Origin of the sequence: Paraburkholderia edwinii (genome assembly GCF_019428685.1) — a bacterium.
Classification (GTDB): domain Bacteria; phylum Pseudomonadota; class Gammaproteobacteria; order Burkholderiales; family Burkholderiaceae; genus Paraburkholderia; species Paraburkholderia edwinii.
Map to the genome: position 1 here is coordinate 3736135 of NZ_CP080095.1, position 55855 is coordinate 3791989.

Annotated in this window: 53 protein-coding genes and 9 pseudogenes (1 of these 62 cut by a window edge); 26 read left to right on the forward strand and 36 right to left on the reverse strand. The window is 58.6% G+C overall.

The window, feature by feature from the left end:
• Positions 1-501: 501 nt before the first annotated feature.
• The 5 genes and pseudogenes from KZJ38_RS16480 to KZJ38_RS16505 all read left to right on the forward strand — a co-directional run bounded on the left by KZJ38_RS16480 (position 502) and on the right by KZJ38_RS16505 (position 3978).
• Entirely contained in the window at positions 502-879 is a 378-nt protein-coding gene (locus KZJ38_RS16480) for a hypothetical protein (RefSeq protein WP_246641507.1), read from the forward strand.
• 10 nt (positions 880-889) lie between these two features.
• Positions 890-1105, forward strand: coding sequence for a hypothetical protein (locus KZJ38_RS16485; RefSeq protein ID WP_219797243.1), 216 nt, complete (start codon positions 890-892; stop codon positions 1103-1105).
• 1012 nt (positions 1106-2117) lie between these two features.
• A pseudogene (locus KZJ38_RS16490) lies at positions 2118-2334 on the forward strand (hypothetical protein).
• A gap of 1081 nt (positions 2335-3415) precedes the next feature.
• Positions 3416-3626 (forward strand): annotated as a pseudogene (gene rpsU / locus KZJ38_RS16500) (30S ribosomal protein S21).
• Positions 3627-3705: 79 nt separating this feature from the next.
• Positions 3706-3978, forward strand: a pseudogene (locus KZJ38_RS16505) (HU family DNA-binding protein).
• A gap of 158 nt (positions 3979-4136) precedes the next feature.
• Here the strand turns inward: KZJ38_RS16505 and KZJ38_RS16510 are convergent.
• On the reverse strand, positions 4137-4637 hold the full coding sequence (locus KZJ38_RS16510) for a hypothetical protein (protein WP_219797245.1): 501 nt from the start codon (positions 4635-4637) through the stop codon (positions 4137-4139).
• Positions 4638-5117: 480 nt separating this feature from the next.
• Between KZJ38_RS16510 and KZJ38_RS36570 the strand changes: the two are divergent.
• Positions 5118-5695: pseudogene (locus KZJ38_RS36570) on the forward strand (site-specific integrase).
• Positions 5696-5797: 102 nt separating this feature from the next.
• Here KZJ38_RS36570 and KZJ38_RS36905 read toward each other — a convergent pair.
• Positions 5798-6043, reverse strand: coding sequence for an ATP-binding protein (locus KZJ38_RS36905; RefSeq protein ID WP_219797247.1), 246 nt, complete (start codon positions 6041-6043; stop codon positions 5798-5800).
• Positions 6044-6217: 174 nt separating this feature from the next.
• Here KZJ38_RS36905 and KZJ38_RS16520 point away from each other — a divergent pair, with 174 nt between their 5' ends.
• Positions 6218-6619 (forward strand): sensor histidine kinase, encoded by a 402-nt coding sequence (locus KZJ38_RS16520; RefSeq protein ID WP_219797248.1) that lies wholly within the window; start codon positions 6218-6220, stop codon positions 6617-6619.
• 67 nt (positions 6620-6686) lie between these two features.
• On the opposite strand, the gene KZJ38_RS16525 is transcribed toward KZJ38_RS16520, so the two are convergent.
• The 4 genes and pseudogenes from KZJ38_RS16525 to KZJ38_RS16540 all read right to left on the reverse strand — a co-directional run bounded on the left by KZJ38_RS16525 (position 6687) and on the right by KZJ38_RS16540 (position 13863).
• Entirely contained in the window at positions 6687-10706 is a 4020-nt protein-coding gene (locus KZJ38_RS16525) for a CheR family methyltransferase (protein ID WP_219797250.1), read from the reverse strand.
• 662 nt (positions 10707-11368) lie between these two features.
• On the reverse strand, positions 11369-12088 hold the full coding sequence (locus KZJ38_RS16530) for a hypothetical protein (protein ID WP_219800392.1): 720 nt from the start codon (positions 12086-12088) through the stop codon (positions 11369-11371).
• A gap of 548 nt (positions 12089-12636) precedes the next feature.
• A pseudogene (locus tag KZJ38_RS16535) lies at positions 12637-12849 on the reverse strand (YciE/YciF ferroxidase family protein); the annotation flags it as partial.
• Between the two features lie 129 nt (positions 12850-12978).
• Positions 12979-13863, reverse strand: a complete 885-nt coding sequence (locus KZJ38_RS16540; protein WP_219797254.1) for a manganese catalase family protein — start codon at positions 13861-13863, stop codon at positions 12979-12981.
• Between KZJ38_RS16540 and KZJ38_RS16545 the strand changes: the two genes are divergently transcribed.
• The gene (locus tag KZJ38_RS16545) at positions 13856-14746 is read left to right on the forward strand and encodes a hypothetical protein (protein WP_219797256.1); all 891 of its coding nucleotides are present in this window, start codon (positions 13856-13858) and stop codon (positions 14744-14746) included. The genes KZJ38_RS16540 and KZJ38_RS16545 overlap by 8 nt on opposite strands.
• Before the next feature lie 454 nt (positions 14747-15200).
• Here KZJ38_RS16545 and KZJ38_RS16550 read toward each other — a convergent pair whose 3' ends face one another.
• The 3 genes from KZJ38_RS16550 to KZJ38_RS16560 form a co-directional block, all read right to left on the reverse strand.
• The gene (locus KZJ38_RS16550; RefSeq protein ID WP_219800393.1) at positions 15201-15437 is read right to left on the reverse strand and encodes a hypothetical protein; all 237 of its coding nucleotides are present in this window, start codon (positions 15435-15437) and stop codon (positions 15201-15203) included.
• Positions 15438-15690: 253 nt separating this feature from the next.
• Positions 15691-16143, reverse strand: a complete 453-nt coding sequence (locus KZJ38_RS16555; protein WP_219797257.1) for a DUF2934 domain-containing protein — start codon at positions 16141-16143, stop codon at positions 15691-15693.
• 194 nt (positions 16144-16337) lie between these two features.
• A complete protein-coding gene (locus tag KZJ38_RS16560; RefSeq protein ID WP_219797236.1) occupies positions 16338-16817 on the reverse strand; it encodes a type II toxin-antitoxin system HicB family antitoxin in 480 nt (159 codons plus the stop codon).
• Positions 16818-18227: 1410 nt separating this feature from the next.
• Between KZJ38_RS16560 and KZJ38_RS16565 the strand changes: the two genes are divergently transcribed.
• Positions 18228-18386 carry a DUF3309 family protein gene (locus KZJ38_RS16565; protein ID WP_246641508.1) on the forward strand — a complete coding sequence of 53 codons (159 nt, stop codon included), beginning with the start codon at positions 18228-18230 and terminating at the stop codon, positions 18384-18386.
• A gap of 332 nt (positions 18387-18718) precedes the next feature.
• Entirely contained in the window at positions 18719-18925 is a 207-nt protein-coding gene (locus KZJ38_RS16570) for a hypothetical protein (RefSeq protein WP_219797240.1), read from the forward strand.
• 226 nt (positions 18926-19151) lie between these two features.
• Here the strand turns inward: KZJ38_RS16570 and KZJ38_RS16575 are convergent, their stop codons facing one another.
• The 3 genes from KZJ38_RS16575 to KZJ38_RS16585 all read right to left on the reverse strand — a co-directional run bounded on the left by KZJ38_RS16575 (position 19152) and on the right by KZJ38_RS16585 (position 20222).
• Positions 19152-19358 carry a hypothetical protein gene (locus KZJ38_RS16575; RefSeq protein ID WP_219797259.1) on the reverse strand — a complete coding sequence of 69 codons (207 nt, stop codon included), beginning with the start codon at positions 19356-19358 and terminating at the stop codon, positions 19152-19154.
• A gap of 102 nt (positions 19359-19460) precedes the next feature.
• Positions 19461-19910, reverse strand: coding sequence for a type II toxin-antitoxin system HicB family antitoxin (locus KZJ38_RS16580; RefSeq protein WP_219797260.1), 450 nt, complete (start codon positions 19908-19910; stop codon positions 19461-19463).
• Positions 19911-19949: 39 nt separating this feature from the next.
• The gene (locus KZJ38_RS16585) at positions 19950-20222 is read right to left on the reverse strand and encodes a hypothetical protein (protein WP_219797262.1); all 273 of its coding nucleotides are present in this window, start codon (positions 20220-20222) and stop codon (positions 19950-19952) included.
• 742 nt (positions 20223-20964) lie between these two features.
• On the opposite strand from KZJ38_RS16585, the pseudogene KZJ38_RS36580 reads away from it, so the two are divergent.
• Both KZJ38_RS36580 and KZJ38_RS36585 read left to right on the forward strand, forming a co-directional pair.
• A pseudogene (locus tag KZJ38_RS36580) lies at positions 20965-21219 on the forward strand (sensor histidine kinase); the annotation flags it as partial.
• A 279-nt stretch (positions 21220-21498) separates the two neighbouring features.
• The gene (locus KZJ38_RS36585; protein WP_246641786.1) at positions 21499-22218 is read left to right on the forward strand and encodes a Crp/Fnr family transcriptional regulator; all 720 of its coding nucleotides are present in this window, start codon (positions 21499-21501) and stop codon (positions 22216-22218) included.
• A 26-nt stretch (positions 22219-22244) separates the two neighbouring features.
• Here KZJ38_RS36585 and KZJ38_RS16595 read toward each other — a convergent pair.
• Positions 22245-22607: pseudogene (locus tag KZJ38_RS16595) on the reverse strand (zinc-binding dehydrogenase); the annotation flags it as partial.
• A 20-nt stretch (positions 22608-22627) separates the two neighbouring features.
• Here KZJ38_RS16595 and KZJ38_RS16600 point away from each other — a divergent pair.
• Positions 22628-22867: pseudogene (locus KZJ38_RS16600) on the forward strand (YSC84-related protein); the annotation flags it as partial.
• Positions 22868-23461: 594 nt separating this feature from the next.
• On the opposite strand, the gene KZJ38_RS16605 reads toward KZJ38_RS16600, so the two are convergent.
• The 5 genes from KZJ38_RS16605 to KZJ38_RS16625 all read right to left on the reverse strand — a co-directional run bounded on the left by KZJ38_RS16605 (position 23462) and on the right by KZJ38_RS16625 (position 27681).
• Positions 23462-24142 (reverse strand): VIT1/CCC1 transporter family protein, encoded by a 681-nt coding sequence (locus tag KZJ38_RS16605; RefSeq protein WP_219797267.1) that lies wholly within the window; start codon positions 24140-24142, stop codon positions 23462-23464.
• A 261-nt stretch (positions 24143-24403) separates the two neighbouring features.
• The gene (locus tag KZJ38_RS16610; protein WP_219800395.1) at positions 24404-25408 is read right to left on the reverse strand and encodes a hypothetical protein; all 1005 of its coding nucleotides are present in this window, start codon (positions 25406-25408) and stop codon (positions 24404-24406) included.
• Positions 25409-25740: 332 nt separating this feature from the next.
• Positions 25741-26838 (reverse strand): extracellular catalytic domain type 1 short-chain-length polyhydroxyalkanoate depolymerase, encoded by a 1098-nt coding sequence (locus KZJ38_RS16615; RefSeq protein ID WP_219797269.1) that lies wholly within the window; start codon positions 26836-26838, stop codon positions 25741-25743.
• A 45-nt stretch (positions 26839-26883) separates the two neighbouring features.
• A complete protein-coding gene (locus KZJ38_RS16620) occupies positions 26884-27309 on the reverse strand; it encodes a CopG family transcriptional regulator (protein ID WP_219797271.1) in 426 nt (141 codons plus the stop codon).
• A 93-nt stretch (positions 27310-27402) separates the two neighbouring features.
• The gene (locus tag KZJ38_RS16625; protein WP_343223821.1) at positions 27403-27681 is read right to left on the reverse strand and encodes a hypothetical protein; all 279 of its coding nucleotides are present in this window, start codon (positions 27679-27681) and stop codon (positions 27403-27405) included.
• Positions 27682-27737: 56 nt separating this feature from the next.
• Between KZJ38_RS16625 and KZJ38_RS16630 the strand changes: the two genes are divergently transcribed.
• A complete protein-coding gene (locus KZJ38_RS16630; RefSeq protein WP_219797273.1) occupies positions 27738-28001 on the forward strand; it encodes a hypothetical protein in 264 nt (87 codons plus the stop codon).
• 210 nt (positions 28002-28211) lie between these two features.
• Here KZJ38_RS16630 and KZJ38_RS16635 read toward each other — a convergent pair whose 3' ends face one another.
• The 4 genes from KZJ38_RS16635 to KZJ38_RS16650 form a co-directional block, all read right to left on the reverse strand.
• Positions 28212-28709, reverse strand: coding sequence for a DUF302 domain-containing protein (locus tag KZJ38_RS16635; RefSeq protein ID WP_219797275.1), 498 nt, complete (start codon positions 28707-28709; stop codon positions 28212-28214).
• 380 nt (positions 28710-29089) lie between these two features.
• Complete coding sequence (locus tag KZJ38_RS16640; protein WP_219797277.1) at positions 29090-31480, reverse strand: hybrid sensor histidine kinase/response regulator; 2391 nt, start codon at positions 31478-31480, stop codon at positions 29090-29092.
• A gap of 464 nt (positions 31481-31944) precedes the next feature.
• Entirely contained in the window at positions 31945-32352 is a 408-nt protein-coding gene (locus KZJ38_RS16645) for an Hsp20/alpha crystallin family protein (protein ID WP_219797279.1), read from the reverse strand.
• Between the two features lie 12 nt (positions 32353-32364).
• Positions 32365-32802, reverse strand: coding sequence for an Hsp20/alpha crystallin family protein (locus KZJ38_RS16650; protein ID WP_219797280.1), 438 nt, complete (start codon positions 32800-32802; stop codon positions 32365-32367).
• A gap of 258 nt (positions 32803-33060) precedes the next feature.
• On the opposite strand from KZJ38_RS16650, the gene KZJ38_RS16655 reads away from it, so the two are divergent.
• Positions 33061-33444, forward strand: a complete 384-nt coding sequence (locus KZJ38_RS16655; RefSeq protein WP_219796036.1) for a hypothetical protein — start codon at positions 33061-33063, stop codon at positions 33442-33444.
• Between the two features lie 96 nt (positions 33445-33540).
• On the opposite strand, the gene KZJ38_RS16660 is transcribed toward KZJ38_RS16655, so the two are convergent.
• A complete protein-coding gene (locus KZJ38_RS16660) occupies positions 33541-34029 on the reverse strand; it encodes a YciE/YciF ferroxidase family protein (protein WP_219797282.1) in 489 nt (162 codons plus the stop codon).
• 52 nt (positions 34030-34081) lie between these two features.
• Entirely contained in the window at positions 34082-34990 is a 909-nt protein-coding gene (locus KZJ38_RS16665; protein ID WP_219797284.1) for a manganese catalase family protein, read from the reverse strand.
• Positions 34991-35199: 209 nt separating this feature from the next.
• Here KZJ38_RS16665 and KZJ38_RS16670 point away from each other — a divergent pair, with 209 nt between their 5' ends.
• The 4 genes from KZJ38_RS16670 (at position 35200) to KZJ38_RS16680 (ending at position 36867) form a co-directional block, all read left to right on the forward strand.
• A complete protein-coding gene (locus KZJ38_RS16670; RefSeq protein WP_246641510.1) occupies positions 35200-35403 on the forward strand; it encodes a hypothetical protein in 204 nt (67 codons plus the stop codon).
• A gap of 223 nt (positions 35404-35626) precedes the next feature.
• Positions 35627-35761 carry a hypothetical protein gene (locus tag KZJ38_RS36910; RefSeq protein ID WP_281425780.1) on the forward strand — a complete coding sequence of 45 codons (135 nt, stop codon included), beginning with the start codon at positions 35627-35629 and terminating at the stop codon, positions 35759-35761.
• 55 nt (positions 35762-35816) lie between these two features.
• A complete protein-coding gene (locus KZJ38_RS16675; protein WP_246641511.1) occupies positions 35817-36293 on the forward strand; it encodes a response regulator in 477 nt (158 codons plus the stop codon).
• 187 nt (positions 36294-36480) lie between these two features.
• A complete protein-coding gene (locus KZJ38_RS16680) occupies positions 36481-36867 on the forward strand; it encodes an ester cyclase (RefSeq protein ID WP_219797287.1) in 387 nt (128 codons plus the stop codon).
• A 770-nt stretch (positions 36868-37637) separates the two neighbouring features.
• Here KZJ38_RS16680 and tnpC read toward each other — a convergent pair.
• Genes tnpC through tnpA form a run of 3 tightly spaced genes read right to left on the reverse strand, consistent with a single transcriptional unit; the run spans position 37638 to position 39994 of the window.
• Positions 37638-39227: an IS66 family transposase gene (gene tnpC, locus KZJ38_RS16685; protein ID WP_219797289.1), complete on the reverse strand. Its 1590-nt coding sequence runs from the start codon at positions 39225-39227 to the stop codon at positions 37638-37640.
• A 51-nt stretch (positions 39228-39278) separates the two neighbouring features.
• The gene (tnpB, locus tag KZJ38_RS16690) at positions 39279-39650 is read right to left on the reverse strand and encodes an IS66 family insertion sequence element accessory protein TnpB (RefSeq protein ID WP_343223824.1); all 372 of its coding nucleotides are present in this window, start codon (positions 39648-39650) and stop codon (positions 39279-39281) included.
• The gene (gene tnpA / locus KZJ38_RS36915) at positions 39647-39994 is read right to left on the reverse strand and encodes an IS66-like element accessory protein TnpA (RefSeq protein ID WP_219797290.1); all 348 of its coding nucleotides are present in this window, start codon (positions 39992-39994) and stop codon (positions 39647-39649) included. The genes tnpB and tnpA overlap by 4 nt, the downstream gene beginning before the upstream one ends.
• Positions 39995-40510: 516 nt before the next feature.
• Here tnpA and KZJ38_RS37150 point away from each other — a divergent pair.
• Positions 40511-40766 (forward strand): annotated as a pseudogene (locus tag KZJ38_RS37150) (IS5/IS1182 family transposase); the annotation flags it as partial.
• 88 nt (positions 40767-40854) lie between these two features.
• Here KZJ38_RS37150 and KZJ38_RS16700 read toward each other — a convergent pair.
• From KZJ38_RS16700 to KZJ38_RS16715, 4 genes are all read right to left on the reverse strand, one after another.
• Entirely contained in the window at positions 40855-41313 is a 459-nt protein-coding gene (locus KZJ38_RS16700) for a hypothetical protein (RefSeq protein ID WP_219797291.1), read from the reverse strand.
• A gap of 461 nt (positions 41314-41774) precedes the next feature.
• Positions 41775-42185 carry a cupin domain-containing protein gene (locus KZJ38_RS16705; protein WP_219797292.1) on the reverse strand — a complete coding sequence of 137 codons (411 nt, stop codon included), beginning with the start codon at positions 42183-42185 and terminating at the stop codon, positions 41775-41777.
• A gap of 811 nt (positions 42186-42996) precedes the next feature.
• Positions 42997-44259, reverse strand: coding sequence for an acyl-CoA dehydrogenase family protein (locus KZJ38_RS16710; protein WP_219797293.1), 1263 nt, complete (start codon positions 44257-44259; stop codon positions 42997-42999).
• A 328-nt stretch (positions 44260-44587) separates the two neighbouring features.
• Positions 44588-45622 (reverse strand): methyltransferase, encoded by a 1035-nt coding sequence (locus KZJ38_RS16715; RefSeq protein ID WP_219797294.1) that lies wholly within the window; start codon positions 45620-45622, stop codon positions 44588-44590.
• 1091 nt (positions 45623-46713) lie between these two features.
• On the opposite strand from KZJ38_RS16715, the gene KZJ38_RS16720 reads away from it, so the two are divergent.
• The 3 genes from KZJ38_RS16720 (at position 46714) to KZJ38_RS16730 (ending at position 48785) form a co-directional block, all read left to right on the forward strand.
• Positions 46714-47226, forward strand: a complete 513-nt coding sequence (locus KZJ38_RS16720; RefSeq protein ID WP_219797296.1) for an amidohydrolase family protein — start codon at positions 46714-46716, stop codon at positions 47224-47226.
• Between the two features lie 36 nt (positions 47227-47262).
• The gene (locus KZJ38_RS16725) at positions 47263-47901 is read left to right on the forward strand and encodes an amidohydrolase family protein (RefSeq protein WP_219797298.1); all 639 of its coding nucleotides are present in this window, start codon (positions 47263-47265) and stop codon (positions 47899-47901) included.
• A 296-nt stretch (positions 47902-48197) separates the two neighbouring features.
• Positions 48198-48785, forward strand: coding sequence for a chorismate mutase (locus KZJ38_RS16730; RefSeq protein ID WP_219797300.1), 588 nt, complete (start codon positions 48198-48200; stop codon positions 48783-48785).
• Positions 48786-48817: 32 nt separating this feature from the next.
• Here the strand turns inward: KZJ38_RS16730 and KZJ38_RS16735 are convergent, their stop codons facing one another.
• Positions 48818-49177 carry a winged helix-turn-helix transcriptional regulator gene (locus tag KZJ38_RS16735; RefSeq protein WP_246641512.1) on the reverse strand — a complete coding sequence of 120 codons (360 nt, stop codon included), beginning with the start codon at positions 49175-49177 and terminating at the stop codon, positions 48818-48820.
• Positions 49178-49329: 152 nt separating this feature from the next.
• On the opposite strand from KZJ38_RS16735, the gene KZJ38_RS16740 reads away from it, so the two are divergent.
• A complete protein-coding gene (locus KZJ38_RS16740) occupies positions 49330-49983 on the forward strand; it encodes a DsbA family oxidoreductase (protein ID WP_219797302.1) in 654 nt (217 codons plus the stop codon).
• Between the two features lie 485 nt (positions 49984-50468).
• Here KZJ38_RS16740 and KZJ38_RS16745 read toward each other — a convergent pair whose 3' ends face one another.
• The gene (locus KZJ38_RS16745) at positions 50469-50789 is read right to left on the reverse strand and encodes a hypothetical protein (RefSeq protein ID WP_219797304.1); all 321 of its coding nucleotides are present in this window, start codon (positions 50787-50789) and stop codon (positions 50469-50471) included.
• 994 nt (positions 50790-51783) lie between these two features.
• On the opposite strand from KZJ38_RS16745, the gene KZJ38_RS16750 reads away from it, so the two are divergent.
• A complete protein-coding gene (locus KZJ38_RS16750; RefSeq protein ID WP_219797306.1) occupies positions 51784-52407 on the forward strand; it encodes a cysteine hydrolase family protein in 624 nt (207 codons plus the stop codon).
• Positions 52408-52500: 93 nt separating this feature from the next.
• Here KZJ38_RS16750 and KZJ38_RS36605 read toward each other — a convergent pair whose 3' ends face one another.
• From KZJ38_RS36605 to KZJ38_RS16765, 3 genes are all read right to left on the reverse strand, one after another.
• Complete coding sequence (locus tag KZJ38_RS36605) at positions 52501-52683, reverse strand: ester cyclase (RefSeq protein WP_246641513.1); 183 nt, start codon at positions 52681-52683, stop codon at positions 52501-52503.
• A 536-nt stretch (positions 52684-53219) separates the two neighbouring features.
• A complete protein-coding gene (locus KZJ38_RS16760) occupies positions 53220-53783 on the reverse strand; it encodes a DUF302 domain-containing protein (RefSeq protein WP_219797307.1) in 564 nt (187 codons plus the stop codon).
• 59 nt (positions 53784-53842) lie between these two features.
• Positions 53843-54814, reverse strand: a complete 972-nt coding sequence (locus KZJ38_RS16765) for a nitrilase-related carbon-nitrogen hydrolase (protein ID WP_219797309.1) — start codon at positions 54812-54814, stop codon at positions 53843-53845.
• Between the two features lie 222 nt (positions 54815-55036).
• Here KZJ38_RS16765 and KZJ38_RS16770 point away from each other — a divergent pair, with 222 nt between their 5' ends.
• Positions 55037-55855 carry the 5' portion of a helix-turn-helix domain-containing protein gene (locus KZJ38_RS16770; protein WP_219797311.1) on the forward strand. Its footprint extends 153 nt past the window's final position, so the window shows 819 of its 972 coding nt (coding positions 1-819); it begins with the start codon at positions 55037-55039; its stop codon lies beyond the right edge, outside the window.

Below are 55855 nucleotides of genomic sequence, written 5' to 3' on the forward strand. Positions count from 1 at the left end.
GCTGTGGTCACGACTGTTCTGGCCCGCAGGATATTCGTGTGAGTGGCGACCTCGCTGGTTACGACGTGCGCGAAGACGCCTTGGGATTTGCTACCGAATGGCGGATGGAATGGTTCGAACGACGCTGTGGCCGGCGAATGATGCGGTACATGAGGAGGCGCTCCTGGAAGTATAGTCACGCGCCTCTTGTCCGGACTGCGCGGCAGTGCCTCGATTATAGGCAGTTAAGTCTGCGCACGCCTGCGCCTGACCGAGCGGCACCATCGAGCGCTTGGTGAGCCTGGAAATATCGCTATACAAACTCTTCAAAGCGCGTAGGATGGATGCAGTCGACTGAGTGCCGAATGGAGCACCTGGCGACCATCAGCGGCGCTTTCGGCGATCCCTAACGGCACCTGTCAATGATCGGAGACCGTGCAACGCGGTCACTCTGTCAGCACTACCGATACTGCTCCACGCTCCTTTTCCTGTTTGCCGCCTCGCGCGGCGCGAGGTTATCCCATGACAGTCAAATTCCGCCTGTATCGCGGCCTGGAAATCTATCCGCTCGTCTTTCCCCGTCGCCCTACCCTATCCGGTCGTGGACACGACTACGAGGAGGGCTTCGATGCCGCCGTGCGCATTCAGGAGCCGACAGTAGAAAGTGTCCCGACGCGCAGCCGCGTCTTCAGACTCGTTACACAAAGCGCGTATCGAAACGCGGGAGACGCGCGGCGCGCATGCACGGCTTACGCGGAAGAGATGATCGACAACTGCCCGTCGGATGAGGCGATCTTTGAATGGAACATGGGCGAGTCCGTGAGCATCGAAACAGAACGGAATGCACAAGGCCGTCCTGCGCCGTCCAAACGCCCGATCTTTGCAGACTTCACACGGTGATCCGAATACCATGCAACTCACTCTCCCCAACTACCGCATCGACTCGACACCGCGCAGGGCCGATGGAGAATATATTGCGCATGCACGCATCACCGCCCATACCGCGGACGGCAGCGAAGCCGATGTCTTCATGAGCGGCGACCTTGCGGGCTTTGACCTGCGCGACGACGCTGTCCGTTACGCAACCGACTGGGCAAAAGCATGGCTCGAGAAGCGCCGCGGCTAGCGACGAATGCTGCGGTAACCATCGACGGCGGCGCACGCATCACTGACCGGCTGAAAATCACCAGCGTTCGTTAGGCCTGGGAGGGAGCATCGTGATGCAGGCGGCGCCCATTGCGCGATGTACATCGGCAACGCATCAAGAGATCAGAACGTGCTGGTTAATCAAGAGACCGTCGCCGTGCCCGTCGCGTAGGACATCGTTCGGCGCTCGATTTTGCGCGAGACGTTAGAAGACGAACTGATTATGGAAACCCTGTCATGCACGCCTTATCGCGGCTTTACGATCGACGTACATGTCGTTGCCAGTCAAGTCGTCTCTATCATCGCAGAAAACCTTCGTTAGTCGGTGTCCGGGCGGATTCCTGCTCTTCAAGCATCGTGCGGCTCCTGTTTCAAGACTCCCCGAAGAACTGAATGTGTCGGGCCGCCGTTCGGCTAATCGTGCAAATGCCTGCTCAACACCTAATGAGCACCGGACCGCGTCGGTATCACGCCAGCGCCGCCGAAAGCGATGAAGCTATTGCTGTACAAAAACACAGAAGCGCGTACGATGCGGAGGTCAGATATTTAACGTTTCCCTCGATCCGAGGCGTCGCGTACAGCTTCGCGGCGTCAGTGCGGCAATGCAGGGCGCAGCACCTGCATGCCGGACCAGTCCAGGCGATGTTGTGAGATCGTGGTCACAAAGGTACTCCGTGAACCGACGCGGCCGACGGCAAGGGGCGCAGTCGCGTTTTCATTCTCACTACTGGCGCGCCGTTTTGGACATTAGGTGATGCCTGACCAACAGGCAAAATTATCTGGGACCGCGACTGGCTGGCACCTTTTGTATGTACGTGACATGTACCGGACGGAGGCTGATCCAGGGCTCCCTGCTGCCGGCAGCGCGACACTGTGTGGAACGATCACAAACAGGTTGGAGCGTTCAGAGGGATTCAGCACGAGGGGAGCGTCTTCGTCGAGCGTTGCAAGCCGCGACGCGAGGATGTCGGCAATCGGTGTGGAGAGAGAAAATGCGCTTCAATTCCTCGATCTTGCAGATCGACGCGACGCCGCGCCGGATGGATGGTGAATATATGGCGCACGCAAGGAATCAGTTGCGGCAGCGACGGCGAAGGTCAGCAGGATATTTTCGTGAGTGGAGATCTTGCTGGCTTCCATATTCGGGAAGAAGCCGTCAGGTTCGCAACCGACTGGGCAATCGAATGGCTCGAACGACGCTACGGCTGATATGGAGCCGTCCATCCACCGTATTGGTGAAACTTCCCGATGGCGGTGGCGGGATGGGGCCCGTACGGTCAGACAGCCCGTCAACCGACGTGAACCAGGGCGTGCGTCGAATCCCTTACTATCTGGTCCTGCGCGCGGGGCACGAGTGCTACGTACTCGACGTGAGGCGCGATCTGATCCGTCGAGGCGCCAGCCAGCTGTTGAAGATATTCGCGCGGCGGCACGGTGCCGCACGGCCGATTGATGGAGCTGCCTGGGACGCGTTCTCGAGCACGCACGAGTTTTCGGCTGGGGAGCGAGCAACGCGCTGCATGTTCTCTTTAGTCGCAGGCAAGGAAACGTCACGTCAGCTCGACCTGCTGGCAATGCTTTGAAGCATTTATGGAGGCACAATACAGTCTAGCCGCGGGTGTCGACCCAGTTGCGTGCCCAACGACGTGAATATCTGAGGGCCTCACCTTCGCTGGCAAAGTAATCGAGCGAGTAAAACTCGAAAAGTTAGAGGATGCATCGGCATCGAACCGTTCAAGCATCAGGCTCGATGAGAAACAGCCGTCAGGCATGCGATGGACATACCATGTACCCGCGATACTTTCGTAGACTGAAAAGTTCAGTGAAGGTGGATATGAAGATTGAACTTGCGAGGCAGCCGGCGGACATCGGCCGAGTCAATTTAACTTTCCTAAGTACTTCAGCGACGCACGCTACGCGGTTAGCGGAGCCGGCCAATCAATTTCTCCGGAAGAGAGGATAGTACACCGGCCAGCCTTCGGATTGAAGATTGGGGTCATAAAATAAAGAATCCGAACTACAAGGCCTTACGGTCCCGCATTGCCCTCACGTCGAACTGATCGATTGCGTGGTACACCGCCCGCCGTGTGGCGAAAGAGGTGGACAGACATTAGCTGAAGGTCCCTTGCTGCAAGGTTACCAGTCTGGTGCTCCGCTCAGCTTCATCAACCTCCACGGAAGTAAAGCGCGCCGCTCGAGGTCTCACGGATCCATCGCGCAACGGCAACTGGCAGACGGCGTTTTAACCTGTCATCTGCTGCAGGTGTCCGGGTCGCTACCAGGAAACTGAATGACTGCCGTAATTTCCAAGCTAAACGAACCAGTGAGGTCGCGCTGCGGGGTTTTCGGCGGTCGAACGAAAACGCAGGCCTGCTGACGGAACTGCGTGCGCGGATGACTTACGACACGCCAAGCGCCGAGCGCAAGCGAAAAAGGCCGCAAAGGTGGCGAGACTGCGCAAGCAGACACGACGGTCGCAGCTACCGAAAAAGCCGCACTGACAGCCAAGCCGCAGTCCTGCGGGCGATGTAATATTTGAGCGATGTTGCGCCGGGAAATCACACCGGACAAGGAGCCAGCATGAACAAACACGACGTCATCAATCAGGTTTCGACGGCAACCAGCCAAAGCAAGTCGAGTACCTTGCAGACCGTCGACGCGATTCTCGATGCGGTCACACAGGCAGTATCGCGCGGCTAGCGGTTCAATTGCTCGGGTTTGGCACGTTTTCGTCAGGAGCGCGCCGAGCGGACGGGACGCAACCCGGCGACCGGTGCGCAAATGAAAATCCCTGCCGCCAAGACTGTCAGATTCTCAGCGGGAAAGGCGTTCAAGGAAACGGTTAATTCTTGACTTGTGCGCTCGATGATGCCGCGTATCGTCACGTGACAGACATAGACACTCGTCGGCGGGTAACCAGACCGTTGTGAGCGAAATGTGCGTCCAGCCTCAAGCGCGATGTCGACGCGCTCGCCTTCATTTATCTGCAAGCTTACGTGTCCAGGCTTTTTCTAGCGACGGTAATAATTAGCCATGCTAAAATTGTCCCCAGACAACCATGCCGACAATGCGAATTTCTGCACCAGGATACCTTCGCACGTGAACTTCGTCTCAAAGAAGCCACCGGATTCCGCGGTCGCGATACATGACGTGTAAGTGTCGATACCCTCAAGTGTCAGCGACGGCAAGCGGAACAGTTTGTCCACGTTGCCGACGCCCGGTTGAGCTGGCGGTGCAGGCAAGATGTCTGCCGGCAAATTCACATTTTCTGACTGAGTGATTTGTCCGTCGCCTTCGATGCGATGCAGGCACTTGCCCAGCAACTGTTGCTGGGCGAGCGTCTGCTTCAGATATTCCTGACCTGTACTGACGAGCGCAGCTTGACCGGCATGCCGATCATTGAGCCACCTTAGCGAACGCTCCACATTCTGCTCCAGCGCATACGCGCCTCTCAGTTGATGCAGAAGATTTTGCCTTTGATCGACCATAGTGACCTTGCGCATCTCGAACATGTGACGATACTGCTGCCATCTCCATTGCACTTTTCGGGCTACGAACTACGACGTTGCTCAGAACGAAACGCGGCGACGCGCGCTGGCGCACTCTATCGGCAACGTTGTCCGTTCGCCGGTCAGCGCGTCGAGGCTCGGAGCGTGTAGAGCCGCCGGTCGGCAGGAAAAGGGCGAGACAACGGGACACCGCGCAGGAAGCGGGTGATTGACGAGTAGCAATCGCACCTGCCATACTCATTAATTAAAAATATGCGTCACGCTGCGCGCGATCAAGCCATTTCTGGTAACACTTTGTGGGGACCATCTGCCAGGTTGAACTGAGCCCACCGAAGCAGCTTTGGATCGCGTCGACACACGTACGGCTATTTCGCGCCACCACAGTTGGTGCGACGGTGACGAGGGCTACTGCCGCCGCGGTCACGGCTTTGCATATTGGCGAACACCGGCGGGTGGGTCGTTCGGGGAGACGCGGAATGCTTTATTGTTCCTCGTGTGCCGTGGAACAAGGGCAACCTCACTGGACAAAAAGCTCCGTTGAAGCTGCTCGAGATGTGGCCATTCGGACGCGGCTGAAAATCTCATCGAACGTTCGCGAGTTCGCGATGTTCAATCTCGTGCTCCACAGCAAGCTTCGCGCATATGACCCGACACGTTTGCGTGCAGGATGTCTGTCACGGCAGTCATGTCGTATCCCGTGCCACAGTCATGCAGTAGAAAACGCAACGGCCAGTGCAATTCGAAATAACGGAGCCGACCGGGTTTAGGATCGAAGCGTGGAGTAAAGTCTGCCGACAATCTTTTCCCAAGCCGCGTACATACGTCGACCCATCTATTCATCTATTGGCGCATCTATCGACGCGTCAAGCGTCCATCTGGACGGCACTGCTAACGGTACTCGTACCATGCGACGCGTTAAAGCTTCGCTGATTTACCGCCGCGCCAAAAACCTTGGCGCGGTTCAGCCGCTCCTAGGGCTTGGCAAGCTTGAAAGCACCGTCCGCCATCTCGACATTGAGGTAGACGACGCATTCGAGATGGCTGTGCAAATCGAGGTCTGAAGCGGTGGCCGGCGGGCGGTCGCTCTCCGGCCCATGACCCGGCCATTCATCTGAAGCAGGCGCGTTTCACTATGGCGCACTACGGCGCACACGAGCTGCGCCTCAGCATAGCGCGTTGCCCGGTTGGACAGGAACAGTGAATTGAAAGGCAGCGCCATGCGGCATGATCGCGCTGACCCATATCCGCCCCCCGTGCGCTTCCACAATCGACCGGCAGATGGATAAACCCATGCCCATGCCCGCCGCCTTCGTTGTGTAAAACGCCTCGAAAAGGCGCTCGAGGTGTTCGGGTGTCAAACGCAATCTCAGTCGACACAGGCTGTAGTAAATTACAACTGCGCGCGACATGCTGGTGTGTCCATGATTGCGTCACCAGATTTGGTGGATACCAAAGTAGCCAAACTCGACGATTAGTTCCAGCCGGTAGAAATACTGCGGCGACATGCCGGCCGGCAGCTTCAGGATTGCCTCGTTCAGTCAGAACTGCGCCGACTCGATTGCCGAACTCCCAGCAGGTGATCAATGACCAGTTGGCGGGAGGTGATTTACGTGACGAGTTACTGCCGTTCCTCACCAATTTCGCGCTGTATCGGAAATACCATCGTGCGCGGAGCGGAAGATACCCCGGTTATCGTGTGCGTCGCCAACGACGCTGCAGACGTAGTCCTGACGGTCTCGAATGACGGGAATCCGATTCCGGAGCATTTGCAGCGCAGAGTGTTCGAGCCTTTTTGGAGACCACCATCGAGCGCGCCAGGCGGCGGACTTGGACTTGGTTTGTTCATCTGCAAGCAGATCGTCGAAGCGCATTCCGGCACACTCGAGGTCGGTTCAACCGCTGACGTGGGGGCATGTTTTACCGTCAGGATTCCGTTCATCAGTTCATCATGCAGTCGGCGGACCCGATCTGACGTTGCATGGTGATGAGGCGTGATTCGTTGGCAGAAACCGGATGCGGATCGCTCGGTAATCTTGAGTTCGGAATTTTGCATCACGTCCGTGCACTCATCAGCCGGACGAGTTCTTCGGGATTCACGGGCTTCGTCAAGTGATGGTCGAATCCTGCGTCTGCAGAGCGGACGCGATCGGCTGGCAGACCATATCCGGTGACCGCGACGAGCGTCATGTAACGACCGTCTTCAGATGCGCGCAGTTGCCGTGCGACCTCATAACCATCCATGTCGGGCAAACCAGTGTCGAGCAGGACGACGTTCGGCTTGAAGTGCGCCACAGCAGCGATGCCTGAAATACCATCCGGACGTGTTTCGACCTCGTGCCCCCTGACGGCCAGAAGCATGGCGAGCGCCTCCGCCGCGTCGGTGTTGTCATCGATGACAAGAATCCGTGCCGGAGGGGAACCCGTCACCGGTGTCCTTGCATCGCCGCCGTTCGCGCCATGGGGAGGCGCGCCGATCGGCAAGTCGACGATGAACTCGCTGCCTGTCGTAGCATCGCTGAGCGCCCTGACTGAGCCGCCGTGCAACTCCACCAGACGCTTGACCACGGACAGTCCCACTCCCAGTCCGCTGTTACGCTGGCCACCGGACGTCGGCCCCTGAACGAACATGTCAAACAGGCTCCCGAGCATCGCAGGCGGGATACCGCGTCCATTGTCCTTGATGCTGAGCGCCAGCCGATCCGCCGCAACGGACGCACGCACCGCGATTGATCCACCGGGCGCAGTGAACTTCGCCGCATTGATGACGATGTTCTCGATAACCTGCGACAGGCGCGTCGGATCCGCATACAGGAAGACCGGCTCGTCCGGGAGCCGGACAGACAGGCTGTGCCGCCGTTCGTCGACAATGGGCTGACAGACCTCGATCGCGCTCTGGACGACCGCCTTCAGTGTAACGGCCTGACGGTTCAGTTCGATACCTCCGCTCGTGATGCGCGTGATATCGAGCATGTCATTCACGAGGTGCATCATGGCCTTTCCCTGTCGCTCCACGAGCCCGGCAGCCCAGGCCTTTTTCGACTCTCCGGCCGCTTTTGATGTGAGCAGACCGGCAGCCGATACAAGCGCCGCAATCGGATTGCGCAACTCGTGGCCAAGCATCGCCAGGAACTCGTTTTTTCGCCGGTCGGCCAGTGCGAGTTGCTCGGCCCGCTCACGAAGGTAAGCATTGCTCATGCTGCGTTCAGTGAGATCGCGCTCTGTCGACGCCACGCCCACAAAATTTCCGCCATCGTCCCGCAGGATCGACATCGTCAGCCAGATGTTTACCACGCACCCGTCTTTGGCGACTCGCCGCGTCTCGTACGAATGCAACGCTTCGTTGTGTAGCGCTTGCTGGATGAAGTCAAGGTGGTCCTGTCTGGCGCCAGGCGGCACCAGATCGGAGACGGACATCCGGAGGGCTTCCGCCTCGCTGTATCCGTATATCGTCGTGGCGGACCGATTCCACGCGAGGAAGTGACCTGTCCGGTCGAATACCGTGACGGCGTCGTTCGAATCCTGAACGACTGCTGCAAGATGTCGGGCGCGTTCGTCCGAACGCTTGACGTGAGTGATGTCCGTCCACGTGAGGACGGCGCCGGCAGACGGCTTGTCACGAACCGCTATGTAGGGGGAGATGCGGCGGACATACCATTGCCCGGTAGCGGTCTCGATTTCTCTCTCTGCATGGGCGGTCGCGCCGGAAAGCACCCGCTCCACGTCCGGCATCAGCGCGTCGCCCAGTGGCGCGCCGAGCACGTCCGCAATGGCGCGCCCGGTATCGACAGAGGCAAGGCCAAAGATCCTGCCCGCGCTGGGCGTAAATCGCTTGATAAGGCCCTGCTGATCGAGAAGCAGGGTTGCGATTTCGGTACTGGCGAGGAGATTGGCCACGTCCTCGGTCATGGCCTCCAGCTCGCCGATTTTCTTTTCGAGTTGCGAATTCACCTCGTTTAACTGCTCGTTGACTGCTTGCAACTCTTCTTTCGACGTCTCGAGCTCTTCGTTGGCCGAGCGCAACTCCTCGTTCATCGACAGGATTTCTTCGTTCGAAACCCGCAATTCGCTGTTGCTTTCCTCCAGTTCCTCGATCGTGCTGCCAAGCGCCGCCTGAGTCGTGCGAAGCTCGTTCTCGAGATGCCAGAGGTCCGAGTCGACTCCCGTGGGAGCAAACGCGGTTGGACGATCGATGACGGGCAGCCGCGCAAAGATAACGAGCAAGGCCTTGCCCGAGTGTGTCGTGTCGAAAGGCCGCGTCACGGTAATCCGGATGGCAGGTGCTTCGCCGTTCGACGCAATCTCGCTGACGGGTGTCGCGGTACCGTTCTCGTTAGCCCGGCGCAGCGCGATCCGCAACTTCAGTCGCAGGCCCTCCCGCGCCATGTCGAGAATATTGCCGGTCGGCTCACCCGCGGGCTGCCCCAGGTACTGATCCGCAGCGCCGCTGACGTATAGGACCTGGTGCGACGGATTCACCAGTATTGACGCAGCATGCTGCTCGGCGAGCAGCGTTGCATTGACCAGTTCCGCATATCCCTTATTTCTGGCGCCCGCGCGGCTGGCTGGATGGAACTCCTCGCGTCGAATCGCGCGTGCGGGAAAGCGTTGGCCGGAAATCCCCGGCCCGGCGACTGGATTGCGCTGGTAGATGCGCCATGCCTTGGACACTTCCTGGAAGTGGGTGGAGTCTGGATCGGTGCTCTCCGAGCGTCCAAGGAACAGATACCGCTTCGGGTTTAGCGCGAAATGAAATAGCTCGAACACCCGCTGCTGCGCTTCGGGCTCGAGGTAAATCAGCAGATTCCGGCAACTGATGAGATCGACCCGGGAGAATGGCGGGTCCGCAATCAGGTTCTGTGGCGTGAAGAGAATCTTCTCACGCAGGTCCTGACGGACCTGATATCCGTCCTCATGGACATGGAAAAAGCGACGCAGACGCGCCTCGCCGAGCGGCACTGCAACGCCAGGAGCATAGACACCAGTACGGGCCCGCGCCAACGCCGAGCGATTGACGTCGGACGCAAGGATAAGGAACTTGCGCGATACCTTGCGTCTCTCGATCTCCTCGCTGAGTAACATGGCCATCGAATAGGCTTCCTCGCCCGTCGCGCACCCAGGCACCCACACGCGCAACAGCTGGTCACCTTCGGGCTCGGCAAGAAGGCTCGCGAGGACACGCTCGGAAAGCACCTGCCAGGCGCCGGAGTCGCGGAAAAATTCCGTCACGCCGATCATCATGTCGAGGCTCAGCGCCTCGGCTTCTTCAGTATGTTCTCTGAGTATGTCGCAGTAGGCGTCGAGGCTGCTTACCCGATTCACGGTCATACGGCGGGCGATGCGACGCTCCAGTGTGCCGCGCTTATAGCCCTTGAATTCTGACCCCGCGGCCGCGAGCGCCCTGAGCACCGGCTTGAGGTCGGGCGAATTTCCGTTCGCGTCCGGTGCGGGCAAATTCACGCGCTTTGAGCCGTCGATGTAGTCGATCAGCGCCGCCCCCATCTGCTCGACGGGCAGCACATAGTCGACCAGTCCTGTGGCGATGGCCTGCCTTGGCATCGTGCTGTGCTCCGCCGTCTCGGGGTCCTGAGCCATCACCATGCCACCCTCGGCCTTGATGGTGCGCAGCCCCGCGGCGCCATCCGCGTTGGCCCCGGTAAGCACGATCCCGATTGCCCGTTCGTGCTGGTCGGCTGCCAGTGACGTGAACAGCTGGTCGATCGGCATCGGAATTTCGGGCCGCCCGACAGCAGGCGCAAGTCTGAAAACACCGTGCGAAACCGTCACCGAGACTTTCGGCGGAATGACATAGACGTGCGCACTGAAGATGGGTGCATTGTCTTCGATGGCCGACACCGTGAAGGAGGTGGCACCCGCGAGCAGTTCGACCAGATGGCTTTCGGAGTCCGGCGCCAGATGAACCACCACCACAAAAGCGGTGTCGTGCGGCACCCCGGAAGCTGCAGCGAAGAACCGGGCGAGTGCATGCAAAGCGCCGGCGGACCCACCAATGGCAACGATACGTGCGGCCAAAGGCAGCGGCCGCGTGAATGTGGGGCTATTTGAGTCGTTCATGGGGGACGTGGCGTGCGCTATTCATGCCAGTGTAACGGTTACGCAAAACGTTGCATGTGAATTCGTTATCGCGATCAGCGCGAATGTCGCTTATGTCCGGCAATCAGCTAAACGCACGGTTTCTTCTCATTCTGCACGTAACCGTTACTGAGCATGACCGAGACATGGCTTATCGGTGAAATCTCATCATTGCCTTCACGGAGCAGCTACGCAATGAAATTGTGAGGCTCGTGTCGGGTCATATGCTCCGGCCCCAACGAACGCCCCCATGCTGGGCACGACGGTCTGGTCTCCGCGAACAGGTAATCCAGGCCGTCGTGACATCCGTTGTGCGAAAGCCCTCGCAGCGTCGCCAGATACCAGTGTGATCGGGAATCGTCATAGGTGCTTTCGACGATCGAGCCCTGGGGTCCGCACGGACAGGTGACGTGAGTAATTGTGCGTAATGCCATGAGGCTCTCCACAACGTCGGCGCCCGGCGCCGCCTTTTCTGCGCAATTCCATGCGCGCTCTTCGTGATCCCGTATCCCTGGCAGGCAGCAACGCCATCTTCGTCCCGACGACCATGGCGGGCACGCCTGTTTGAACATTTCGCGCAGTCCGCGACAAAACGCCTTAACGTTCATTGCCGCGCCGGAACGATAGACGCTCGACGAGTGCTTTCAAGGGACGGTGCGACCGGGAATCGCCTCGCGCGCTGCGTCGCGCCGAAGCGGGACGTTACCAGTAGATGCGCCGACGGCTTCCTCGAACGGCGGTTGGTGGCGAAAACCCGCATGTCCCGACACGATGGCGATGATCGCGCCGACCATGAGCGCTGCAAACGAGAACCAGGAGGCGCGAGCTACGTTGCGTACAGCGGTATCGGCTGCCTGACGCGCGTCGGCCTGCGCTTGCGGACTTGACGCTTCGGCGGTGGCAGAGGCAATAGCGCCCTGAACGCGTTGCGCCAATGTACCTGCCGCCGTACCTGTTGCTCCCGACCGGTCCATTGTTGCGCCGACGGTTGCGCCGGTCGATGCTACGCTTCCGGCGACGCTCACCGCGCTGCCGAGCAGAGATGTGGCTCCGTAGATGACCATCAGAATCATGACCGCCCAGGCCAGTAGCCCATGCAGCCACCCGAGCACGGGCGCACAGCGGCCCGCGAAGTATGAGCCGACAAAGACCGCAATGACCGTCATCACGATCAGGTATGCACCTGAGCTAAAGCCGAATCCCTGCAAGGGACTGGGCCGCGAAAGAGGCGCGAGAGCGGACATGCCAATCGTCGCGCCGAGTACGCTCAGGACGAAGTATGTGGTCAGCGAGAGAATGACGCCCGCGATCACGGAACCCCACGACACACGTGGGAGCCCGCTTTGGGTAGTCAGAATTTTCATTAATTTTCCTATTAATTTGAAGTCCAAAAGATTTATAACAAGCATTCTTGTGTTCAACGTAAGCGAGCGCAACCGGTGTACCCCACAGGCAAAATCAAATGCTAAATGCGGATTCTGCCCCGGACGTTCGGCTTCGCTCCGACGCCGGCCAAGGCGTAGGGTTTACGCATCGCCGAAGAAGGCGAGAGGATCCGCGCAAAACGTGGGCGATCGCAGCGCGGGGTAGGCGACGCGCAAGTCCGCGTATGCGCCCGTGCGGAACATCGCGATTCGTCGGTCCCACCGTAGAGACAACGTGCCCGGGGACCGCCTGTTTCGCCTCACGTTGCGCCCCCGCTCATATGCAGCCGCTGACTGAAAGCAAAACTGCGCCCAGCCACACCAGCACCTGATAGGTGACCATCCACTCTTTCAAGGCGGATCCGCGAAATGGGCACGCGCTGCGCAGTTGCGAGCAGCGCGCTCCTACACCGAGCCGGTTCATTTGCCTAACGCTTCGGCTGCGATCTCCTCCTCCGCGAGGAGAGACAGCTTTACGTCCGTGGCCTTCTCTTCCTTCGGACCCCGCAAGATTCGACAACCTGGTCGATCCGTTCAATCTGCCCCCGCGTTTCTTCCAGATGTGTCATGAAAGCCGTGCTCAGATCGGAATGTGTCGCCGCGCGGGCAAGCTTCGGCAGCGACTTCGTCATCTGCTTCTCCGCGCTGTATATGTCGGATAGCGAATGGATAAACAGATCGCTGATGCTCCTGGTGGTCATGGCTAACTTCCTGAATAGATGAAATCATGTAGATGTCTTGTATAAGACGTGAACGCTTTGTACCGTTTTGTCGCGATCTCAGTCGATCGACAAACCGCCTCCGTTTCAGGAAGGCGGCTTAAACTCCGGTTACTTCAGATCGTCGGCAAGCGCCTCTGCGCTTCCGAGTTCCGCGCCGGTCATCGGGTCGCTTTCCGGATCGGACTGAAGGCGCGCGGCCATTGCAGACAGCGCCTTTTTCTCGGCGGAATCGAGGTTGACCCAGGCGTTTCCGTCGCCGCCATCCACCGCGGGTTCGCCATCCTTCATCACGAGCCCGGTGCCGCTGTTCCAGGGCGCTCCAACCACCTCACCGCCGTGCGACATCTTGAAGTAGGTACTCGCGAATTCGGGCATCGGTGCCAGCTTGCCCGACGGGAAATTGGGCGATATCGCATACAGCGCTTTTTCGAACGATTTCTGGTGCGAAACTTCGCGCGTCATCAGAAAGCCCAGCGCATCGCGGATACCCGGATCGTCTGTGACGTTGATCAGTCGCTCATAGAGAATTTTCGCGCGAGCCTCTGCCGCGATGTTCGAGCGCAGATCGGCGGTCGGCTCACCGATCGTGTCGATGTAGGCGGCCGTCCACGGCACGCCTCCTGAATTGGTCAACGCGGGGCCACCACCGTGCAGGAGCTGGGTGACGTGGCTATCGTTGCCGGCGGCATTCAGCTTTCGGTACAGCTCTGCCTGCTCGTCCACCGCTTCGGCGAGCTCGCCTTTCGCGCCGCGGTTGAGCATCGCCACGATCGAGCCGATGATTTCCAGGTGACTGAGCTCCTCCGTCGCGATGTCGTAAAGCATGTCCTTGCGGCCCGGATCTTCCTCGGCTACCGCCTGGGTGAAGTAGCGCATCGCGGCGGCAAGCTCGCCCTGCGGACCGCCGAACTGCTCGAGCATCAGATTTGCGAGACCGGGATTGGTCGTGCCTACTCGCACCGTGTACTGCAGCAGCCTGTTGTGCATGAACATGAGAGTCTCCGTTTCAGTGAATGCCAGCAACACAGCGCATGGGATATGCCTGCGCGACGCTTTTCGCCATTTGAACCGCCGGGCCGCGCGCCATGAGCCGACCTCGAGAAGGGTACAAACCTTCCACATCGTCGCTGCAGGCCGGCAGTCGTGGTGCGAGACGAATCAAGCGAGGTCGGAAGCAGGACCATCAGGCGAGGCGTTTATCAAATTGTTCTGCCAGAATCGCGTCGCGCGCGACAGCGACACAGCACATAAGGACGGTCAGAACGCCGTCATTGAAATGATGGTGATCTGTACGACTGACGAATACAGAATTCTGCCAGTCCCCTTGAAGGTGCAGAGCGCGACCCGAACGGCCGCAATAAACCGGGTATGCCGTTTCTACATTGCTTGCCGGCAACACCTCCCGTCAAGGCCGCAACTATTCCGGTCGGACATTCTCGCCTCCATGCGCGGTGAACGCGCAGTCGGCGAAGGTGTGTGCCCGTCGCTCGGCGAAGCTCAGGGCTTCTTCCGGCCACGCGAAATCCAATGGCTCGGAAAAGCTGGCAATGACATTCGCTGGAACGAAATGGCCTTCCCTATGAAGGAACCAGGTAACGTTATAGCGTCGATCCACTCTATTGAGGGACACGGCCTCGGTCTCCGTGATGCGCACAAGGACCCCGAGCCCGCGATATGGCTGCAAATTGTGGTCTTGCATGTCTCCTCCTCGAAGTCCGGCGGCGGACACCAGACGTACGCAATAGAAGCTCCACAGGGAACGATGGACGAGCGGTCAGTCAACGGCCGCCCGGTCAAATTCAGATTTCGCTGGGCCGATCTCGCGAGTGCGCAATCAGCGACGCGCTTTACGTTTACTTGGTCTCGGCAATGTTAGTGCTGCTGTCCAGAAATTCACTGCTTCCCGTTTCGCGGCTGATGTGACCCGCGCTCGCGCCGATCCGATTACCGCATGAGCACCGCTTAGCCACATGCTCAAAAAAGGATTTCTCTTTCGTCCATGGATTTTTCACGACGGATCACAATTAGGAAACCAAAGTTTGTTGAAGTGGTTGAACGGGTACCCGCCGATGCACGACGAAGTGAAACTCTACTACTTGTAGCGCAATACATGTTCCCGAGAAAACAGGAACGTATCCGGCACGTGATACCCGAAACGTCTGGCAAGCGGTCGCTTGCGAGCGACTGCGCATTCACCTGTCAGCCGGCTCCGCTACAAGGCGGTCCACATACGATGTCAAGCATTCAGGTGCAGCGTCGAACGGCGGCTCGCGCCCGGGATGGGGGCGCGCTAACCAGGGCGTACTGAGCTTGAATAAACAGAGACGTAATCAGTCAATGGGGCCAAGCAATACGTCGATTGCGGCTTGACCGGCGATTTCGGCTACCAGGTAGGCCCATCGTTCAGTGAAAGGACCGTTGCGCAGCGGTATACGTCCTCCTCGGGCACCAAGCACTTCGAGGTTAGTCCCACCTTGTATCTGAAAAGTGACATTAAAAGTGTCGTCTGCCGATGGAGTCAATTCGACATGAATCTTGAAGCCGCGATACGTGATTGTTCGGCGCATGGACGCCTCTGTCTGGTAGTTGGAAAGGAACAAGAAAATCAGAACGGGTTGGGCAATACCGCACGCCCGCAACGTTCCGCCCGCTGCCCACGCCGTCTGGCCCAATGCAGAGCATGGCGGGCACTTCAGAGTCGCGATTGCGGGTTCGCCGCCAGTCAACTTGTGACGGAACGCCGCGCGCTCGACGGATTGCACGGCGCCCCTCCGTCGACGTGCCCGGCTCTCAGCGAGTGGCGGCATGCCCAACGTGGCGCTACTGCGCCTCAAATCCAACTACACGGTGCCAGAATTCATCCGCGCGCCCGTCCGGACAGCCTTCCCGTTGCCACAACGCATACGCGCGCTCACTCAGATGTTGATCCAGCGCTCGATGCCAAAACACCTCCGTTGGACTATCCGGGCGACCGTCTCGCTCCCAAAGTGCGTAAGCGCGTTCACGAACCGACTGTTCCAACCCGTCCTTCGTTTCGGAGCTTCGTTCGAGGTCGTCGCCATAGGGAGACATCTGTCCACTCCGGCTGACATGCAGTCGAGCGGTTAATCGTTCGATTTCATTGTCAGCAACCAGACGACCGTGCGCTGCCGCCTCCAGTGCCTTAGCTTCGTATAAGCTATCGTTCGCCTCATCCCCCTGGTCCCCAAGGGTAATAGGGTACGTGTGCAGCACAGTGCCGCTGCCGCTCAGAACATCAACCAGTCGTCGCATTACAAAATCCTCCAATTCGCGTTAGCATCAGGTATGGGGCGCCGCCGACAGTCAGTGGCGCATTAACAAGCGCGACAGCGGGAAGTCCGCTGCCTGAGCGGGCGACATAACCAAGCAATCTGCGCCAGACCGTTGGGGGAAACCGACGGATTGTGCTGCAGCGGGTTGAAGCCGCACCAATATCGCACATTGATCTAGTTTTCTGGTGGCGCCGTGCCGTGGATGGCGTCCGTCACGAAACTTCGTTGAGAAACCGGCAGGCAGGACAATTGGCCTTCGTACCGGGCCGCAAGTTCGTGTGCAACGGCCAGCGTGATAAACGCGGAGCGCGTCATGTGACGTTCTCTGGCTACCAGATCGACCTGCTGCAGCAGAGTGTCGAGCAGGTTGACCTGAATGCCAACGGCTTGCGAGGTAACCCGTGCAAGATTGATGTCGACAAACATCCAGATTCCTTCCCCGTCGTCCATCTCGTGCGCCTGCAACTCTGACGTACTGCACGTCGGAGCGGGTATGAGCTGTTCGCTACGGTCATACATCAGTTCGACGGCCTGCTTCGCCTCGGTCTTTAATTCGTACATTGACTCACCGTGCGCAACGGCACGGGGGAAATCGGGGAAACTGGCGCGAAAGCTGGTGTCGCCTGTGCGGTGTACATAAAGCGGATATTGCATGATCTGCTCCACTCGAGCTGCGGGCTGACTGGCATTCGATGTGTTAGAGCCTGGCTCGCCTGAACCTTGCCATCGACAATGTCCTGCCCGAATTGAAACGCGAGGTCGGTGGCATCACCCGCGTTGGTGAGACTTGCTCTAACGAACAACGTCGCATAGCGCCGGACTTTGCCCTCGTCGGGTTAAGTGGCGTCTATTCGCATGATGGACAAGAACTGACGCGGACGTTTGGCATACGGGTCGGATGCAGCGGGAACTGCTGACGAGTACGCAAATAGCCGTACCGTCTGCACTCGATGGTCGGCATGGTCGGGATGACGCGCTCCATAGCGATGCTGAACGTCACTGAACCGTATTTATCCGGGGAGCGAAAAAGCTGTCCGCGGTGCACTGGACGACTTCACAATGCGCTCAGTGGCGCCACAAAGCAAACTAAATCAAAAGAAGGGACCGGGGGAACGAGATGCAATGCATCCGGAAGATGCTCCGCGCAGCCAAAACACACGTGCCTTCAGAAATAACGACGTAAACCCGAGCGGTGTTCACCAACGGACGCCCGCTAGCGGCACGCCGTAACGTCCAAAGCGTAGACGAATTTTCCAGCTGCGCGATCGCACTTTTGCAACTGCGTCGGAACATCATCCTGCCACTCCCAGCGCCCACCCTATGCCCGTGGTAGTTCACGGGTCGTCCTTCGAGATGTGCACCACACTGTCGGGGCAACGAGTCTGAAAAATACGCGAGCGGCAGAGCGATGCTCTGGTGGTACAAGCAGAAGAACCAAATGACGTCAGCGACGCCATCGTCGTAAAGACCGGCACGCACGGGACTTTCCCTGCGCGCTCCATACCACCGCAAGGGTGTCTGCGTCGGGGACGCGAACTGCAACGCTGAAGTTGTTCAGGATCGTCGCCCAGCCGGGTCCGGCGAGTTGTATGCGCGCGAAGTCGAAACGCACACCCGGTGGGTCATTCAATCGCGCTGGAGTGCCCAGGGAAATCATCGAACACCCCCGTGTCGGGATAGCACCAGTTCCTATCCCTACCCCTGTGGTCTTTAGTGCAGGCGTCATCGTCGACTCGTGTGATTGATTGATCGTGCTGTATCTCTGAAGATGCGACCGCTGCCTCGGTACGCTCGAACGGCACCGAACGTCTGCCCGCTATCGTACAAGGTATGAGGTGGTACCCAACCCTCATGTGCAGTTTTTGATGCCACGTCATACAGGTCGACAAGCGGTACGACACCGTACAGACAAGCCGTCGCCTGCTCATTACGCTGAGCGCTCAAAGGTAGACAAACGCGGCTTGCCTCAGCTGGATTCGCGACCGCGCGGAAGACGTAGCTTCACGCAAGAGTCGGGATGGGCTACGGGCGTTGTCGCGCCACCAGCGCTCAGAAGGATTCGACATGGATATAGGCGTTCTTGTACCGATCGTCGCGGTCGTACTGCTGGTCTCTGCGCTGCCACGATGGCCGCCTAACCGAAGGTGGGGATACTTCCCGAGCAGCGCGCCAGGAGTGGTCGCGCTTGCCGTACTTGTACGGGTTTTGATGGGAAAGACGTAGGACACGCGTTCTCGCTACAGGTTGATCCGGCCATATCTAACGCCAAAAATTCAGGGAAGACCATGACTTACGCGATGTGGGGCATCTTGACAGCCATGATGTTGATTTTCTCGGCCTCCTTTCACCGGTATCGGAAAGGCGTAGCGCGAAAGCAGGAGATTCGCTGGTTGAGCGAGCACCACGTGCTCGACCGGCTGCGCGATAGACTCGGTTTGTAGTCATGCTTCGCGTACGCGCAGCGAACCCGGATAGCCCGGATCTGCACGGAGCGATTTCCGGAAGCACCGGGCACGTGTCACGTTGTAAAGACTGGCGCTGGAGGAGTGGACGAAATGACCCTGAACTACGCAGGCAGGTCGCACGATGAAGCCGTCGCAGCGCGACACAAGCAGAAACAGAAGGCGCAGGAACAGGCGGGCGGCGTCATGGCTATAGAAGGCATGGAGGCCGACGCCGAGCATAGTTGCGGCGAGCTATCCGATCAGGGCAAGCAGGTATGGCGAACTGGAAGCGGAATCGACGGCGGCGGGAAGGAGTGATGCGATCGTGTCGATTCGACGTTAGGCACATGGAGCAATTCATTCCCTCCGTATCGCTCGCCAACCAGCAAGTGTATTGAATGAAGCCCGTGAAACGTACAAGGCCACCGGGCACTGTACGCCACCGATGTTGTGCCAGCTTATAGAGCCTGCCAAAGCGACCTTTTACCGGTTTTTTTCCCCGTTTCCACGCGAGGGCGCGTCGTCTTGTTTGAACCGCCCATGGTCAGGATCGCATCGAGCCGCTGCCAGCGCCTAGCCATTTCCTCGCGTGCCTGATCCATTGCTTCGGCTTCCTGTATGGGATCTCCGCGGCGTCTCGCTCTTCAATTTCCGCGGCAACCGGCATACCATCATCCGTCGCACGCTGCATGGCTTCTCTGCGTCTTTTACTTTCTGCCAGCTCTTCCGCATTGACCTGGTCATCGTTCATGATCCACTCCTGTGAGACATAGTGGTTCGCCGACAGGCGGTTAGCGCCGCCCTGATAGCCGGGACGGCGCGACACATCGTAACGGTGTTCGTGACGCACACGTCATCCGTCCACGAAGACCCGTTGGGACACAGGCATGCTGGACAAGTGTCCTTCGTACCGGCTCGCAAGTTCGTGGACGACGGCCAGCGTGATCAACGCAGCGCGTGTGATGTGACGTCCTCTTGCTGCCAGATCGACTTGTTGCAGCAGACTTTCGAGAAGATTGAACTGGATGCCCACGGCCTGCGAGGTAACCCGCGCGCAATTGATGTCGACAAGCGTCCAGATTCCCTCTCCATCGTCCATGTCGAGCACATGCAATTCCGATGTACTGCAGGTGGTAGTGGGTATGAGTTGCTCGCTGCGGTCATACGCCAATTCGACAGCCTCCTGCGCGTCGACCTTCAGTTCATCCATCGAATTGCCGTGCGCAGCGGCACCGGGGAAATTGGGGAAACTGGCGCGAAAGCCAGTGTCGCCATCGCGGTGCACACAAGACGGATATTGCATGTCCTGCTCCACTCCAGCTGCGGACCGACTGGCATTCAGTCAGAGTCTGCTCGCCTGAACGTTGCCGTCGACGATGTCCCTGCCGTATTGCATCGCGAGGTCGATGGCATCACCCGCGGTGGTGGGACTTGTTGTAGTGAACAACGTGGCATAGCGCCGGGCCTTTGCCTCGCCGGGCTGAATGGTGTCGATGCGCACGACAGACGAAAACTGCCGCGGACCTTTGGCATACGGGTCACGGTGCAGCGGAAACTCTTGATGAGCGTACGCGCGTAACTCGTATCCTCTGTATTCGATGGTGGGAATGGTCATGATGACGCGCTCCGTAAATGGTGCTGACCGTCATTGAACTGTGCCTGTCCGGATGCGCAAAAAAGGGCGGCCAGAGGTACATCTGGATCACTTCACAATGCGCTTGATGATGCAGCAAGGCAATCTAAATCGTGCGGATGTAAATTGGAGGCCAGCGTCTTGCCGCCCCCCTTCGGACGGCGAGTCCGTCCAACGACCTGCTCGTGCAGGGCGTAGTTTTCGTGCTTGCGCGTGAGTTGTGCATCGCCATTACCTACCCGATGCCCGGTCCCGCAGTACCCGGCGCGAGTGCCGGCTGCGCGCGTGGCGGTGCTGCGTCATTCCCTGAGACCGCATTGGCGCGCCTCAGATTGCGGACTACATCGCAGTCGGCGGTACAAGCACGATTCCGTCGCGACATATCGCCCAGCTTTGGTTCGAGCACGCGACGCAGCTCTGTATGCACGCGGCAGGCGGATTGGACAGCCAACGCGGGCTTTCGCGAATTGAATCGTCCAACAGCGCAATGGTGCTGCAACGTCTCTCCGCTACGAACGCGGCGGAAAAATAGTGTGATCTGGTGAAGATCATGTGACCACTCCTCGTTTGTCGAGTGACCTGAACGGGCAACCGGGCTAAGTTTGTTGTGCGAGACTGCCCTGGGCACGTTTCCTTGTGAGAGATACGAGGCGCCCGCGGTCAGGGTGCGTTTGCCTGTGTCAAACGTCGGTACGGTGCCGTACGGGCATGCATCTGCGTCGACATGCACAGTGGGACCAAAGTGACCGATGAAATCTTGCACAACGCCGTGAAGTACACACCGCCAAGCGAGCATATCCACTTCTTCGCGTATTTGGGACGAACACACCTGGTTTTGCGCGTGAGCGACCCTTGGCTCGGCATTTCGGCCGAGCTGCTGCCGCATGTTTTCGACGGCCGGACGATGGCGGCCAGTTCCGGCGGTCTCAGCATCGGGCTTGCCGTCGTAAGTGCAGTTGCCCACGCGCATGGAGGAACCGTGTCAGCGAGCAGCGCGGGACCAGGATCTGGGAGCGAATTCAGACTACGGCTGCCTGTCATTGCAGCGCAGCGCAGTATTTCCTTCCTGCGAAAGCGCGATCGAGATTCGCAGTTACCGCGGTACTTTCATCGTTTTATGCTGCAAATCGCCAGAACCCCGCATAATGCCGCGCTGAAACTCACGAACTACAATTTGAATGGGCCGCTTCGCCGGGTTACGCATAGCGGCGGCGGCCCTCTGTCGCACGGTTTTCAACGGGACGTCGAGGAGCGGTACATGGCAAACGTGGATCCTGCAAGGAAAAACCATCTGCTCTCCGTTCTGCAGGAAGCGGAGTGGGCGCGGGTGGCATCTCACCTGGTTCGCGTCGATATGCCATTGGGCCAGGTCGTATATGAATCCGGCGATCGCCTCGATTACGTATATTTTCCGACAACGGCGATCGTCTCGCTCCTATACGTCATGGAAGACGGTGCGTCAGCAGAAATTGCGATCGTCGGCAATGAGGGGATCATCGGTATCGCACTGTTCATGGGTGGGGAGACCACGCCGAGCCGGGCGATCGTGCAAAGCGCCGGCGCGGCGTACCGACTCGATGCGCGGATTCTGAAAGAAGAATTTCACCGCGCTGGCCCGGTGCAGCGGCTCTTGTTGCGCTACACCCAGGCACTGATCACCCAGATGGCACAGACAGCCGTGTGCAACCGTCATCATTCGATCGACCAGCAACTCTGTCGATGGCTGCTGCTCAGCATAGATCGCCTGCCCTCCAACGAACTGAAAATGACGCAGGAACTGATCGCCAACATGCTTGGCGTGCGGCGCTCGGGGGTCACCGAAGCGGCCTTGAAACTGCAAGACGCGGGGCTGATTCGCTACAGTCACGGGCACATAGAGGTACTGGATCGCCCCGGACTGGAAGCACGCGTATGCGAGTGCTACAGCGTGGTGAGGCGGGAATTCGACCGCCTGTTACCCGATCTGAAAGCACTGTAGAGGTCGCGCCGTGTCATCAACACCCTTTAGACCTCGATTTTCACCTTCAGCGCCCGCGTATCCGTCGCGTGCGAAAAAGTCTCGTAAGCGTCGAGAATATCATCGAGACGGAAGCGGTGCGTGATCAATAGGTTTGCGTCGATTCTTCTGGAATGCGGGCTGCTGAGAAGCATGGGTGTGCTAAACGGATCGACCAGCCGCGTGGTGATCGTAATGTTACGATCCCAAAGACGTTCGAGATGCAGATCGACCTTGGTTCCATGCAAGCCGATGTTGCCGATTGTCCCGCCCGGCGCGATCAGTTCCTCACACAGTTCGAACGTTGCTGGAATGCCGACCGCCTCGATCGCGGTGTCGACTCCGAAACCGGCGGGCATGCTCATCACAGCCTTCACGGACCACCTTCTGGGCGCAATCGAAGGCGATTGTCTTTCTGTTCATGACGTCCGACGCGCTCGATCAGTTCCGGAACTCGAAGGGCTGGACGGTTGCCGGCGATGCGTCTGTGGCGCTCGTGAAGATCGGCGCAAACGGACCGATCGACACAACGACGGCCACGGCGCCTGTCGAGGTCATCGTGATGACAAACGCCGGGCTGATGGCGGACGTCTCGCTTGCCGGTACCAAGGTGACGCCGCTCAGGATCTGATTGCCGCGTCCGAAAGGCCAGCGAACAGACGCAGCTAACTTCATCGTTTCTGTAACGTCCAGTCGGTGGGGTGGTACCGCAAAATTTCGGATGAAGATCCATCGACTGCCCTTTCGCAGTGAGGACGACAGATACACGACGGCAGGTCTTTTTCCCTTCCTGATCTGTGCTCGCAGGGACCATGGTTGCGTTTATTTTTACGCTATTGCCTGTGTTCTCGTTTGTCCATCGAGTCGTCTCGCCATCCTTCTTTTTATTGAGCACTTCGAGCAGTGTACGCTTCATCGAATCAATGTCGGCTTTCTTGATGTACGACATGGGCGTGTCATTGAGGAAGTTGAGATTGCTCGCCTCCGCGACCGGGATGGCCGCCAGCAGCAGCCAGCAACGCCAGGCTCGCGCCGTCTTTCAATTGCGCGAGGCTCAGTTTCGACATTCACATGTAGGACCCCTTTAGTCGCCGGCCATGACAGCGCCAGGACTCACGGCGGCCAGCAGTACGGAGGACATCCGTACTGCGATGTGCGGTGTCACCCAATTCCGTCGGCGAAGAGGCCGGATACCCCGCGTTGCCCTCAGAGCAAACTGCGTCGGTCATCCGCCCAGCGCAATAATCGCCACCGTCAACAGAACGCCCAGCGCGGTCATCGCAAAGCCCGCTTTCATTGCCCCTGCGCCCGTGTAGCGTCCCAGCGCAAAGCCCGCGGTAAAGAGTATCGCGAGGGTCAGCAGTCGCGAGGCGATCAGTGCCGCCGTGAGATCGTTGATGATCAGAAACGGCAGCGCGACCGGGAAGGTTCCCAGGACGACAAGCAGAAAGATTCCCAGCGCACCGACAAAGTCACCACGCACGAGATTCGCGCGAGGCGGCAGTGTCGACAGGGTCGCGAGCCGCGCGCGGATCCGCTCGAGGTCAGTGTCTTCGACGAGCTGCCGCAGCTTCGCCGGCAACGCGTCACGCAGAGCACGCACACCGACGGCCCTGTCCTGCTCCTGCTTCACGGTCAGTGCGAGCTTCAGGCGCTGCCCCCGATCGGCGAACGTGCGTACGAGATACATCACGGCGTCGGCGAGCCCCCAGGCGAGATTGCATCCAAATGCGGTGAGGAACAACTTGTGCCCGGCGTCTTCACCAGCGGTGGCTGCCTTGACCGCACCGACGAACGTCAAGGCCATGAACAGACCAAAACACAGTTCGCAGACGCGGTCGACAGTATTAAGAATCCGTTCGCGTTGTTCAGGTTCGGAGTGTCCGGCCGGTGTAATAGCGCTCATTTGCCGCGACTCAAGTCAGGCGCATGACGTCGCACCTGGTGCCAACAGGACTGTCGTATGAGCAGTATATGAAAGAGACGACAGATTGGCGCTCCTGTTTCGGTCCATTGCGGCTGAAGTGGGAAGCGGTGGACCATGGCAGGCGCAATTTGCTTGACGGCTATTCAGGTTCACGGACCCATGCGTACGACATCAATCAAAGATCTGAAGGTACCCAATGGCCCTCGTAGCCTACGCGATGCGATATACACCTGTGATCTTCTAGAAGCGCACGCCGAAACCTCCCTCGATGATGTCTGCATCGCGGTTGTACCGGGTGACCATGCGATTCCACGTGACGCGGGCCAGCCAACGGTGCGACAGCCGATAGCTCGCCGACACTGATACAAGACCCGAAAAGCGGCCATCACCGGTGCGGTTTTGCGGCAGGTCGTCATTCTGCGTGACCGACAGATATGGGCCTGCGCCGACACCCAGGGTGAGCCTGTCGTCGAAAAATGCGCGCGTCGCCCACAGCTGCATGGCGATGCCGTCCCGGCGCGATTGCACGTGCCCGCCCTCGTGCAGATAGGATGCGGTGAAATCCACATAGCGCCATAGGCCTCGTCGGTACTCGATGCTTTCCGCCACGTTCGATTCCGAGTCGAGACTGTTCAGGATGGTCGTACCGACCATGACCATGACTTCGTTGCTGGTGACGTTTGCGGTGCGCGACGCGGCCCGGGCGCGAGGTCCGCGAGCCTCGGGCGCATCGAGCTGATAGCCGACGCCGAAGAGCAGCGCGGTCGTGTCAGGACCGCCGAAAGCCTGCACGCGATTCAGCTTCATCTCGACAATCCATCGGTTGTCGAAGTAATACGCCGCGCGCAAAGTCAACATGCCGCCCCAGCCGTGCGTATTGGCGTAGTCGCCCCCCGCCTGCGCCGCGCTCGTATCAAAATACCGATAGGGGCCCGCGCCCGCCGACAGTTCCAGCCGGTCGTCCCATAGGGGCAAACGTCCCCAGATTTGCAGGGCCTGGCCGTCACGATGGTGGTCGGGAATGTGGCCTTCGTTTAGCCAGGAGAAACTCCAGGCGACATAGCGCCCGAGTCCTTCGCGATAATTGGCTTCCCATGAATAGGTGTTCTGGCTGCCGCTTCTGAGCGGGCCGGCGAGCAGGGAGAATTCCTGCGCCTGAACGGTCCCGCTTGCGACGCAAAAGGCGGCGCAAACGACCACACGGGCGGCGCTTGTGCGGCCTTTACCTTTGTTCGAGTCTGTGATCACGCGGGATCGTCGTGCAGGAAAGTTTGGAATCCTTCGCTACGTCTGTCCGTCGGAGGATACCGGTAGAAGGCAGTTCATGCGGTCCCGACGAACGAGGAAACGTTTGCGAAACGTTGCGTAGCCAACGAACCAGACAATATAACTATCTTCAAACTTTGGGCTTTGGCCCCTTCGTTTGCGGGCCAACTTCTCCCGTCACCCCGGGATGCCGCAATCGATTGTCTGTCATGGCCGACCGAAGACTCCATGCTGCGCATGCCGCCGTGCAAGACGACATCCCTAAAATGAGATCGAATAGCGGCACCGGCACGACACTGCGCTGGCCTGCACTACGGACGTTGCGGATGTTCAAGAAAGAAGCGTAGCATTTCGCCACTCGCGTCCGGCCCGCTTGCGTCCGTAAAACTGCCGCGCGCACTGCCCCCTGCCCATGCGTGCGGCGCGCCGTGAATGGTCCATAGCTCGGCATCGACGCCGCCGCGGGAAACCAGCTGCACTACCGTGCAGTCACGTCGGCCCGCCCCGCTACGACGCTCTTCGTCAACTCCATCGTGTTGTCTTTCAAAATCGCGCACGATTCGGCCGGCATTCGACAGGTGAACCGTGGCATCAGCATCGCCATGAAAAACAATCACGGGCCGTTGCGGCGCAAACGGCTGGGATTGCGTGCGTCGCGCCTCTGCGGGATGTGTGCCCCCTTTCATCGCGGCGAGCGCAGACGGCAAGTTATGCGCACAACGCGCAGCAAGACCGGAATGTACGCCGGCCGCGGCGTACAGTTCGGGATACTCGCTAATCATGATTGCCGCCATTGCGCCGCCGGCGGACAGGCCCGCCACGTACACCCGCGTAGGGTCGACATCGTGCATGGCAATGATCTCGCGCGTGATGCCCGCGATCAGGGCCGGCTCGCCGCGTTCTCGCGACTGATCACCCGGCCTGAACCAGTTCCAGCACTTCGACGGATTGGCCTGCTTCGGCTGCACCGGATACGCGACAAGAAACCGGTGACGCTCCGCGAGCGCATTCATCTGGGTGCCGGCTGCAAAGTCATCAGCGTCCTGGGTGCAACCGTGCAGCATGACAACGAGCGGCATCGGTGTGCTTGCGGTCCCGGCGGGCACATAGAGCCGATATTGCCGGCGGCCAGCCGCATTCGAATACGCGTGCATGCTGAAATGCCCGCGATCTTCGACATCGGTGCGTCCCTGTTCCGTCACACGTGGAGGGATTTCGTTTATCTTCCCCCGGTAGAGCGGGGCATCCACAGGTGTGGATACGGTTTCATCCGACCTGTGGTTAGCGGCACGAGCGCCTTCGCCGCGCAACGCGCGTTGAATTGCCGCCGTCGCTTCGGCAGGGCCGCGTGTACGCAACAAGGCCATCGCTTCGTGCATCGAGTTCAGGAATCCTTCATTCAGTTTCATGATGTGGTCCGGTAAGCAGAGTGATGTCAGGTTCGGCCGCGGGGGCTACCGGATACGGTCGGCGAGCGCTGCCTTGACGGCCGGCGTCGCGTGAAATGCCCCCAGCACCGCGACACTTCCAATCGTTGCGCGTGCAAGTTCCGGTGACACGTCAGCCGCAATGCTTGCCAGCCCGAGCACCTGGATGTCGAGACGCTCGCGCGCCGTGCGGACTGCCTCAAGGTCCTGCCTGGAAAAATGCTGCATGCCGAGCACGAGCGCGCGGCGTGTGACGGTCTCCTGAACGACCTGAGCGTGTAACGCAAGCTGATTGCGGATGGCTGTTCGGATCAGGTCGGTACGGTTCGAATAGAAGCCTTCTTCAACGAGAAGATCGATCTGACCGAGGTCTACGGGAACGAGATTGATCGTGATTTTTTCGGACTCTCCGCCTTTGGTGCGAAGGGTCTCGGGAATCGCAGTTTTTTTCATATTCCATCCAGTGACCATCCATACGGATGGTTATAGGCTGGTTTTAGCTGCGATGCAACATATTTCGCTGCGGGAATGAAATCCCGTCCGATATCAGAAACCGACGCCGATGCCGACCCCGCCGCCGACGCTGCCGCCGTTGAAACTGCTGCCGCCGATGCTGATCCCGATGCTTGTGCCCGGCGTGTAGTAGCCCGGACCGTAGCCGTACGCCCGGTCGCCGTAGCCATAAAGTTGGGCAGCAACACAGCCTGTCATCGCGACCGCGAAGGTCAATATTCGGATCAGCCTGATCACTGTCTTCTCCCGTTCATGCTGGCCGAAGCCTGCGCTCCGGCGCCACAATTTGCGCGGCGTGCCAGCGTCCAGCATACCGTGGAACAACCATTGCGCAACACAGTATGCATCCCTAACAGGAGCCGGACATCATGGACTTAAATTGCCTGCCTTATCGCGGGCTGGGCGTGCTCGTACGCATCAACGAGCACAAAAGCGCCTCCGTCAATGGATCAGAACCGCGCTACGGCGTCACATGGCTTCTTTATAAAGAGGGGCCTTTTGTATCCGCAAACGTCATCGCCAGTTCCACCGAGCCGGTGAACTTCATCTCTGTAGAGGAGGCCGCCCGCTTTGCCGAGCACCGCGCACATACGTTCGCGGATTGCGCTTTCGTTGCCCGGGAGCGCGTGTGATCAGGGGCCGCAGCCAGCGAACCGGTCCGGTCGAGGACAAAGCCCGAGCGCATCACGAACTGCACCGCTCGTGTAGCACTTATCCGAGGCGCACGTCGATGCGCCGCGGCCGGCCCGGGGCTTCGACGCCTCGCGCTTTCCCGTGGTGCCAGCTGCGGAACTCCGTTCAGGCGAATGCGTTTCATGCCAGATGTGCGCAGTTTCGAAACACTACTGCGCACCTCCGATCGCACGATTTGCTAGCGTCAACATTTTCTCGTCGAGCTTCAGCGCCGCTTCGTGGAGCGCCGCATTCGTCAGATTGCCCATCAACGTTGACGGCTTGTTGTACACAAACCGGGTTTGTCCGTCCGCGTCCTCATAAATTGCAACGCGTACAGGAACATCAAGTCCCGCCTCGATGTCGTGTTGAATCATCGTGATGGCAATCAGCGGATTACCGATGATGTACATGATCAGCTTGTGAGGATGCCCTTCAAATGCGGCCCAACGCCCGTGATCGAAGGTCGCGAGCCGGGTGAAGCCGCCTGGACCCAATACCGCTTTCACCCGACGTTCGAAATCCTGCCTGTCAGTTGCAGCTTCCGGAATGGACCGGCAGCCGACGTCCTCAACCGTTCCGACCTGCGCTTCAAACGCCTTCACCACCATCTGAAACGGCGTGGCGGTCTTCAGTGTAATGTGATCTACCGTTGTCTTCTCAAGCACTGCACTCTCCGATAACGCGTTGCGTTGTATTCAACAAGCGTTGCAGCAAAAATTCGGCCTGGTGAAGCGATGCGCCTGATGGTTCGAACTGTGAAAGAACACATGTCAAATGATCCGCAATGCCGGGCGGGTTTTGCGTGGACGATCGGCTAGAGCGGCGCGAAGCGAAGCATGTGCGCCTGTCCAAGGCCGCTCTGGCCAAGCACCGTCTCATCGTTGTATGGAAGAGGCATTTGGTTGCCGAACAGCCGGACGCGACCAGACCCAAAGCGAACTCTGCGACGAGATCGAGGAACGTCCGGTATTCGCTCATCATTAGATGTCGTCGCAAATCGACACTGCCACCAAGTCACCGTTTAGCCGTGCGCCAGGCGATCGGCTCACTCGTCTTTTTTCCTGTGCGTCCGTTCATGCATCGCTGCGATCAGGGTATGCAGTTGTTCCACACTGAACGGCTTGCGAAGCGAAGCACATTTGAACCCGAGCTCATTGCGAGACGGCGCGTCGCCCCCCGACGCAAACACTATCCTGATACCTGGATGGCGCTCGACAGCCGCCCTTGCGAATTCGATTCCAGACTGGCCCGGGAGGACAATATCCGTCAGAAGCACGTCCGGCCTTTCCATCGCCAGCATGGGCATCGCCTCTTCTGCGCTGCCGGCCTGTTTCACGTCATAGCCCATGTTGATGAGCAATTCGCTGATTGCCTCCCGTGCCGTCCTGTCATCGTCCACGATCAGGATGGAGAGACCTACGGGCGCATGAGGCGCTCCCGTCGGCGTGAGTCCGGACGGTTGTTCGTCCATCGCCGTGTTCACGTCTTTCCTGCGGGCCGGACCTAGCAACCGGCGAATCTTCGACGCCAGCTGCTCCCGGCTATAAGGCTTGCTCAACAGGTGAACGCCCGGGTCCAGGCGGCCGCCGTGGACGATCGCATTCTGTGTATAACCTGACGTAAAAAGAACCTTCAGGTGTGGCAGCAAGCGCGTCGCAAGTCTGGCTAGTTCGGTGCTGCGCATCGTGCCGGGCATCACGACGTCCGTGAACAAGAGGTCGATATGGGCGCCGCTTTGCACGATAGCGAGTGCGCTTTGTGCGTCGTTCGCCTTGAGCACCGCATAGCCCAGTTGCCTGAGGGTTTCGACCACGGTTGCCTGTACGCGCCGGTCGTCCTCGACCACAAGAATGGTCTCGGACCCGCCGGTGAGCGCAACGGGTTCTGCGGGTTCGAGACAGGCCGTGTTCTCCATCGAGCGCGGCAGATAGATCTTCACGATCGTTCCGTGTCCCGGCTCGCTGTAAATCCTGATATGGCCACCGCTCTGCTTGATGAAGCCATACGCCATGCTCAGACCCAGACCCGTGCCTTGCCCTTCCGGCTTGGTCGTAAAGAATGGCTCGAAAGCGCGCTCCAGCACGTCGGCGGGCATGCCGGTTCCGGTGTCGGTGATCGCCAGCAGCACATATTGGCCCTCGCGGACATCCGCGTCGAGTGCACTGTAGTGATCGTCGAGCATGGCGTTCGACAGCTCGAGCGTCAGTTTGCCGCCTTCCGGCATGGCGTCGCGGGCGTTGATGGCAAGGTTCAGGACGACATTCTCAAGGTGGTTCGGGTCGACCAGCGTGTTCCACAGTCCGCCAGCAATAACCGTTTCTACATTGATGACCTCGCCGAGTGCCCGTCTGAGGAGGTCGTCCATGCTGCGCAGCATGACGGCCAGATTCACGACAACCGGCTGCAGTGCCTGACGGCGCCCGAACGCCAATAGCTGTGACGCAAGGTTTGCCCCATGCTCGACCGCTTCAATCGCCTTGCCGAGACGCTCTCTTGTCCAGACGTCGCGGCCATGCCGCCCTTCGAGCAGTTCCAGATTCCCGCGCAAGACCTGCAGCACGTTATTGAAATCGTGCGCCACGCCGCCGGTCAGTTTGCCGAGCGCCTCCATCTTCTGCGACTGAAGCAGCGCGGCACGCGCCTTTTCGAGCTCTTCGTGGGCGTTCTTTCGCTCGGTCACGTCGCGTGTGATCTTGGCGAAACCGACCAGTTGCCCCTCTTCATCGCGGATTGCGTCGATGACGACGTTTGCCCAGAACCGGCTGCCGTCTTTCCTGACGCGCCATCCCTCAGTTTCGAAACGCCCTTCGGTCGCGGCGGTGGCGAGACTGCGAGCAGGCAGACCTTCAGCCGCATCTTCCGGTGTATAGAACCGGCTGAAATGCGCCCCAATGATTTCGTCCGCCTGATACCCCTTGATGCGCGCGGCGCCGAGATTCCAGTTGGTTACATGCCCTTCGGGCGACAGCATGAAGATCGAGTAATCGGTCACGCCCTGGACCAGCAGCCGGAAGCGCCGCTCGCTATCGACGACAGCTTCATAGGCGAGGCGCTTGTCCGTCGTGTCGCGTACGATCTTGCCGAAGCCGATGAATGTGCCGTCTGGCGCGTAGAGTGCCGTGATGAGCACGCTGGCCCAGAACCGCGAACCGTCCTTGCGTACGCGCCAGCCTTCCGTATCGTATTGCCCGGACCTACGCGCGATCTCCAGTCCCCGCTGAGGGACACCGCCGCGCCGGTCCTCCTCTGTGTAGAAAACGGAGAAATTCCGGCCGATTATTTCACCAGGCTCGTAGCCCTTGATGCGTCCGGCGCCGGGGTTCCAGCTAGCCACGTCTCCCCGCGCGGTCAGCCTGAAGATCGCGTATTCCGAAACGCGCCTGATTAGGGACTGCATCCATGACAGATCGCTATCCTGGTTCTGATCGTCGTCCATCGGACCTCTCGTTAAAATTTCTGTGGGACAAAGGTCAGCGCTGCGTTTTCCACGTCTGTTCCGGACCGCCCCCCCGGGCGTGGCCTCGTGCATGGAGGTGACCGGAAACGTGCGGTGGCCTGGCTCGCCACCCGCAAGCCAAGCCAATTTATCAAATTGCGCATCGGGCACAACGCGCAATCGTTGCGTGCCACCAACCTGAAGTTCGCGAGAAGATAATGGCCAGAACGGTGTCAGCTCATACAGATTTTTTCCGACTGCCCACCAACGATACCGCATATCCAGGCCACTACTGGTCACTGCGAGTCCGTCGTTCCTGACCCCCTCCGTCCGCTCTCCTGCATCCATACCGGACACAACCAATTATCGTCAACCGGGTTGAGGACGAAGCCTGTCCGTCATCACACGATGTTCCGGCTGCCGCGCCGTAGCCCGGCAGCCGGAATGCCCCGCTCGCGCGGCGCTTATCCGAGGCGCACCTCGATGCGCCGCGGCTTCGCCTCGTCGCGGCGTGGAATGGCCAGCTTGAGCACGCCGTCCTTCAGAACCGCGTCGATTTGCGACGTGTCGAAGTCCTCGCTGACCGTGAACCGGCGTGAGAAATACGGCGCGCGTATTTCCGCGTGCGAGAGCCGCAGGTCCGGCGTCACCGGTACGACGGATTCCGCATCGATCGTCAGGCTGCCGTCGTGAACCCTGATGTCGAGCTTGTCCTTTTGCACGCCCGGCAGGTCGGCCCACACCGTAACAGCATGCGCGTCCTCGACGATATCGACGGCCGGCGTCAGCGTGACGCGGCGTCGTGCTTCGTCCGGTTCCGCGCGCGTCATTGCGTTCGGGTCGTGCTGGGTGATCTGGGTGTTGTCGCTCATGATGTCACCTCTTCATTCAACGGTAATGGCACGGGGCTTCGACGCCTCGCGCTTGCCCACGGTAATCAGCAGGCACCCATCGGTGTAGCGCGCGTGCACCTTGTCGGGATCGGCCTGTTGCGGCAGTTCGATGACCCGCCGGAAGCTGCCGGTGAAGCGCTCCTGCGCGTACTGACGCGTGCCTTCCGGCAAGGGTTGCAGTGTGGACCGCTCGCCGGCAATCGACAGCAGGCCCTTGTCGATAGAGATATCGAGTTTCGCGGGATCGACGCCAGGCGCGAACGCCACGATCTCGATCGTGCTGTCGGTCGTGCCGACGTTGATGTGAGGAAAGGTGCCCATCCGGCTTGAACGAAGGCTGGAAGGAAAGCCTTCGAAGAGGCCCGACATCTGCCGCTGCAGCCGGTCGAGCTCGCCAAACAGGTCGGTTCGAAAATAGAGATCACTCATGGTTGCTTGCTCCTCTGACGGCGGGGAGACGAACCGGCGTACGCGCTTCAGTCCGGTTGTCCCCGTGCCACGGACAATCAAGGGTTGAAACACACAGCGTTCATGTGCGGGAGCACTGCCGAACGGCTGCCTGAGCGTTACGGAAAATATGAGGGGTCACCGGGATTTCAAGGGGGGCACCAGACTGAAAAATTCGCCCTTGAAATTGCGTCGGCGGTCCATACACTAGCGCTCGAAAAAACAGCACGGAGCGACGCCATGGAATTCGACACGGGCTGGAAAACGTTGGGCAGACATCGGATCAGGTTGCGTTCAACGAAAGGCTTTCCGACCAGGGTGATGCGGCGGCTGGCCGACGTGACACGCCTTGCGATCGACAACAACATGAGCGCGCGTGCGCGCATCGTCGATATCGTGTTCCGGCTGGAAAGGGCTTATGACATCACGGTCGGAACGACACTGGCGGAAGACCGGCTGTGTGCGCCACAACTGGAGAGCGCGATTGCCACAGTCATGGGCCTGCTGCCCGACCAGGTCAACGTTGACGTGCAGGTCGTCACGCAGGAGGAAGTTGACCTGAACTTTGGCGTGTACGAACGAGCGCTTGCCGAAAAACTCGGAGTAATACCGCCACTCCAGTAAAGCCGCCTGGGGCTGGACACCGGCGAAGCAGGCAGCACGCGCCCGCTTCGCCGCTTGGCTGTCGCCGTCTGGCCGGGCGATGCCTGTCGCACTTCACTACCTGCCCAGTGCTTCCGCGGCAATCTTTTCTTCGGCCGGCAGCGTCAGCTTCTCGTCGGTAGCCTTTTCTTCCTTGAGCGTCTGAAGCAGCAGCGTGACCGCGTGCGTTTCACCGAGCTGTTTGGCCAGCGCGATCAGCGATCCGTAGGCGGCAATTTCGTAGTGCTCGACCTTTTGTGCGGCCGCAATCAGGGCAGCGTCCAGCACCGGGCCCCTTTCAATTTCGTCGATCTGCTCCTGGCCCTCCTCGATCAGGCCTTCCATCGCCACGCATTTAACGCGCTTGAGACGGATCCCGCAGCTTTCCACCACCTGATCTATCCGCTCGATCTGACCTTGGGTTTCTTCCAGATGAGTGATGAACGCCGCGCTCAGATCGGCGTGGCCCGCGGCGCGGGAAAGTTTGGGCAGCGACTTGGTCATCTGTTTTTCCGCGCTATCGGAAAGGGAATGAACAAAAAGATCGTTGATTGACTTGACTGTCATGATGGGTTCCCATTGACGAATAGGGGTGAGGCGGTGACCGGCGGTCCGGTCTTTAGCGTTTCGGTGCGGGTGCGTCAGATTCTTCGACGCCGACGCCTGACGGATCGCTACCCAGTTCCGCACCAGTTGCCGGATCGCTCGACGGGTCCGATTGCAGCCGCCCGGACATCTCCGTGAGCGCCGACTCTTCCGCGGCATCGAGGCCAACCCATGCATTGCCGTCGCCACCGTCCACCGCCGGTTCGCCCTGCTGCATCGACAGCCCGGTGCCGCTGTTCCACGGCGCCTGCACGACATCGCCACCGTGCGACATCTTGAAGTAGGTGCTCGGGAATTCCGGTATCGGGGGCGCCTTGCCCGGCGGGAAGTTGGGCGTAATCGCATACAGCGCCTTCTCAAAGGACTTCTGATGCGCGACCTCGCGGGTCATCAGAAACCCCAGCGCATCGCGGATGCCCGCGTCGTCAGTCACGTTGATCAATCGTTCGTAGACGATTTTCGCGCGGGCCTCCGCGGCAATGTTCGAGCGCAGGTCGGCGGTCGGCTCGCCGATCGTGTCAATGTACGCGGCGCTCCACGGCACGCCGCCTGAGTTGGTGAGCGGCGGCCCACCGCCGTACAGGAGTTGCGTCACATGGCTGTCGTTGCCTGGGCCATTGAGTTTGCGGTAGAGCTCCGCCTGACCGTCCACCGCTTCGGCCAGTTCTCCTTTCGCGCCGCGGTTAAGCATCGCGACGAGGCAACCGATGATCTCAAGGTGACTGAGTTCCTCGGTCGCAATGTCGTACAGCATGTCCTTGCGACCCGGGTCCTCCTCGGCCACTGCCTGGGTGAAATAGCGCATGGCGGCGGCGAGTTCGCCTTGTGGTCCGCCGAACTGTTCGAGCATCAGGTTCGCGAGTCCGGGATTCGTTGCGCTGACGCGCACCGTGTATTGCAACCGTCTGTTGTGCATGAACATGAGAGCCTCCCTCTGGTTGGGCAACGACATCGCGCATGGCCTGTGCCTGAAACGGGCCCTTGGTCGACTCGCGCGTGCTTCATCGCGGGTCAGCAAATGCAACCGACGACCTCATGCCGGCGCGCCGCGCTGGCCGTCTGCGGCACGGCGATTGCGGTTATGGAGATGCCTTTAACCGAGCGAGGTGAGCCATGGCAACGCAACGTGATATGCAACGCACTCCTGATAACCGGCCAGACGCGGGAGACCCGCGCGAGGAAGACGACTCGCCCGCGACCGGGGTCGGAAAAGATGACGACGCAGATGTCCCCGGCACCAATCCGGACGACGACGTGCCGGACGAGGAGACGCCGGCAGAGCCGTCGCCCGGTGACGCTAATCCGGACAAACCGGCGTCGCAGAACCGGCCGTAGGCCACAAGCCGCGTGCATCTGTTTGTACGCGGGCAATGAGTGAAATTTGCAGGATGGGCAGAATCAGGGAGGACGTATGGATGCCGGGAAGAAGGTGTACAGAGCGGTCATTGCATCGCTGGTCTGTGCTGCGATCGCAGGTGCGGCGTTCGCAGAAGGTGCCGGCGGGGGCGGAGGAAACGGCGGCGGTGCGGGAGGGAGCGCCGGCCAGGGCGGGACCGGCATGAGTACGCCAAACGCCCACGGGACGACCGGCAGCACGTCGGGCTCGAAGGGCAACGACACGATGAAGTCACAGTCGCGCACGGCTGCGCCAGCAAAGGGTGCTTCCGGCGCGGCCGCCTCGTCGGCGCAGTAGGTGGCCGCGGCCGCTGGCAGTAGTAAAGAGCAACAAGCCGTCGGGAGCCCAAGCCGTGGCAAAAGTGTTACTGGTCGACGATGACGCCGAAAATCTGTCAGCGCTTCAAGGCGCACTCGAAAGCGACGGTCACGAGGTGGCCGTCGCTCGCGACGCGTCCGCGGCTATGGCGATCCTGAATGGCGCACCCATCCAGTGCGTGGTCACCGACCTTGAAATGCCTGGGACTGACGGCGCACAGTTTTCCCGGCAGATCCGGACGCACCCCGTGCACCGCGACCTGCCCATCGTCATGCTCTCGGCCGCGCCCGAGCCATCGGTCGATGGCGTCCGGTACTGGACGCACTTCATCCGTAAACCGGCGAGTTTCGCACGGCTCGCGGCTGCCGTTGCGGCCGAAGCTGGTACACGCGCCGGTACCCACGCCGCTTCGCCACGCCCGAAGTCCGGCGTCCTCGCGCGGGTTGCCCTGCAGTGCCAGACTCCGTGCGCTTCAAGATGGCAGCCGGTGCATGCTGCGAGCTGGCCGTGACGAGCACGGTTGCATTGGATTGCGGATGACCGCGTTAACTGCGCGACGACAGCACGATAGAATGGGGGTATCCGACGACGTCGATGCCCCGCGTCGGCGAGACCTTCGCGCATTCCCGGTAGCTGTCATCGCGCGCGGGATACTGACAGCGCGCTTCCACGTCTGGATTCCCAAGGGACGATTCCCCATGGCTGAGGTAAACCAGTCAGATGTCTATCGCGGTTTCATCGCCTGCCTGAACCGGCAGGACTGGGCGACGCTCGAACACTTTGTCGCCAATGATCTGAAGTACAACGACAAACAGATCGGACTTTCAGGCTATCGCAAACTGCTTACCCGGTTTTGCGATGAAATCCCGGATGTGTACTTTGAACTGGCGAAGGTCGTATCGCAGCCCCCTCTTCTCGCGAGCCGGCTGGTTTTTAACTGCACGCCACGGGGCACATTCCTTGGACTGCCCGTGCGCGGAAAGCGCATCTCGTTTGCGGAGAATGCCATTTACGTGTTCCAGGATGACAGGATCCGCGAGGTATGGTCGGTACTCGACAAGACCGCTATTGAAGCGCAGCTGTGACGTGCCGGCTGTCGACCATGATGTGGCGTCACTCGCATCAGGTATTGCCCAATAGAACGGACCGAGGCACTGCTCACCGGCACTTCCCGTAACAGGCCAGCCTGGCACGTCAGATGCGCATTGCGCAGGCGTCATCACCTGCGTTTAACGGGGGCGTCATGCGTCAATCGTGCGAAGCCTATCGCGGGTACGCGATTGAAGTGCGGGTGGCAGTAAGCCGTGCCCTCTCGTTCAGTGGCATCCAGCGCCGTTACACGGTGTGGTGGGCGGTCTGCGCGCGAGACGGTCTGCTCGCTACCGTTGAAAGCTTTCCCGAGCGTCTTGACTTCGTTTCCCCAGACCGGGCTTTCGACTATGGAGAAAAGCGCGCACGGGCGTTCATTGACTGCAGGCTGGCCTGCGAGCCGGATTGACAGGGACGGGCGGCGGCACATATCGCGGTGTGCTCAGTTCGTATGCACCAGCCTCAGCACGCCAGGCATGGGCTAACCGACACGTTGCCGACACGCCACGACGCAATGCGACTTTGCGTTATCGGCCGGTAACAATCCCTTAACTGACGTTCGGATCTCAGGAGTGAGCGACCGCTTGTGGCCGGCTACTGCCTGACGCGTCGCCCGTAGTCGACCCCGAGCGGTCAGTCGACTTTCCCGAAAGCGGCCGCTCCATCCAGCTTTGCACGTGGCCATTGTCGACAGTTGCCCCTCCAGTTCCCGTAAGCGGTGGATCAGTACCGTGGCGAATGACGTTGACGCGCGCGAGACCAGCGGCTAGCGAAGAGGATCGATGCGTGCGGAACTGGGCAGTAAAGGAGCAACGTTCCAGGGCAACAGTTCGTCGATGCGGTTCGCCGGGTGATCAGCGATACGCTCGATGACGTAATGCAGGTAGGCTTCGGGATCGACGCCATTCAGACGTGCGGACCCGATCAGGCTGTACATCGCGGCTGCGCGTTCACCGCCTGAGTCTGCTCCGGCAAATAAAAAATTCCGTCTCCCGATTGCCACCCCGCGCAAGGCGCGCTCGGCGATCAGGTTATCGATCTCGGCCCGACCATCGCGGCAATAATAGACGAGCGCAGGCCAGCGATTCAACGAGTACTGGATCGCTCTGGTGGTGTCCGATTTCGCAGACAGTGTGAGCAGCGTCGACTCGAACCACTGCTTCAGATCATCAAGCAACGGCACGGCTTGCGCCTGGCGGATTCGCTGTCGTTCTTCTGGCGGCTTGCCGCGAATGTGCTCTTCTATGCGATAGAGTGCGCCGATGCGCTCGAGTGCTTCGGTGGTGATCGCCGAGGGCCGCACAGCGTGCAGATCATGTAGCTTGCGACGTGCGTGCGCCATGCACGCTGCTTCGCGGATCTGACCATCGAGGTACAGGTCCGCATAACCGGCGAACGCGTCTGCCTGGAGTATGCCCGCGAAGCCGGCAAGGTGACGTTGCGGATGTTCGCCGCGGCGATCCGGTGTATAGGCAAACCAGACTGCCGGGGCTTCGTTTGAACCACTGGACCGGTCATCGCGCACATACACCCAGAGCCTGCCAGTCTTCGTCCTGCCATTGCCCGGCGCGAGCACTGGTAATGGCGTATCGTCGGCATGCACCTTGGTGCCACCGAGCGCGTGACGGCGCACCGCGTCGACCAGCGGGTTCAGCAGCCATGTCAGACCGCCCAGCCAGTGCCCCATGGTGCCCGGCTCGATCTCGACGCCGTCGCGTGCATACATGACGGACTGCCGGTAGAACGGAATGTGGTACGCGAATTTCGATGTTGCGATGTGTGCAAGCAGAGCCGGACCCGGCAGGCCGCGATCAATCGGTCGGCTCGGCGCTGCCGCCTGCACGATACGGTCGCAGCACGCACAGGCCAGCTTCGGGCGACGATGGCGGATGACGCGGAAATGGGCGCGCACGTATTCGAGCTGCTCCGATATGTCGTCACCCAGAGGCTTGAGCGTGCCACCGCAACCCGGGCAGTGCCCATCGCCCGGCAGATGCACATGCTCCTCGCGCTCGAGATGATCGGGCAGTGGTTTGCGAGGGGCGCTCGCGCGACGTTGCGACGCCTTACCTGCGTGAGCCTGATCAGTCGCGCCTTCGTCGGCCTGCAGGTCCTCAAGCCGCAGTTCAAGCTGCTCGATCTGACGCTCCAGTTTCTCCGACTTGCGACCGAACTGCATGCGGCGCAGCTTTGCGATCGTCAGCTTCAGATGTTCGATCTCGATTACGCGGGAGCTGAGTTGATCCTGTAACTCAACGACCCGCTGCGCGTTCGCATGAGCCGACGCCGCATGCGCGCGCACCAGCGCCTTGAGCGCATCAACGTCGTCGGGCAGGTCGGTATCGGTCTGATCCATCGCGACAGTTTACGATCATCTGCCGCACGCGAAGCACCGGGTAATAGACGTTTACAAAGCACTGCGCGGGCGTGCTGCATCGACTGGCTGACGCCACTCGAATCCCTCGAGCAGCAGCGAGAGTTGAGCGGTCGTGAGCGGCACGACGCCGGCGTCAGCGCGCGGCCATGCAAATCGCCCTTTCTCCAGGCGCTTTGCCAGAAGACACAGGCCGCCATCGCTCCAGTACAACGCCTTCAGCAGATCACCGCGACGGCCCCTGAAGATAAAAACATGGCCACCATATGGGTCACGCTCAAGCGCCGTCTGTACCTTTGCTGCAAGTGAATTGAAGCCACAGCGCATGTCGGTGACACCGGCGGCAATCCAGATGCGTGTGTTTGCAGGCAGGCCGACGCCCGAAGGTAGTCCCTGTGGGATCACCGGAGAATCCGCTCGAGGACCAGACGCAGGGTCGCCGCATCGGGCACGCCTTCTATCCGGACAGACGTATTGCCGTGCTGAAGCTGGATGCTGCCGGCTGTGGCCCCGGCAGACGCCGGTGTGTCGGTCACATCCGACGCATGGCTGGCTGGTCTATCGGACTGGATATCGACAACGACAGGCAACATGGTCTGCATCTGTGTGTCTTCGACCAGCAGCCCCTGGGCGTGCAGTTTGCGCCAGGCCCAAACCTGATTGGCGTTCACATTGTTGTCGCGCGCGACCCGCGCAACCGAGGCACCCGGTTCAAACGTCTGCTCGACAACCGATCGCTTCCATTCCAATGGATGTCGTCGGTTCTCGCGCCTGGCGGGTAATTCGACTGTCTGAGGCACTGTGTCCATTCTCGCTGTTTGTGGACAGAGTCGGTCACTCATGTCCGTCGCAGCCGATCATTGCATCTTCTACGCAAGGCGGGGAACGGTACAAATCAGACGCTTACGCTCCGCCTTAGATTCCGCATCAAGGTAAATCAATGAACGACATGACAACCGAACTGTGGATTGCACCGGCAAAACATGTCATCGGTCAACTGCAAACTGTATTTCGAAGCAGGAGCGGGGTTTATGTTCGCTTTGTGGCCTACACGGGCCGATCGCCATGAACCTTGACCTGCCAGCCCAATGCGGAGCAGGATCGGCATCGATCGCCTTCGAGGCCAAGGAGCGAGTTTCCCGAGACGCTTTTTCAGACCCTTCTATCTCGACGCCGACGGTGTTGCTTGACGAATTTGCTTAAAATAAACGATAAAACTTGCGTTAAATAGGACTTCCGACATAAACGCTATTCAGAAGAGCGCCAGAAAACCTGGTATAGAGCTTGATGATCGTGCGCCGCTCACGCGCATCCTGTTCGTCCCGCAGACGGGCCCGCGCTGGAATCTGCTGCCCCGTAAGATGAGCTGCGGCAGCGGCATGAGTTGCTGGCCGTCTGCGCGACTGGCAGGCCGCCGAGTTTGGGACAGCTGCACGAAGTACAGCTCGCAAAGCTACGCGGGCCGACTGGATTGACTGGCCCCGTGTTGTCGTCGATTGCGCCTCGATTCTCGCCGTGGGTGGAAGTCATGTATGTTTAGCTATGTCCTTTTCTCCGTCGAAACAATGAAAAATTTCATCGAGAGTGAAGAACCCATTTGTTCATTTTATTAAGGTTTTTTAATTCGGTATTTAGCAAGCACCTTTTGCGCGTCCGCGAGAAAGGTATCGGGATACAGCTCGAATACCTTTATAAAGGCCTTTGCAAAATCCTGAATTTCTCCTGTTGCATCTAACTCCCCGATAAGCAGGACAAACGCCTCTGCAGCCGCGATAGGTCCCACATGTGCCATTGAATCGAGCAAGAGAATGTATGGGTCGATGAAAAGCCGCTCACCGCATATCGCGACGGCCGCGTCGAGAATGCCGGCGGATGCAGGCGAAAGCGGTGGCGAGGCAAACATCAGGCGCAATTGCGCCGCGAGCACGCCCTGCCCCTCGAATCGGCCGATGGCGTCCACATCACGTGCAAGTCGACGAATCGGTCGATCAGCAGCGTAGATATAAAGCTTGGCGCGCTCAGCTATCGCGCGCATCCGATGAGTGTCGGCGCGAATTTGATAATTCACCAAAATCCTCGAACGAGACATCAGGCAATTTCCCGCGAACCGGACTTGACGGTCACTTGCGTTCGTGCCGTATCTCCCGATTTGCTATCATCCGTTTCGGACCAACCGTGCATCAAACTCGAGGTTGCGGTAGACAAGTTACCCGTTGACAGATCCGGGTTGGCGCATACCGACAGCATCGAGTCGTTCCCAACTCGCGGAGGCCCGGCAGTGTTCGCACGCGGTTTAGAGATCGGCTGGCGTGCCTGGCGGATTTGTGGCGAGTTCGATTCTCGAGGAGTCCAGCGGTTGGCTGGACTGCATACTGCAATTTCTTTCAGTACCCGTCCCCTTGCTCCACTGCCTTCTACAAATTGAGCGTTCTCCGCGCAATTCACTGTTTGAGTGCGACCGATGCTTCGTCGAGGCCGCATTTGTCGCGTTTCTTGCACGGCCCCTGTATCACGCCCGTCGGAAAGACATCATTGGTGCTCATGCTGCAGAAGCACGGTCGGTGGAGCGCCTTTGTCTTTCACATAAAAGACGAGTAGTTTTGCGGGCTGCGTTGCACTGGCGTTGCGGCTAACAATGTGCAGATCTGTAGGGGATTCATAGAAGCTGCCACCAGCATTAACTGTCTGAGCAGCTTGCCCTTTCACTTGGGTGACGACGCTGCCTTCCAGTACGTACACAAAGAGATCAGCATTATGCCGATGCGGCTGCGAGACTTCGCCGGGAGTGAATTCGACGAGTTCCACCATGCCTTCCTTTCCGGGGAAGTCGGGAAGCTCTTTTACCATCAAAGTCGTTGCCTTTCCGGTCCCTGCATGAGCGCTGGTGAACGCCGCGGCGCTGCCAAGAACGAATGACAGAAAGAGTGCTGCCTTGTTCATGTTCGGATCCTTCGCTATGGAGCGGGCTGATCAACATGCTCAGCCCCCCGTAAAGGGTCCCACTCCTTTGTATGATTGCCTAGGGCCATGACCTCGATTTTAATCTGTACCATACGGTTTAAGCGGACACGAATGTCATTTAGCGGACCTTGGTATGCCATGGAAACTTCACAGTGGAATTGTCGGTTCCGTTGAGCCGGTAATTTCCGCCTACAGGGTGCCCGCTATACTGATTGAAGCGGCGTGTCCTGCACCGATGGTTCGCTCAGGCGCACCACTGTTCGATGACTATAGAGGCCGAGCGGCCAACTCATATCCTCGTTGCTGCGGCCCGCGACCATATGTCGTTTTGCTAGATGTCGCATGGCACACGTGGGCTCATGTCAGGTGCACGAAAACCGGTAACCATAACCGCGTCGGTCACCACAGCCCAAGGAGTACGTAATTGACGACGACGGCGTCGCCAGAAGCCAAAAACAGAAGGGTGTCGCCCACCTGTTTCATTGCACTCTCAAGAATCCGAGATTTCCTGTTGCGATTTTTTAGACATTTTTCGTATTCCTAATTGTTTTTCAAGAGATATTCAATCAACGCAAAAGACCTCGATGTTAGTATCCCAGGATGTTTTGTCGACCTGCTTCATGCATTGGAGTAAAGGTCTGGCAATCCGGAGTTTTTGTGTCCACGCTAGTATACATGCGTGGAACCAGTGCATGTCACTCCATGACCTGGCGATTGTGCACCCGTGCTGCACAAATCTCGCGACGGTCAACGGCTTACGCGCTTTGCGCCCGTGATCATCTGGTATCGGTCAATTGATCAATTCTGGCAGGAGGAACGTATTCGGCGGCTTGCCCGTCGACAACCGACCGTATAGCTCGAAGAATGTGCTCGCGTGGAGGGCGCCGTGCATGTATGCGACGCGTACGTCATGCCAGACGCGGTTCATCGGTGCATTCCGGTTGATGAACGCGGTGCCTGACGCACCCGCCAGCATGTCCACCGCTTCCCAGATCATCCTGCTCGCAAGGGCGGCGTCGCGCCAGAGTCGCGCGCGTTGCTGCACGCACATCCGCTCGGTGCCCGCCGCGCATTCGTCGAGCAGCCGGATCGAATTCCTGATGATTGATTCCGCGGCGTCGATCTTTGCTGTCGCTTCGCCGATCTGCAAGTGTGTGACAGTCGCCTCGCCCTGCTTTTCATAGTTAGTGAACGCGATGCCGCGCGTGCCTATCTTGTCCATGAAAAGCTCGACCGCCGCCTTCGCCATCCCAAGCAGCGGACAAACCAGGCGCGTGGCAAGCGCCGGCACCATTGGCATCCGGTAGATGGCTTCGCTACGCAAATGCACGGCAGCGTAGTCGTCTTGCAAAGTACGGCTCATCGATGAAATCCGCTCGTCGGGCACGAACACGTCCTTGACGCTCACGCTCGTGCTACCGCTGCCGCGCAGGCCAATCGTGTCCCAATCGTTTAGCAGGTTCACCTCGGAAACCGGAATCAGTGCGGCGCCGCGGCCTATCACCTCGCCCGCATCGTTGACGAGCGGAATTCCAAGCTGGTCCCACTGCGCATGATAGACGCCGCTGTTGTACATCCACAGCCCGTCTTCGATCACGTAGCCGTCGGCGACACGCCGCGTTTTCGCCTTGCGCGGCGCGAGCGCACTGGCGGTGCGGAAATTGGCGCCTTGCGCGAACACCTGGTCGGTCACGTGCTTCGGATACATCGCGGCCGACATCCAAGTGCCGGTGGAAATCAACCCCAGTGTCCACGCGGCCGAGCCGTCGCCGCGCCCGATCTCCATCAGCGCGTCAAGGAAAGTTTCAAGGGGTGATTGCAGGCCACCGTAGATCGCCGGCACCATCATGTCGAAGAGACGCGCCTTTTGAAAATCCGCGATCGTCTCATCGGGAAGCTTCGACAACGCATCGGTTTGCGCCGCGCGCGAGCGCAGCGCGGGCACCAGAGCGGCGGCCGCGGCGACGACATCTTTGTCGCCACGGTCAACTAACAAGGTGGAATGCATCGCGCGCGCAGCGCCTGATGATTTCAGCATACCGCTCTTACTCATTTGCATATTCCCTGGTAAGGCCCCCCTTGCTCTCCTGAATCCGGAAAAGCTTGCATGGGGCAGGAGATCGCGGGGCGGCGCGGAGTCCTGAGGGGCGTCCATCCGCCGACTCAGACTAAACGCCCTACTAACACTAATATTCCGTGTTTCCGCGACCTGTTAAGCAGAGACGCCACTCTGCACAATTTGCGTTGCCGACGGGCCATTCATTATCGACGTTATGCCCGTAGACATTCCGGCAACGCGTACGCACTCGTCTGTATAACTATCGACATCCCCTCCCCCGTTTGCAACTACGCGAGAGATGCAAGGCATATCGCAGTGTGGCCTACTTTAGCGCCACAACCATCCAGTCCGATCCATTCAGATGTTCCACCTGTAAATCCCGAAAGCCGGCTTCATGCATCCATGACTGGCACTCGGCACCCGTGAAGTTGGAACCGTGCTCGGTTTCAATCATCATGTTTAGCGCTTGCAGCAGGCCAACCGTGTGGGTTCGACGATCGTCGTCAATCAAACTCTCGTACACGATAAGCGCGCCGCCTTGTGGAAGAACTTCATACGCTCGTCTGAGCAGCGTCTTTCTCGTATCAAGCGCCCAGTTATGGAGAATATGACCCATGATGAGCACATCTGCGCTTGGCATCGAATCGGCGAAGAAGTCGCCGGGCTGAAACGTGATCCGATCGGAAACGCCGTTTCTTGCAACGTAGCGCTCGAACGCTCCGCGAACGGGCGGAAGATCAAAACCTACGCCGGAAAGATGCAAGTGCGTCAATGCGATCCGGACAGGAATCGCGCCTTGCGCGGTTCCTATATCGGCGAAACTCCGGTAATTCCGCCACGCAAACTTCGTCGCCAAAGCGATTGCGGTGCCCTGACTGTAGCCTGTCATCGCCGAGACAAAAGGTTCAACAAGCTCGGGGTTGCTATAGACCATATCGTAGATGGTCTTGCCGCTACGGGCCTCACTCTGAGGTTTGCCCGTTCTGAGACCTTCCGTCAGGGACGCCCAGAATCCGAACAGGCGGACACTGCACATTTCCAGAATGCCGCCGATATAGCCCGATTTGTTACGATCGAGAAAATGGTTGGTTTCGCGCGTATTGGCGTATCTGCCTTCGTCTCTCTCCAAGAGACGAAGCGAAACCAACACGTCAAAAAAGTCACGCGCGCTTCGTTCGGAAATATTCAATCTCTGTCGCAGATCCTCAGCATCGAGTGGCCCGTCCGACAAGGCCGTAAAGACGCCCAGTTCGACCGCGCTCAACAGGGACTTCGAGCTCCAGAAACCGAAGCCAAGCTGCCAGATGTGATCCATCGATAGAGTGGCCGGCTTGATACCTTCTGATGTCGACGACATAGCATTCTCTCGTTGGTAATGGTGTCCTCGCCGATCGCTTACTGACGACCCAAAGCTGGGAGGACGCCCGATCCACGGGCCCCTGCCCCTGTGTGCCACACAGCTATTAAATGAATTTGGTTTGCGCCGTCTCAGTGGTTTGTGCCGCTCAGGCATGAGATCAGCGAATCTTGAGGTTCGATAAGAAAAACCCGGGATATTTGTCAAACACCGACGACAATAGGCAATTAGTTCTGTCGCGCAGATTTGAATGATCTTCTATGGATAGACGCTCTGCTGTCGCGACCGGTCCTACCTGTCATCAGGCCAAAGAAGGGACGACAGGGTTCCTTCAACATGTGGGAATCGCTGCAAATACCGGTGCCAGCGGTGGTGACGCGGGTACCAATCGTATCTGCGATGTGAGTAAGTCACGTTCTTCATATTGACTGCTATCGTGCACACCTAGCGCGAGTCGGTTAACTCGCCACGAGGTCGCGAGATGACTGTCCTTGCGCACTACACGATGACATGAAACTCCTTATCGGTTATCAAGATCTCCGATCGTCACGGACACTCAAAACAGAGTTCTGTCTGAATCGCCGCGCGCAGATCCATCAGCGCAATCGGGCATTGAAATGAATCTCGGACCTTTTCCGATCATTGCTCCCTTGGTCGAATTGATCACGCAGAGCGATGCATCATTTCCATCCAGTAGGCGGCGGCCTTGGCTCCGGAGCAAAACACTCGCTCCACGCTGAGCCCAGCTTCTTCCTCCATAGAAATACGTAGCTCTCGACCACATGACCCTCCCTAAGATTCAACGAGCGCATATCCCAAGGACTGACAAGCCACGAATCATCCGAAGTGATTTGGATTGCGCGAGTTGTATGCGACGATTCGATCATATAGACGAGCACGCCCCTACGGTTGACTAGGAAAGGAACATGTTTTGATCGTAAGCAGCAAGCAAATTGCGCATAAGCACCGTCAACGATCGGTTATGGAATAGCGCCTCCCGATGCACGTTCTTCTTTCGACACTCGCGCACGACAACGAACATTGCCGTCCGTCGAGGCTCATCAACTCATGGATAAAAACGAGGTGAAGACGTGTCCAGCATCAGCAATGTAAATCCCTGTTCCGATTCCGATGGCGCCGGCTTGGGCGTCGCGCCCGGCATCAATCGCCGTTCATTCATGCTCGGCGTGCCTGGTGCACTGCTAGGCAGCGCGCTGCTCACAGCGCAGACCGCGGACGCAGCGGCCAATGCATCGGCCAACGGCAATCCTGAGCCCGTGAAAATTCCGTCGCGCCCGTGGAAGATTGCCTTCGAAGAGCACTACATGACGTCGCGTTTCGACCGCATCGTTCGCAAGGATACAAAAGTAGCGGCACGAACTGGCGTTTATGCTGACTTACTCGACGTCGACTCGAAGCGCATCGAATTAATGGACCGCGCGGGCATTCAGTACGCAATCCTATCGCTGAATACACCAGGCATCCAGGGCGAGACAGACCCGGCAGCCGCGGTAAGCGATGCGCGATTCGCAAACGACGAGTTACGCCGCATCGTCGACCGCCATCCTGGCAGGCTTGGTGCCTTTGCGGCGCTGCCGATGTAGGACCCGGCCGCTGCCGCCGACGAACTTGACCGGGCCGTGCGCGAACTGGGATTTCACGGCTCACTCGTCAACAGCTTCTCGACCCTGCATACGAGCGATGACGTCGCCTATCTCGACGAGCCGCAATACCTGCCGTTCTGGGAACGCGTGCAGGACCTGGATGTGCCCCTGTATCTGCATCCTCGCAACCCGGTGCCGAGCCAGCAACTGATGTTTCGCGACCATCCCGAACTACTTGCGGCGACGTGGGCCTATCTCGTCGAGACATCGACCCACGCGCTGCGGCTGATTACGAGCGGCCTGTTCGATCGGTATCCCGGTTTGCAGATCTGCCTCGGCCATCTCGGCGAATCACTGCCGTTTGTGGCGTCACGTGTATCCGCTGTGTATGCCAGGCATGCACACCGCGTCAAGCTGAAACTGAATCTCATGAGCTACCTGAAGACCAACTTCCGCTACACGACATCGGGGTTCTTTGACACAACTGCGACGATCGAAGTGATGGATTTCGTGGGCCATGACCGCGTCTACTTTTCGACCGATTACCCATGGATGGATATGGTACAAGGCGGCATATGGCTCGATAGCGCGAACCTGAGTGACGCGGATCGCTGGCGTATCGGCCGCAGCAATGCGGTGGAACTTTTCAAGCTCAAGCTTGCGCCAACCGCCTGAGCAAACCTTCATCAGGACGGGCGTCGGAGTCTGGTCTTCGGCGCGTTCGAGCGTCACGCCGCTTTGCCGCTTATTTCCCGCTGCGACGTGAAGCGTCTGTTATCTGCGCATTGCGACGACTCCTCAGTTTGCGTGAAGACGCTCTTGCCTTGGTCGATTTCGCTAGCTTGCTAAAGGCCTTAACAAACACGGAATAGAGTATGTGCGAGAGACGTTATTTGTGTTTCTGACGCTAGCCGAACAGAACAACCAGGTTGTTGTGCACCCCACCTACTTAACTGCAAAGGAACCGACTAATGTTGAATTTTTGTTTTCGAAAATCACGCTTTCTCGTCAGCCCGTTTGCGGCCGTGGTGCTATTTACCACGCCGCCGACCTACAGTGCGCGCGCCGATGGACTGGCATTTCTTCCCCTGCTCGACATGACTGTTGCGCGATTGCACATCGCTCGGCAGGTCGCGCTGTCGAAGTGGGATTCGCAAAAGCCGGTGGAAGACCTTCTGCGGGAGGCGCAGGTAATCAAGGCCGCCGCCGAAGAGGCTCGCGCGTTCGGTGTGTCGACGAAATTCGCGACGGATTTTTTCACCGACCAGATCGAAGCCAATAAACTGGTTCAATACGGGTTACTTGCGAAGTGGCACCGCGTGGGCCATGCCCCTGATGAGAAACGGGTGGATCTCGCGAAAGATATTCGTCCAGAATTGGACGGGTTGCAGCAAGGCTTTATCAAGACACTCGCCGATACGACGGCGTTGCGGGCGCAACCGAATTGCAATGCCCAATTAGCGCGAGCTACACAAGACTATGTTACAAGTCGTAAATTGAATTCCTTGTATGCGATTGCAATGGATCGTGCACTGGCGCGATTTTGTGAGAAGGATTGACTTGATTGAATCGGACTTGTGGATCTACCCTCTCAGTATTTGCGTTTTCTATCGTATTCGTTATGCGCAGCGTCGATCGCCGGTAGGTTGTCGTAGGCCCATTTTCCCAAGGCGAGGACCGGAACGCTCAGGGAGTTCCCGAGTTCGCTCAACTCATATTGGACCTGTGGCGGCGTAGTAGGGAACGTTGTCCTGGTGACCATCCCGTCACGCTCCAATGCCTTAAGCGTTCGGGTCAGCATTTGTTGCGAGATGCCTTCTATGCTGCGCTTCAACTCGTTGAATCGAGTGGGGCCATGGCGCAAACGCACGATGACGAGTACCGTCCATTTATCGCCGACGCGCGCCAGAACCGGCGTTACGCGACGGCAGTCGCTTATCACTTCGTCCATCCTTTTAATAGTCATCTTCACCTCACCAGGTCTCAGACGTATGCGCTCTTGTACCGTGCCTAACGGGGCTCATATAATTCCTCGGTCACGATGGTAGACTGCCCAACCGCGAATCGGCAAGCATACTTAATCAATAGATGGACGAGCCCCGCATGAAGATCGAACTTTGGTGCGACATCATTTGCCCCTTCTGTGGGCTAAATGAGCATCGTTTGGAAAATGCGCTTGCGGAATTCGAGCACGGTGCTGACGTGCAGGTTTTGCACCGCTCGTTCCAAGTCCATCCCGAACTCGACAGAGTCGGGGTCACGCAGCGCGATTTGATTTTGATGCGAGGTCTTGATCCGGAAAAGGTCGAGAAGAATATCCTCGAACCGATCGAGCAAGCGGCCAAACGCGAAGGACTTGTGCCCTATCGTGTCATCGATCGAACGCTCGGACCGACGGACTACGCGCACGAACTGCTCGCATACGCCAGCGACAACGGGCTACATTCCGAGTCATGGAAGCACATCTTCCGGGCGCACTTTGGTACGGCGCAGAGACTCTGGACAATTGATGAGGTGATCGACTTTGCCGCGGAGCTCGATCTTGATCTAGTGGAAACTCGCCTCGTTTTGCAAAGTGGGAGGTATCGAGAGCAGGTCAAGAACGACCAACGAGAAGCGCAACGACTGGGCGCAAACGGTACTCCCTTCATGCTCATCGACCGTAAGCACCCTGTCTCGACTGCGCTCAACACGTACGAACTGCTGAGCATCCTGCGCAGCGCCTGGCGGGATCTGCGGATCCAACCGCTAATCTGAATGACAGGAACCCGCCACGCCTTCATGTCACTCAAATTCGGGGCTCCCGGAATTAACATGGGAGAGTGAGTGACACTGCAGTTTCGCGAGCATCAAACTGATGAGCATGTTCGCTAACGTGCGGGCATGACAATTTGCGCATGCTCGTAGCGAGTGGATCCTTAAGCCGCGAGCAATTCCAGGCATTCGAATTCACCGGTCCACGTTTATGACGCGTGCCGCGTTGTGAACACCCGTCGGCATTGCACTGGAAGTATTTTCGAGTTTGCGCTCGAGCCCGCTCGCGATTCGGCATGATGTCCCGCGACCGGTGGTATAGCGCCCTCCCTTCGCATTCAGTCGCGCGGCCGGTTGTGCTGGAGCGCACTGCTTAAAGTAGCGGTGGATGTGAACGGCCAACATTCTGACACGCAAACCCGCCCCGCTTCGATACGGTAGGCCTCGTGGGCAACGCCGACAAGCCTGGAAATGCATACGTGAGAGCTCTACGCGATTTCGTCAAGTAACCCGCCGCGCCGGATATGGAGCGACTGGGCCGGCGCGGTTCCAGATGAATCATGCTGACCTTGCTCAGTGGCGCCGGGCTTATCGGACGACGGGTGCACATGATGATGCTGGTGAGCCGCCGTTTGACTGCTGTTGGAGCCGGGCACCTCCACACGCGGACTTCCCGCGTCATTTCCTTTGCCGGGATCGCTTTCATTACCACCGAGAAGGGCGTCGCTTAAAGCCGGTTGGCCTCTTTGCTTACTAAACTTATTTACTTCACCCAGCATCTTAAAATATTCAGTTCCGGCTAGGCGCATGTTGTTCTCCTAATAGAGGAAGGTAAATCTTAAGTTTCATCTGCAGTCCGTTGTAAGTCTTTATGGGCCGATTTCACCCTATTTGTGGACAGCGGCTCACACTCAGGATCATGGAGTGGTCCTAGGTCGGATTTCGCATGGCGAGCGCTATTTTCTAGAAGGTGGAAAAATGACGAAGTCTACCCCGACGAAAAATCGTCCTCCATCGATTGGCCGAGGGCCATGACGCATGGCTTTGCATCCGGCGCAGACACCGTTAAGCATCTCGGCCAGCTGGGTGGGGACACCTTGTTGTTCGAGCTGTGGATTCAAATTAAAAGACTAGCTCCAACGCGACGCATTCGATAGAGCCAAGATCAAGCATTTTGAGTAGTCCAACCGCAAGAAAAGCGTAAGCGTCACCTCGCAACATCCCGCAGACCGTCCTGGTACATGGTTTGGTAACTGCACAGATCAGTGAAAACAAAACAGCTCACAAAAGCACCTTGGCTACTGACGAGGTGAGATCGATCAGCGCGACCAAGCAGGTCTCCGAAACGGACTCTTAAGCGGACTCCAAACCCGGAAGTGCGCAAACAGGCGTATAAACGAACGAATCCTATGGTGTAGCAACTCTTGCTACGAGCCAGATATTTGGCACATGAGGAACAGGGTTCAGAGGCGTCCAACAGCAAATACGTGAGATGGAAAATTCGATGCGGGACCTCCCTTTGAAGGCCCAGGATACGCATCGCTTTGCTGCTGCTTTCCGGTTAGGTCGCGAGGGTTCGCTTCAAATCACGGTCTAAATTCTGCACGGGTCAGCGAGTAATGTAGCCGAAGCGCTCAAACGATAGTCGCGGAAGAAGGAGCGTCCGTGCGCTGTTGCTCCGCTGCGCACCTTGCAATGTTCCCGCTCCGCACATACTATATATTATGGTTACCATCTATTTAATGCGACTGATGCTGGGGCATTTGTTGTGCGCTGCGTCCTCGCTTGATCAAGGAGCACTCGATGACTACCTACGAGCCCAAAATCACGGCCGTGCTGTGCGTGGATTTGTACAACGACTTCCTTAGCGAAGGAGGCAAGCTATTCCCTTGGGTCAAGGAGATTGCGAAGGAAAACAACATGGTCGAGAACCTCCGTACCGTCGTCCAGACGGCGCGCGAAGCGGATATCGCGATCTATCATGTGCCCCACCATCGATGGGAGTCAGGGGACTATGTCAACTGGAAGTACCCGTCGCCCTATCAATTGGGCGCGGCCGAGCGACAAGCGTTTGCCAAAGGAACGTGGGGCGGCACCTTTCACGACGATTTTCAGGTACAACCCGGCGATATCGTCGCTACTGAACATTGGGCTTCAAGCGGCTTCCCGAACACAGATCTCGACCACCAGCTCAAGCGGTACGGGAAGGAAAAGATTATTCTGATCGGCCTTCTGGCGAACACTTGCCTCGAGGCGACGGGCCGGATCGGCATGGAGTTGGGGTATCACGTCACGCTGGTACGGGACGCGACCTCGGCCCGGTCGCCCGAGGCCTTGCGCGCGGCCCTGGATATCAATGGCCCGACTTATGCCCACGAAATTCTCACCACTGCGGAACTGGTATCGGCGATAAAGGCGTCGATCTAGATACAAAGGGGCGACCCAGAACGAAACGCCCGAAAAGCACAAAGCTTTCCCATGTGGCCCCCCTAGCGCCCGAATCGTGTAGACACGCGCGACTCAATCTTGCGACGGTGCGTTTGCAAAGGGATATGACGTCAGATCGGCGGGCAGCTTATCGAGCTGGTGGAATACGGTCAACCAGTCCTTCAGATGCCAGGTCTTTACGATTTGACCATCGCTCAGCTCATGAAATGAGTGAATCGCGAAGTCAAGCCGTTTCGATGTGGCAGCGATACCCATGAGGGCTCCGGACTGGGTCCCCGTGATTCTTGCGCGAACGGCCTTTGTTGCCCCGCACCAGAATGTCCTGGATTACGATTTGCATATCCGGAAGTGCCAGAGTCAAGTCCGAAAAGATGGGCACCATGATATATCGTCACATCGGTCGTGGCGACCCCGACCGTGGCGCTGGTCTCACGCAGTTCCTTCGCGACTTTGTCTAAACGATTCGAGCGACGCGCTCCCAGACGAGGATCGCTCCCTTCCAGGCCAGATGGCGTGCCCAGAGTTTGCACATGTGATTACGGCCGCCGTCGCTTCAATTCCGTTGCTCATGGCCTGACTCCGTTCGGGTGATTGGCCAGGTTTCCGGTGCGAGCGAACTATAAAGATACCCGATCAATACGTGGCCCCGTCGATGCGCACCGCCACCTCGGGGAGCCCGACAAACGCGCCCCTCTCTGAGGCCATGTATCTCAATTCGCTTCCCTGACTGCCTGTAAAGTCCCGCACCCGAACCAATGATTCAGCAAACGGCAACGAATTAAAACGGTATTTCAGTTTGCTGCTTTGATCAGAGTGTCGTAAATTTTTTGATCAAGGTCTTTAGCCACCTCAGTCACTCTTTCGTCGCCATACTGACCAAAGAGCGTTGAAGGCCGATCGTATTCGAAAGTGGCAGATCCAGACTTGTTTTCATAAAGCATGACTCTGAGCGGGGCATAAAGTCCGGCCGCCAATTCGTATTGTGTCATTCGAGTAGCGATAAGCACATTGCCGATCAGATACTGTACCGCGTTACGTCGGCCGGAGCGGACCTGTAACCAGTCACCATGCGTGGCGACCGAAAAGATGACGAGACCAGCGACACGCTGGATTTTCGTCAACTCGTCATTGACGCGACCGATCTCTCCATCGTGGAGAAGAGCTCGAATTCGGTCATCAAATCGCGGAAGCTTCTCCAGCGCCGCCCGGGCTTCGCAATAGGGCTTGGCCGAATCGATGCGGATATGTTCAACGAAGATATTGCTGCGATGGACCTTTGGCTCGGCGGCAGACGCTTCAGTTGCAACGCTTATCGTAGCCGCAGGGCTAGTGTTCGAATTCGAGTGTGTCATCATGCTCTCCTATGGGTGTCATGGTGATTCGTTGGCTTCGAGGACTACTCTGTCACCACACGTCAACGATCATCGACATCCTCGATGGTAGCAATCGTGCGTTGCTGACAATGGTCACGGACATTAGTGGCAGGTGTTCGATCGATCTCCAGGCTGAGCACTTCTGGGCGACTGAAGTGGCCACGCGAATCCATCAGGCGCTTGCGCTTGTCGATCAAGGCAAAATCGAGATCGGCTATTACCTCGCCTTCGCCAGAGCGCAGAGGCTCTGCCATCAAGTCGCCCTGCGGCGAGACGATTGCAGTAAAGCAGCCGCCGGAGATGGGTCCTATCGGGCAATCCGTGTCTTGCATGATGAGGGCCTGCTGTTCGGCGCTCAGCCAAGCTGTGGCATTGACGACGAAGCAGCCGGATTCCAGGGCGTGTTGGCGAATGTTGACTTCGGTCTGCTCGGAGAATCGGTCTCCTCCAAACGAACCAGGGTACATGGCGACGTGAATTTGCTCGCCATCGGCCATCAGAGCGTAGCGAGCCAGCGGGTTGTAGTGCTCCCAACACACGAGCTGACCAACGCGTCCAACGGCGCTGTCGACGGCTTGCAGTCCCGATCCATCTCCCCGCCCCCACACCATGCGTTCGTGGTGAGTCGGCATTATCTTGCGACGTCGTTGAATCAGGGCCCCATCGGCATCGAACAATAACTGGGCGTTGTAAAGCGTGCCTCCATCGCGCTCGTTGATGCCGATGGCCACAACCATCCCGGCCTGTCTACAGGCGTCGGAGATCGCCTGGGTTGAAGCTGATGGCACAGTCACGGCCTCTTCAATCAACTTAAGATGTTCCTCGACCATTGCAAACGGCGGCTGCACGTAGGAAAAATAGGGGTAGTACGGCACCAGCGCTTCCGAGAAAGTTGCGAACTCGACGCCCTGACGACCAAGCTCGATGATTTTTCGGACAACTTTGTCCACGGTGCCTTCGCGGCTGTAGAGGACGGGGCTCATTTGCACGGCGGCAGCTTTGATGATGTTCATAGCAGATCTCCTTTCATGATCGATTGTCGAAGCCGGTGTTCGGTCACAGCGAATTCGTGTTCGCCGTTATGTGTCACGCCCATTGAGCGAAGCACGGTGACTAGGCTATCCGTCGGGCCATGCAGATGCCTTTCCAAAAGACCGGTCGTTTGCGTTTCTTCCGGCGCTGCAAAATTGGAGTAGAGTCAGACGACGGACGCGTACTCTGTCGAGGAGGATGAAATGTCCCACTCACATGAAGTCCAGGACGCACCACCGCCTTCAGACCGGATTCGTCCGAGGCTGACCGGTACACATCTGATACTGGAAGGTGTCGAAGTCAAGCGCGAAGGACGCGTCGAACCATATCTGGATACGCTGCCTGCACTATCTAGCGCCCCTATACGCTGGTTGGGAGTGGCGATCGAAAATTACTCAACGCCGGCGTGCGTGATTCCGCGACACGAGCACGTCGAGAATTTTGTGCACCTCGTCCTGAGCGGGTCAGGTAGATACGAGATCTCGACAGGTGGCAAAACGCTCCGGTTTGATGCGCACCCAGGCACGACTTTCATCGTGCCTCAAGGCACAGTAGATGAACTAAGATGGGAGACGCCCATTCATCACATCGCCGTTGCAATTCATCCAAGCCTGCTGGTGAATGCACTCGAGCAGAGTGCACACGAAAGCAGTATCGAGTTGATCGAGCACTGGAACTTGATGGACCGCCACATCATGGCAGTGCTCCTTGCGATGACCGCGGACCTCGAGGAAGGATCGCCCGCGGGCAAGCTTTATGGCGAATCGCTCGCGAATGCTTTGGCGGTATATCTGTTGAGGCGCTACAGTGCGCGAAGACTTGAGCCCCCCGTCTATCGTGGCGGCCTGCCGGGCTATCGCCTAAAGCGGGTGATTGAGCACATTGAGGAACACTTGGCGGCCGATCTAAGTCTTCGTGAGCTCGCTGCGGTTGCCGGTATGAGCGCGCACCACTTTGCCGAAATGTTCAGGCGCAGCACCGGCCGATCACCCCATCAGTACGTACTGCTACAGAGAATCGAG

Excerpts from the sequence above, each read along its gene's own strand:
- KZJ38_RS16480 (WP_246641507.1), top strand. The coding sequence starts at position 502 with ATGACAGTCAAATTCCGCCTGTATCGCGGCCTGGAAATCTATCCGCTC.
- KZJ38_RS16485 (WP_219797243.1), top strand. The coding sequence starts at position 890 with ATGCAACTCACTCTCCCCAACTACCGCATCGACTCGACACCGCGCAGG.
- KZJ38_RS16510 (WP_219797245.1), bottom strand. The coding sequence starts at position 4,637 with ATGTTCGAGATGCGCAAGGTCACTATGGTCGATCAAAGGCAAAATCTT.
- KZJ38_RS36905 (WP_219797247.1), bottom strand. The coding sequence starts at position 6,043 with ATGTCGCGCGCAGTTGTAATTTACTACAGCCTGTGTCGACTGAGATTG.
- KZJ38_RS16520 (WP_219797248.1), top strand. The coding sequence starts at position 6,218 with ATGACCAGTTGGCGGGAGGTGATTTACGTGACGAGTTACTGCCGTTCC.
- KZJ38_RS16525 (WP_219797250.1), bottom strand. The coding sequence starts at position 10,706 with ATGAACGACTCAAATAGCCCCACATTCACGCGGCCGCTGCCTTTGGCC.
- KZJ38_RS16530 (WP_219800392.1), bottom strand. The coding sequence starts at position 12,088 with ATGAAAATTCTGACTACCCAAAGCGGGCTCCCACGTGTGTCGTGGGGT.
- KZJ38_RS16545 (WP_219797256.1), top strand. The coding sequence starts at position 13,856 with ATGAACATGAGAGTCTCCGTTTCAGTGAATGCCAGCAACACAGCGCAT.
- KZJ38_RS16540 (WP_219797254.1), bottom strand. The coding sequence starts at position 13,863 with ATGTTCATGCACAACAGGCTGCTGCAGTACACGGTGCGAGTAGGCACG.
- KZJ38_RS16550 (WP_219800393.1), bottom strand. The coding sequence starts at position 15,437 with ATGCGCCGAACAATCACGTATCGCGGCTTCAAGATTCATGTCGAATTG.
- KZJ38_RS16555 (WP_219797257.1), bottom strand. The coding sequence starts at position 16,143 with ATGCGACGACTGGTTGATGTTCTGAGCGGCAGCGGCACTGTGCTGCAC.
- KZJ38_RS16560 (WP_219797236.1), bottom strand. The coding sequence starts at position 16,817 with ATGCAATATCCGCTTTATGTACACCGCACAGGCGACACCAGCTTTCGC.
- KZJ38_RS16565 (WP_246641508.1), top strand. The coding sequence starts at position 18,228 with ATGGATATAGGCGTTCTTGTACCGATCGTCGCGGTCGTACTGCTGGTC.
- KZJ38_RS16570 (WP_219797240.1), top strand. The coding sequence starts at position 18,719 with ATGACCCTGAACTACGCAGGCAGGTCGCACGATGAAGCCGTCGCAGCG.
- KZJ38_RS16575 (WP_219797259.1), bottom strand. The coding sequence starts at position 19,358 with ATGAACGATGACCAGGTCAATGCGGAAGAGCTGGCAGAAAGTAAAAGA.
- KZJ38_RS16580 (WP_219797260.1), bottom strand. The coding sequence starts at position 19,910 with ATGCAATATCCGTCTTGTGTGCACCGCGATGGCGACACTGGCTTTCGC.
- KZJ38_RS16585 (WP_219797262.1), bottom strand. The coding sequence starts at position 20,222 with ATGACCATTCCCACCATCGAATACAGAGGATACGAGTTACGCGCGTAC.
- KZJ38_RS36585 (WP_246641786.1), top strand. The coding sequence starts at position 21,499 with ATGGCAAACGTGGATCCTGCAAGGAAAAACCATCTGCTCTCCGTTCTG.
- KZJ38_RS16605 (WP_219797267.1), bottom strand. The coding sequence starts at position 24,142 with ATGAGCGCTATTACACCGGCCGGACACTCCGAACCTGAACAACGCGAA.
- KZJ38_RS16615 (WP_219797269.1), bottom strand. The coding sequence starts at position 26,838 with ATGAAACTGAATGAAGGATTCCTGAACTCGATGCACGAAGCGATGGCC.
- KZJ38_RS16620 (WP_219797271.1), bottom strand. The coding sequence starts at position 27,309 with ATGAAAAAAACTGCGATTCCCGAGACCCTTCGCACCAAAGGCGGAGAG.
- KZJ38_RS16625 (WP_343223821.1), bottom strand. The coding sequence starts at position 27,681 with ATGCTGGACGCTGGCACGCCGCGCAAATTGTGGCGCCGGAGCGCAGGC.
- KZJ38_RS16630 (WP_219797273.1), top strand. The coding sequence starts at position 27,738 with ATGGACTTAAATTGCCTGCCTTATCGCGGGCTGGGCGTGCTCGTACGC.
- KZJ38_RS16640 (WP_219797277.1), bottom strand. The coding sequence starts at position 31,480 with ATGGACGACGATCAGAACCAGGATAGCGATCTGTCATGGATGCAGTCC.
- KZJ38_RS16645 (WP_219797279.1), bottom strand. The coding sequence starts at position 32,352 with ATGAGCGACAACACCCAGATCACCCAGCACGACCCGAACGCAATGACG.
- KZJ38_RS16650 (WP_219797280.1), bottom strand. The coding sequence starts at position 32,802 with ATGAGTGATCTCTATTTTCGAACCGACCTGTTTGGCGAGCTCGACCGG.
- KZJ38_RS16655 (WP_219796036.1), top strand. The coding sequence starts at position 33,061 with ATGGAATTCGACACGGGCTGGAAAACGTTGGGCAGACATCGGATCAGG.
- KZJ38_RS16660 (WP_219797282.1), bottom strand. The coding sequence starts at position 34,029 with ATGACAGTCAAGTCAATCAACGATCTTTTTGTTCATTCCCTTTCCGAT.
- KZJ38_RS16665 (WP_219797284.1), bottom strand. The coding sequence starts at position 34,990 with ATGTTCATGCACAACAGACGGTTGCAATACACGGTGCGCGTCAGCGCA.
- KZJ38_RS16670 (WP_246641510.1), top strand. The coding sequence starts at position 35,200 with ATGCAACGCACTCCTGATAACCGGCCAGACGCGGGAGACCCGCGCGAG.
- KZJ38_RS36910 (WP_281425780.1), top strand. The coding sequence starts at position 35,627 with ATGAGTACGCCAAACGCCCACGGGACGACCGGCAGCACGTCGGGCTCG.
- KZJ38_RS16680 (WP_219797287.1), top strand. The coding sequence starts at position 36,481 with ATGGCTGAGGTAAACCAGTCAGATGTCTATCGCGGTTTCATCGCCTGC.
- tnpC (WP_219797289.1), bottom strand. The coding sequence starts at position 39,227 with ATGGATCAGACCGATACCGACCTGCCCGACGACGTTGATGCGCTCAAG.
- KZJ38_RS16705 (WP_219797292.1), bottom strand. The coding sequence starts at position 42,185 with ATGAACAAGGCAGCACTCTTTCTGTCATTCGTTCTTGGCAGCGCCGCG.
- KZJ38_RS16710 (WP_219797293.1), bottom strand. The coding sequence starts at position 44,259 with ATGAGTAAGAGCGGTATGCTGAAATCATCAGGCGCTGCGCGCGCGATG.
- KZJ38_RS16715 (WP_219797294.1), bottom strand. The coding sequence starts at position 45,622 with ATGTCGTCGACATCAGAAGGTATCAAGCCGGCCACTCTATCGATGGAT.
- KZJ38_RS16730 (WP_219797300.1), top strand. The coding sequence starts at position 48,198 with ATGTTGAATTTTTGTTTTCGAAAATCACGCTTTCTCGTCAGCCCGTTT.
- KZJ38_RS16735 (WP_246641512.1), bottom strand. The coding sequence starts at position 49,177 with ATGGACGAAGTGATAAGCGACTGCCGTCGCGTAACGCCGGTTCTGGCG.
- KZJ38_RS16740 (WP_219797302.1), top strand. The coding sequence starts at position 49,330 with ATGAAGATCGAACTTTGGTGCGACATCATTTGCCCCTTCTGTGGGCTA.
- KZJ38_RS16745 (WP_219797304.1), bottom strand. The coding sequence starts at position 50,789 with ATGCGCCTAGCCGGAACTGAATATTTTAAGATGCTGGGTGAAGTAAAT.
- KZJ38_RS16750 (WP_219797306.1), top strand. The coding sequence starts at position 51,784 with ATGACTACCTACGAGCCCAAAATCACGGCCGTGCTGTGCGTGGATTTG.
- KZJ38_RS36605 (WP_246641513.1), bottom strand. The coding sequence starts at position 52,683 with ATGGGTATCGCTGCCACATCGAAACGGCTTGACTTCGCGATTCACTCA.
- KZJ38_RS16760 (WP_219797307.1), bottom strand. The coding sequence starts at position 53,783 with ATGATGACACACTCGAATTCGAACACTAGCCCTGCGGCTACGATAAGC.
- KZJ38_RS16765 (WP_219797309.1), bottom strand. The coding sequence starts at position 54,814 with ATGAACATCATCAAAGCTGCCGCCGTGCAAATGAGCCCCGTCCTCTAC.